At 61.6% G+C, this 41,473-nt stretch carries 35 protein-coding genes and 2 pseudogenes (1 of these 37 cut by a window edge); 15 read left to right on the forward strand and 22 right to left on the reverse strand.

Annotated elements, in window-relative coordinates; genetic code table 11:
- Both P3T23_RS11055 and ugpQ read right to left on the reverse strand, forming a co-directional pair.
- On the reverse strand, positions 1-160 hold the 5' portion of the coding sequence (locus tag P3T23_RS11055) for an ABC transporter substrate-binding protein (protein WP_429316181.1). 953 nt of this gene lie to the left of the window's left edge; 160 of the gene's 1,113 nt are visible here — the first part of the coding sequence; its start codon is at positions 158-160; its stop codon lies off the left edge, out of view.
- 114 nt (positions 161-274) lie between these two features.
- Positions 275-1,060, reverse strand: a complete 786-nt coding sequence (gene ugpQ, locus P3T23_RS11060; RefSeq protein WP_429316182.1) for a glycerophosphodiester phosphodiesterase — start codon at positions 1,058-1,060, stop codon at positions 275-277.
- 519 nt (positions 1,061-1,579) lie between these two features.
- Here ugpQ and P3T23_RS11065 point away from each other — a divergent pair.
- Complete coding sequence (locus tag P3T23_RS11065; RefSeq protein WP_429316183.1) at positions 1,580-2,350, forward strand: DeoR/GlpR family DNA-binding transcription regulator; 771 nt, start codon at positions 1,580-1,582, stop codon at positions 2,348-2,350.
- A 41-nt stretch (positions 2,351-2,391) separates the two neighbouring features.
- On the opposite strand, the gene P3T23_RS11070 is transcribed toward P3T23_RS11065, so the two are convergent.
- Positions 2,392-4,062 (reverse strand): Na/Pi cotransporter family protein, encoded by a 1,671-nt coding sequence (locus tag P3T23_RS11070; RefSeq protein ID WP_429316184.1) that lies wholly within the window; start codon positions 4,060-4,062, stop codon positions 2,392-2,394.
- Positions 4,063-4,312: 250 nt separating this feature from the next.
- On the opposite strand from P3T23_RS11070, the gene P3T23_RS11075 reads away from it, so the two are divergent.
- The 5 genes from P3T23_RS11075 (at position 4,313) to P3T23_RS11095 (ending at position 7,555) form a co-directional block, all read left to right on the forward strand.
- Positions 4,313-4,996: an HAD family hydrolase gene (locus tag P3T23_RS11075; RefSeq protein ID WP_429316185.1), complete on the forward strand. Its 684-nt coding sequence runs from the start codon at positions 4,313-4,315 to the stop codon at positions 4,994-4,996.
- 670 nt (positions 4,997-5,666) lie between these two features.
- On the forward strand, positions 5,667-6,629 hold the full coding sequence (locus P3T23_RS11080; protein ID WP_429316186.1) for a hypothetical protein: 963 nt from the start codon (positions 5,667-5,669) through the stop codon (positions 6,627-6,629).
- A 50-nt stretch (positions 6,630-6,679) separates the two neighbouring features.
- A complete protein-coding gene (locus P3T23_RS11085; protein ID WP_429316244.1) occupies positions 6,680-7,057 on the forward strand; it encodes a DUF4279 domain-containing protein in 378 nt (125 codons plus the stop codon).
- An 18-nt stretch (positions 7,058-7,075) separates the two neighbouring features.
- The gene (locus P3T23_RS11090) at positions 7,076-7,285 is read left to right on the forward strand and encodes a hypothetical protein (RefSeq protein WP_429316187.1); all 210 of its coding nucleotides are present in this window, start codon (positions 7,076-7,078) and stop codon (positions 7,283-7,285) included.
- A 27-nt stretch (positions 7,286-7,312) separates the two neighbouring features.
- Positions 7,313-7,555: a DUF3820 family protein gene (locus P3T23_RS11095; protein WP_429316188.1), complete on the forward strand. Its 243-nt coding sequence runs from the start codon at positions 7,313-7,315 to the stop codon at positions 7,553-7,555.
- A 31-nt stretch (positions 7,556-7,586) separates the two neighbouring features.
- On the opposite strand, the gene rfbC is transcribed toward P3T23_RS11095, so the two are convergent.
- The 15 genes and pseudogenes from rfbC to P3T23_RS11170 form a co-directional block, all read right to left on the reverse strand.
- Complete coding sequence (gene rfbC / locus P3T23_RS11100; protein WP_429316189.1) at positions 7,587-8,138, reverse strand: dTDP-4-dehydrorhamnose 3,5-epimerase; 552 nt, start codon at positions 8,136-8,138, stop codon at positions 7,587-7,589.
- A gap of 70 nt (positions 8,139-8,208) precedes the next feature.
- A pseudogene (locus tag P3T23_RS11105) lies at positions 8,209-8,309 on the reverse strand (sugar phosphate nucleotidyltransferase); the annotation flags it as partial.
- A 62-nt stretch (positions 8,310-8,371) separates the two neighbouring features.
- Positions 8,372-9,433, reverse strand: coding sequence for a dTDP-glucose 4,6-dehydratase (gene rfbB, locus P3T23_RS11110; RefSeq protein ID WP_429316190.1), 1,062 nt, complete (start codon positions 9,431-9,433; stop codon positions 8,372-8,374).
- Positions 9,434-9,532: 99 nt separating this feature from the next.
- Positions 9,533-10,789: a flippase gene (locus tag P3T23_RS11115; protein WP_429316191.1), complete on the reverse strand. Its 1,257-nt coding sequence runs from the start codon at positions 10,787-10,789 to the stop codon at positions 9,533-9,535.
- A 55-nt stretch (positions 10,790-10,844) separates the two neighbouring features.
- Positions 10,845-11,090 carry a hypothetical protein gene (locus P3T23_RS11120; RefSeq protein WP_429316192.1) on the reverse strand — a complete coding sequence of 82 codons (246 nt, stop codon included), beginning with the start codon at positions 11,088-11,090 and terminating at the stop codon, positions 10,845-10,847.
- Between the two features lie 78 nt (positions 11,091-11,168).
- Complete coding sequence (locus tag P3T23_RS11125) at positions 11,169-12,380, reverse strand: right-handed parallel beta-helix repeat-containing protein (RefSeq protein WP_429316245.1); 1,212 nt, start codon at positions 12,378-12,380, stop codon at positions 11,169-11,171.
- Between the two features lie 205 nt (positions 12,381-12,585).
- Positions 12,586-13,902, reverse strand: a complete 1,317-nt coding sequence (locus P3T23_RS11130; protein WP_429316193.1) for an oligosaccharide repeat unit polymerase — start codon at positions 13,900-13,902, stop codon at positions 12,586-12,588.
- A gap of 19 nt (positions 13,903-13,921) precedes the next feature.
- Positions 13,922-15,163 carry a glycosyltransferase family 4 protein gene (locus P3T23_RS11135; protein WP_429316194.1) on the reverse strand — a complete coding sequence of 414 codons (1,242 nt, stop codon included), beginning with the start codon at positions 15,161-15,163 and terminating at the stop codon, positions 13,922-13,924.
- Positions 15,148-16,254: a glycosyltransferase family 4 protein gene (locus P3T23_RS11140; protein ID WP_429316195.1), complete on the reverse strand. Its 1,107-nt coding sequence runs from the start codon at positions 16,252-16,254 to the stop codon at positions 15,148-15,150. Before P3T23_RS11140 ends, P3T23_RS11135 begins: the two co-directional genes overlap by 16 nt.
- A 92-nt stretch (positions 16,255-16,346) precedes the next feature.
- Positions 16,347-17,378: a glycosyltransferase family 2 protein gene (locus P3T23_RS11145; RefSeq protein WP_429316196.1), complete on the reverse strand. Its 1,032-nt coding sequence runs from the start codon at positions 17,376-17,378 to the stop codon at positions 16,347-16,349.
- Between the two features lie 59 nt (positions 17,379-17,437).
- Complete coding sequence (locus tag P3T23_RS11150; RefSeq protein WP_429316197.1) at positions 17,438-18,448, reverse strand: glycosyltransferase; 1,011 nt, start codon at positions 18,446-18,448, stop codon at positions 17,438-17,440.
- 93 nt (positions 18,449-18,541) lie between these two features.
- Positions 18,542-20,785: a polysaccharide biosynthesis tyrosine autokinase gene (locus P3T23_RS11155; protein WP_429316198.1), complete on the reverse strand. Its 2,244-nt coding sequence runs from the start codon at positions 20,783-20,785 to the stop codon at positions 18,542-18,544.
- Positions 20,786-20,852: 67 nt separating this feature from the next.
- Positions 20,853-21,995, reverse strand: a complete 1,143-nt coding sequence (locus P3T23_RS11160) for a polysaccharide biosynthesis/export family protein (RefSeq protein ID WP_429316246.1) — start codon at positions 21,993-21,995, stop codon at positions 20,853-20,855.
- Between the two features lie 306 nt (positions 21,996-22,301).
- A pseudogene (locus tag P3T23_RS11165) lies at positions 22,302-22,949 on the reverse strand (sugar transferase); the annotation flags it as partial.
- A 220-nt stretch (positions 22,950-23,169) separates the two neighbouring features.
- Positions 23,170-24,702 (reverse strand): mannose-1-phosphate guanylyltransferase/mannose-6-phosphate isomerase, encoded by a 1,533-nt coding sequence (locus tag P3T23_RS11170; protein ID WP_429316199.1) that lies wholly within the window; start codon positions 24,700-24,702, stop codon positions 23,170-23,172.
- Between the two features lie 1,047 nt (positions 24,703-25,749).
- On the opposite strand from P3T23_RS11170, the gene P3T23_RS11175 reads away from it, so the two are divergent.
- Positions 25,750-26,832: a GlxA family transcriptional regulator gene (locus tag P3T23_RS11175; protein ID WP_429316200.1), complete on the forward strand. Its 1,083-nt coding sequence runs from the start codon at positions 25,750-25,752 to the stop codon at positions 26,830-26,832.
- Positions 26,833-26,889: 57 nt separating this feature from the next.
- On the opposite strand, the gene P3T23_RS11180 is transcribed toward P3T23_RS11175, so the two are convergent.
- Positions 26,890-27,693 carry a 2OG-Fe(II) oxygenase gene (locus P3T23_RS11180; RefSeq protein WP_429316201.1) on the reverse strand — a complete coding sequence of 268 codons (804 nt, stop codon included), beginning with the start codon at positions 27,691-27,693 and terminating at the stop codon, positions 26,890-26,892.
- Between the two features lie 354 nt (positions 27,694-28,047).
- On the reverse strand, positions 28,048-28,908 hold the full coding sequence (locus tag P3T23_RS11185) for a LysR family transcriptional regulator (RefSeq protein ID WP_429316202.1): 861 nt from the start codon (positions 28,906-28,908) through the stop codon (positions 28,048-28,050).
- Between the two features lie 176 nt (positions 28,909-29,084).
- Between P3T23_RS11185 and mdtD the strand changes: the two genes are divergently transcribed.
- Positions 29,085-30,479 (forward strand): multidrug transporter subunit MdtD, encoded by a 1,395-nt coding sequence (gene mdtD, locus P3T23_RS11190; protein WP_429316203.1) that lies wholly within the window; start codon positions 29,085-29,087, stop codon positions 30,477-30,479.
- 59 nt (positions 30,480-30,538) lie between these two features.
- Here mdtD and P3T23_RS11195 read toward each other — a convergent pair whose 3' ends face one another.
- Entirely contained in the window at positions 30,539-31,405 is an 867-nt protein-coding gene (locus P3T23_RS11195; RefSeq protein ID WP_429316204.1) for a LysR substrate-binding domain-containing protein, read from the reverse strand.
- A 136-nt stretch (positions 31,406-31,541) separates the two neighbouring features.
- On the opposite strand from P3T23_RS11195, the gene P3T23_RS11200 reads away from it, so the two are divergent.
- The 7 genes from P3T23_RS11200 (at position 31,542) to P3T23_RS11230 (ending at position 40,487) form a co-directional block, all read left to right on the forward strand.
- Positions 31,542-32,564, forward strand: coding sequence for an ABC transporter ATP-binding protein (locus P3T23_RS11200; protein ID WP_429316205.1), 1,023 nt, complete (start codon positions 31,542-31,544; stop codon positions 32,562-32,564).
- Entirely contained in the window at positions 32,561-33,682 is a 1,122-nt protein-coding gene (locus P3T23_RS11205) for an ABC transporter ATP-binding protein (protein ID WP_429316206.1), read from the forward strand. Before P3T23_RS11200 ends, P3T23_RS11205 begins: the two co-directional genes overlap by 4 nt.
- A 58-nt stretch (positions 33,683-33,740) precedes the next feature.
- Positions 33,741-35,234: an ABC transporter substrate-binding protein gene (locus tag P3T23_RS11210; RefSeq protein WP_429316207.1), complete on the forward strand. Its 1,494-nt coding sequence runs from the start codon at positions 33,741-33,743 to the stop codon at positions 35,232-35,234.
- Positions 35,235-35,241: 7 nt separating this feature from the next.
- The gene (locus tag P3T23_RS11215; protein WP_429316208.1) at positions 35,242-36,186 is read left to right on the forward strand and encodes an ABC transporter permease; all 945 of its coding nucleotides are present in this window, start codon (positions 35,242-35,244) and stop codon (positions 36,184-36,186) included.
- Complete coding sequence (locus P3T23_RS11220; RefSeq protein WP_429316209.1) at positions 36,186-37,079, forward strand: ABC transporter permease; 894 nt, start codon at positions 36,186-36,188, stop codon at positions 37,077-37,079. The genes P3T23_RS11215 and P3T23_RS11220 overlap by 1 nt, the downstream gene beginning before the upstream one ends.
- Before the next feature lie 63 nt (positions 37,080-37,142).
- The gene (locus P3T23_RS11225; protein ID WP_429316210.1) at positions 37,143-38,780 is read left to right on the forward strand and encodes a gamma-glutamyltransferase family protein; all 1,638 of its coding nucleotides are present in this window, start codon (positions 37,143-37,145) and stop codon (positions 38,778-38,780) included.
- 492 nt (positions 38,781-39,272) lie between these two features.
- Complete coding sequence (locus tag P3T23_RS11230; protein ID WP_429316211.1) at positions 39,273-40,487, forward strand: DUF389 domain-containing protein; 1,215 nt, start codon at positions 39,273-39,275, stop codon at positions 40,485-40,487.
- Between the two features lie 287 nt (positions 40,488-40,774).
- On the opposite strand, the gene P3T23_RS11235 is transcribed toward P3T23_RS11230, so the two are convergent.
- A partial coding sequence (locus tag P3T23_RS11235; RefSeq protein WP_429316212.1) for a hypothetical protein occupies positions 40,775-41,473 on the reverse strand: 699 nt, incomplete at its 5' end.

Raw genomic sequence — 41,473 nt, forward strand, 5'->3', positions numbered from 1 at the left:
ACCAGTCGTGCGGCAGCGCGATGACAGTCAGCTGGCCTTCCTGCTTCGCGGCCTTGACGAGCTCGTCAGGCGGCGCAGCAGACGCCGTATTCATGCACGTGACAGCCGCTGCCCCGATGGCTGTCATCGAAAGAAAAGAACTTGCCCAGGTCCGGTTCATGGTTTTTTAACCTCTGCCGAAAATTGCTACGTTGGGAAAACGACTATTTGAATGGGTCTTCGGCGACACGTCGCGCCTGCTGCACGCCATTGCCCGTTCTTGCTCGTTCTGCATTTACAGCGAAGCAGGCGACGCGGTGACCGCGCCGGCCCTGATGATATCGATGCAATCTGTACAAATTGTGTCAACGCCCCATCTTGCGAGTTCACTCGCGCGCTTGGGATCGTTCACGGTATAGGCAAGCACGCGCAGGCCAGCTGCATGGATGTCGGCCACTCGTTGCGCGTTCAGATGTTTGTGATCCGCATGCAACGACACGCAATCGAGTTCGCGGACAATGCGCAGCCAGTCGTCGGGAATGGCTCCGAACAGCATGCCGCGTGGCAGCGACGGCACCGCGTCGCGTGCGGCGGCGAGCGCCTCGAAAGAGAACGAGGACAGCAACGGTTGCGTCTGCGTGCGCCACAGATCGAGCGCAGCGCGCGCGACGAGGTGTCCCGTCTCTACTTCACGGCCCGGGCAGGGTTTGATTTCGATGTTGGCGGCAAGGCCGTCGCTCGCACAACGGGCGGCAGCTTCGGCGAGTGTAGGCAGATGGACGCCCGTGAAGCGCGGGCCGAACCATGCGCCCGCGTCGAGCTGCGCGAGTTCCTGCCACGTGCGGTCGACGGCCGGCCCGTGGCCGTTGGTCGTGCGGTCGAGCGTGTCGTCGTGCAGCAGATAGATTTCGTCGTCGGCGGAAAGCTTCGCGTCGAACTCGACCATGCGATAGCCGTAGCGCACACACGCATCGAAACCCGCGAGGGTATTTTCAGGCGCCAGCGTGCCGCCGCAGCGATGCGCGACCAGCCGCGGATACGGCCAGCTGGCAGACTCGGCATGAGCATTCAGATTTCCCACGTCTTCTTACCTTCAGGATCGACCCGGTTGGACTGCCCTGCTGCGCACCTGAGCTCCTGCCATACGCCTTTCGACTGTACTTTCTTCAGCGTATTGCCAGATCTGCCGCGCGAGGACCATCGTAGTATCGGTGAACTTGCCGCCGGGCGGTAGTTGGCCTGTCGCGTAGCGGACACAAGGCGCAGCGCGGCCCGATCGCAATGGCCGGCTACCCCGGCCGGCGACACGAGTATGCCGCCAGCATACGACAGCCACGTTGCCAAATGCGACATCAGATGTTCGAATCTGGACATTTCGTTTCCTTTTCGAAAATATGATGTTCGGATGAGGTCAAATCCACAGTTCGAAGCAAGGCTAAAATCAAATACACAAATTTGCAAGCTGACAATAAAGTGCAACATTGACCAGGTAAAGTACCCCCATAATCGCGCGGGTGGATACCCGCTCAACGTCTTCCGGATGGCTTTCACGCCACTGGTCTGGGGCCATCCGAAATAGATCTATCACCGGGGAAAATGCATGTGGCAGGAAGACCGTCATCAGCGTATTCGCGCATTGCTTTCGACGCTGCAGCGGGTGTCGACCGAACGCATCATGAGCGACCTCGGCGTGTCGCGCGAAACCGTGCGCCGCGACCTGCTCGACCTCGAAGCGCTCGGTGAGCTGAGACGGGTCCACGGCGGCGCGATCAAGCCCGGCGACGAAGCACCCATCGCCGAGCGCGCGCATACGCGCGTCAAATCCAAGATTGCGATTGCGAAGGCGGCGACCGGCGTCATTGCAAGCGGACAGACGCTCTTCATCGACGCCGGCACCACCACCGCCCTGCTCGCGGAGGAACTGGCGAAACTCGCCAATCTGACAATCGTGACGAATTCGATCGACGTGGCGCTCAAGATGCGCGGCGCGACCGAGCCTGGCCACAGCGCGAACGAAGTCATTCTGCTGGGCGGCTCGATCGGCGAGCGCTCGATGGCGACCATCGGCGGCACGACGATCGCGGAGATCCAGCGATATCGCGCGGACGTCGCGCTGCTGTCGCCGGTCGGCGTCGATCATCGGAGCGGCGCAACGAACTTCGACCATGCCGAGACCGAAGTGGCACGCGCGATGGTCGAGAATGCCGACCGCGTCGTGATCCTCGCCGACTACAGCAAGATTGGCGAACGCAGCCGCATTGCGTATTGCCCGGTCGAGCACATCGATCTGCTGATCACTAACCGCAAAGCGACCGAAGCCGCGGACTTTCCGCTGCTGAAGAAAAAGCTCCGCAAGGTCATGCTGGCCTAGCGCCAGCGTGTAACGTGGCGCTCAGAGACGACGCAGCGGTCCTATTCTGCTGGACTGTGCATCGCCTCCACCGCCCGCTTGCGCAGCCGCGTCTCATGCAGCGCGCCAACGGCATCGAGCACCGGATACGCCGTGGAGCAAAACAATGAGTTCAGCCGTTTCATGTCGCTGATCAGGTCGAGATGCAGCGCGCTCGTTTCGACACTGCGCAGCGTCTGACCAGACAGACGGTCAAGATGCCTGTATGAATAGGCGCGCTCGAGATCGCGGAAGCGTTCCTTCTCCGACAGCAGTCTTTCCGCACTGCGCAGATCGTTGTTGAGAAATACCGACAGTCCAAGCTGCAGATTGCTGACGAGCCGCGCGTGCAGATCCTCCAGCTCGCCGAGACCTTCTTCGGAGAACGCAAGCCGGTGGGCAATCTTCTTTTCTTCGATATCACCGACGATGCGCTCGATGATGTCGCCCGCATGCTCGAGATTGATCGTCAGCGAGATGATGTCGGTCCAGCGCCGGCTCTCGGCCACGTCCAGCTGTTCGCGTGAAATACGTGCGAGGTAAGTCTTGACGGCGGCGTACAGATGGTCGACGTCGTCGTCCATGCGTATCGTTTCGCGCGCCTTCTGCAGGTCGTTGCGATGCAGCAGTTCGGCAACGTTATCGAGCATTGCGCGAATGAGGTCGCCGATGCGCAACACCTCGCGCGCAGCGTTGGCAAGCGCAAGCGCCGGCGTAGGCAGCGCTGCCATGTCCAGATGAAGGGGACGCAGTTCAGCATTCGGCTCCGCGCGCTCCGGCAGCACCCGGACGCAGAGGCGCGCAACCGGTTCGATCAGCGGCACACAGGCGATACAGCGCAGCGTGTTGTAGATCAGATGGAAACCGACCACCGCTTCACGCGGGATGCTGATCAGCATCGGCAAGCCGGCGGCGAGGAGCGAGGTGAACGGCAGAATCAGCAAAGCCCCGGCCAGCTTGAATGCAAAACTGCCAAGTGCAAGCCGCCGCGCGGCGGTGTTCTGGGCCAGCGTACCGGCCAGCGCCAGCAGGCCGCTGCCGAGATTCGCACCGATCACCAGGCAAAGTGCGACCTTGAGCGATATGACGCCGGACGAAGCGAGCGTCGCAGTCAGCAGCACAGCGGCGAGGCTCGAATACGAAATCATCGCGAACGCGGCGCCCACCAGCGCGTCGAGCATCGTGTCGCCAGTCAGCGCGCCGAACATCACGCGCACACCCGCGCCGTGCATCATCGGTTGCACCGCTTCGACGATCAGGTGCAACGCGAGCAGAATCAGGCCAAGGCCGATCATCGTACGCCCCACCTGCCCCACACGGTTTTGCTTGCGCGACAGAAAGAGCGGCACGCCCACCAGCACGAGCACGGGCGACAGCCACGACAGATCGAGCGTCAGAATCCGCGCCATCAAGGCGGTGCCGACATCGGCGCCCAGCATGATCGCGAGCCCGCTCGACAACGGCAGCAAGCCCTGTGCGGCAAACGACGTGACGATCACGGCGGTTGCGTTGCTGCTCTGCACGAGGCTCGTCACGCCCACGCCCGAGCAGAATGCCTTGACCCGGTTGTTCGTGCTATGTCCAAGGATGCGCCGCAGGTCGGCGCCCAGCACACGCAGGATGCCCGTGCGCACGATGTGCGAACCCCAGACCAGTAACGCCACGCCGGACAGGAGGTTGAGAAGGATCAGCATAAGGCAGTGCAGGACATAAGCAATACGGCGCGAAGATTCGTTCGGTCATCCCCTTACCCCGCGCGCCACAGGGCAGCAACAAACAGGGATCCATATCGCTAGTGTTGCACAATTTTGCCTTATTGCAATTTTGTGTATTTAAAACTACGATCGGCCGGAACGTAGAAGACGAACGGGAACGGCCGCGCCCGGCACAGGCGAGGAACGATCAGATCGACACACGGAAGAGAAAAAGGAACAAGGGAAAGGGATGAATCGCAATCTTGCGTTGTTCGATCTGGACCACACACTGCTACCGCTCGACAGCGACCAGGCATGGGCTCACTTCCTGGCCGGTCTCGGCATCGATGACGGCAAGCGTCACGCCGAAGAAATCGATGAGTATTACCGCCAGTATTCGGCCGGCACGCTCGACATGACCGCCTACCTGAACTACACGCTCGCGCCGCTCGCGCGCCACACTCGCGAGCAGCTCGACGCCTGGCACACACAGTTCATGCACGAGGTCATCTTGCCCGCGATTCGCCCTGCTGCGCTTGCACTGGTGAAGCGGCATCTCGACGCCGGCGATCTGTGCTGCATCGTCACCGCCACGAACGTCTTCATCACGAAGCCGATCGCGAAGGCGCTGGGGGTCGAGCATCTGCTCGGGATCGAACTCGGTACGGAAGGCGAACACCCGGACGGCCGCTATACCGGCACATCGGTCGGCGTGCCGAGCTTTCGCGAAGGCAAGATCGTGCGTACGGAAAGCTGGCTGGCAACGCTTGGGCATGCACTCACGGATTTTGGCAAAAGCTACTTCTATAGCGATTCCATCAACGACGTGCCGTTGATGGAACGTGTGACGCATCCCGTCGCGACGAATCCCGACGCCCGGCTTCGCGCACTCGCGCTCGCACGGAACTGGCCCGTGATGGACATCTTCGTCTGACAGGCCGCAATGGGAATCGCATTGCTCTTTGTTGAGCCGGGCTGATGTCAGTGCGCCCAGAGCGTGGTTCTTCGCATAGTGGCGCTTCTGGCGGCGGGATCTCAACGCTATCGACAGCGCGATCCCTGAACGGCGCATTGTGCAGATCACCAGCCATCAGTTTGCATAACTTATCTTTTTTTCTGCCGCTTGCACCACGAAGCACAGAGTCTCCGCGCTTGAGATTCGTCTTATGGTGAAGAATCTACCGCTTGCATACAATCCACCACCGTCTTTGAGGACAAAGAAGCCATGTCGCTCCGATGGCCGTCGCAACCGAAGAGTGCCCCCTTGCAGAACATGGGCGTGTCGCGCCTGAACTTGAATGTTTTTCTCCGTAAATACACTCTCGGGGAGACTCAGAAAAGCCCAAGAAATTGATGATATCCCTTTATTTATGGGGAGAAAATCAAATCGACGCTCAACAAGATTTAACCGCACCGAATGATTGAAGGTACACCTTAAGGCACACATTTCCCCTCGGGCGTGGATTGTGTACCAAAGCGCGATGGTCGGCTTTTTCGTTCGCGTGGGTATCCCAAGAACATAGCCGCCCGGTGATCTGCTAGGTTTACGCCTTCAAGAATCAAGCGGCCCGGCAAAGTGTTGACGCACCGGGCCCGGCCTGGAATTGTCGGTCATAACGAGCAAAGCAGGTTTGCCTATGTCGCAATGGAATACGCTCTCGGTACCACTGGAGACCGGTTGGCAATGTACGCTGGTGCTGGCCAGCCATTACCGCAGCCCGTCCGGAGAATGGCTTGCTTTTATGCGGCGCGGTGAACGCAAGCAACTCGAGCAGGACCGGACAGATTTTGACCGGTACTTCCGGCCACGCCGAGACCTGAGAACCGTGACCGGCGAGACGGAACTAGACACGATTCAGTCGTTCCTGAGCGATATCCTGAATGTGGTCCACTGGGACCTGCCTAGAGACAACTCGGGTATCGAGCGCGTGCTCCGGAAAGCAGTGGCAGACGGTCGGCTGGTGCCTGTCATCAATCGCGAATGGCGCTCCCGGCCCCAGGTGTCTCGTCCTGTACCTGCGCCGGAGCGGTGGCATTCGGGAGGCGGTGGATCGGCTGACGGCGGACAGACATGGGCAGCTTTTTCCGGGGTAGGTTCAGGCCCGCCGTCCTTTAGCGGCGAGCCGATCCTGTCCGGCCCGTATGACCCGACCATGCAGGAAGCCAAGCTCATCGCTGCACGCGGCGCGATGGCCGCAAGAGGTGTCGGTGGTGGTCTGCCCGGCGTGGTTGGGGCCGTGGCCGGTGCCGCGTTCGGCAGTGACTTCGACGCGGATGAAACCGCCGACGATAGCGGCAATACCTTTACACCGCTCGGCAATGCTCAGCCGTTCGAGTACACACCGGACCCGGTAAGCGGTGATGTGGAAGAGCTCGCGGCCTCCACGAACAACCCGAAGTTTGCCGCGAAGATGCTTGGATACGACCAGAAAACGTTCGGCGACATGCTGCATAGCTTCAAACCCGACAATGGCCTTGGACCAGCGGATAACGTCATCTGGCACGACATCGGCGATGTCTACTTCAACGGAAATTTCGTCGCCAACTTCCACGATTGGGCTAACTAACGGAATCATCGATGAGTGACCATCAACTAGCACACGCAACATTTCATGTAATGGGTGATTCGGTCGTCCCTGAGTTTTGGACCGAGTATTTTGGCCTTAGGCCAGACACTGCCATTACCAAGGGGGGCCACTTCATTACGCCCTCCGGTCGGCCGAGTCGCGCGCCGGGCCGAGTCGGATTGTGGGGCGTTGGAAGCAAATCCTTTGTTCGTAGCGATCAACTCGAACCGCACTTACGTTATCTAATCGAGCGCCTGAACCTGTCGCGGCCAGGCCTTCGTGAGTTGCTGGGGCGCGAAGGCGTAAAAGTTCGGTTTTGGTGCTACTGGGACAACGAGACCGGCGACCGAGTACCTGATGTGCCTGACGACATTCGGGCGTTGATGGAGGCACTAGGAGGCACCATCGAGATTGACGAATACCGATAATAATGAGTAAGCCCCACGATGTTTGATTTTAAGAATGCCAGCAAGCAGGCTCTAAAAGCTGAGTACAACCGCATCGCCCGCGAAATTGGCGACGACCAGTTCTTTACGAAAAAGGATCTGAATCACCTCCCTGAAATTCTCATGGATAGTGAGCAGGTTTTAGCTTTTGCGTCAGGGGTTATGGATGGCACCCAGCAAGTCAGGCATCATTGGCGCACTTGCCGATAAATCGGCGCCATGAAAACCTGATACGCAATGAACCCCGAACACCTGCAACTTCTCGTGACCCGTGTCATGCCCTTCGGCAAGTACAAGGGCCGGCTCATCGCCGATCTGCCTGGGCCGTATCTCAACTGGTTTGCGAACAACGGATTTCCGCCCGGAGAGATCGGCCGGTTACTGGCGCTGATGCAGGAGATCGATCACAACGGCCTGTCGTCGCTGCTCGATCCGCTGCGCGAACCTCAGCCCGCGAAAGACACCCCGCGCGGGAAATAACGCTGTGTCGGACATACGCCCGTCGTAGCAGTCACGCGAAGTATTCCGCCTCATACAATTGCTTGCCTGCGGCATCCTTCGCGGCAAGCACAGGCTCGAACTCGATCGGCCAGTCGATGTCGATTTCAGGATCGCACCACAGCAGGCTGCGTTCATGCTCGGGGAACCAGAAGTCGGTGGTCTTGTAGACGAACTCCGCAATCTCCGACAACACGACAAAGCCATGTGCAAACCCCGGCGGAATCCACATCTGCCGGTGGTTCTCTGCACTCAGGTAGACGCCCGCCCATTTGCCGAAGTCCGGTGAACTCAGGCGAATATCCACGGCGACGTCGAACACCTCACCGGCCACGACGCGAACCAGCTTCCCCTGTGGATGCTGAATCTGATAGTGCAAGCCACGCAATACGCCACGCGCCGAGCGTGAGTGATTGTCCTGCACGAACTCGACGCCGTGCGCGACGTTTTCAGCGAATTCGCCCGCATGAAAACTCTCGTAGAAAAAGCCGCGCGCATCACCGAATACGGTCGGCTCGATCACTTTTACTTCAGCGAGCGCAGTCGAAGTTACCTGGATCGCCATAAGCGCTTCTCCGTCAAAAGGTTTAGCACGGACTCGTGTCCGTAGAAGATGTTATCGCCGAGTATCAGTGCGGATAGTCGTAGACCGGCAGCAGTTGCTTCGATACGGCATGCGTCACCGGATAAGCCGCGTGCCGGATCCCCCGGCAAGAACAATCCTCTTACGCTTCATGACGCGCCGCCCTTTCCCTCTGGCTCGCTGCGAAACAGTCTGTTGTCCGGTTAGCCGGTCGCTCACGCGCTTCGCGCATAGTGGGTCTCCACCCATTTGCGGTAGTCGCCGAAAGCCACGTCGTTCACCCATTGCTGATGCTCCAGGTACCAGCGCACCGTCTTCTCGAGACCGCTTTCGAATGATTCGGCAGGCTTCCAGCGCAGTTCGCGTTGAAGCTTGCGCGCATCGATCGCATAGCGCCGGTCGTGGCCCGGACGATCGGCAACCCATGTAATCTGGTCGCGGTACAAGCCCGACTCCTTCGGTGCAAGCTGATCGAGCAAATCGCACAGTGTGTGCACGACTTCGATATTCTTCACTTCGTTCCAGCCGCCAATGTTGTACGTTTCGCCCGGCCGGCCTCTCGCCAGCACTTCGCGAAGTGCGCTGCAATGATCGCCCACGTAGAGCCAGTCGCGCACGTTCTGTCCGTCGCCATACACAGGCAGCGGCTTGCCGGCGAGAGCGTGTGTGATCATCAGCGGAATCAGCTTCTCCGGAAACTGGAACGGGCCGTAGTTGTTCGAGCAATGTGTGGTGAGCGTCGGCAAACCATAGGTGTGATGCCAGGCACGCACCAGATGATCGGCGCTCGCCTTGGACGCGGAATACGGGCTGTTGGGCGCGTAGAGACTCGTCTCCGCGAACGGCGGATCGTCAGGCGATAGCGACCCGAACACCTCATCCGTAGAGACGTGCAGAAAACGGAACGTCTCCTTCGCGGTAGCGGGCAGATCCTTCCAGTAATGGCGTGCCGCCTCGAGCAGCGTAAACGTGCCGACCATATTCGTCTGCACGAAATCCTCGGGGCCATGAATCGAGCGGTCGACATGGCTTTCCGCTGCGAAATGCAGAATCGCGCGCGGCTGATAGTCAGCCAGCAATATGTCCATTGCGGCGCGATCGCAGATGTCCGCACGCACGAAGATGTGACTCAGGTCGCCATGCAACGACCTGAGCGTGCCCAGGTTGCCGGCGTAGGTCAGCTTGTCGACGTTGACCACGGCTTCGTCCACACCGTCGAGCCAGTCGAGCACAAAATTCGCGCCGATGAAACCGGCTCCGCCCGTCACGAGAATCATGATTTCCCCCTTCGCCTGTCATCCCTGTCGCATCCACCGGCACCCGTGCGGCAGCTTCAATCCGGATGCGACTGCGGCGTACGCATCCTCCAGTCTTCCTCATCCTTGAGCGCGTGCATGGGCTGGCGGGCGCACCTCCCGCAAATAGAGCCACGCGAACGCCACCGCACCGAACAGCTCTGTCAGGATCACCGACACGATCGTGCCTTCGGCGCCCAGATAGAGGGTGAGTGGCACGACGTAGATCAGATGCAACACGGTGACGCCCGCATAGACATTCTTCAGCGCGCGCGTCCGGCCCAGGGCGAGCAAACCCAGATTGCCGAACACGAATGCGACGCTGATGACAGGCAGCAGCACCGCTTCGAGCTTCAGCAGGAAGATCGAAGCGTAAAACTGCTCACCCAGCCACATCTCGATGCCCCAGCCCGCAAACAACTGGATGAAGACAAACAGGCTCACCGAGCAGCCGAAAACCGCCATCATCGCTGTGCGCATCAGCTCCTGCGCCGCCGCCGGGTTCGTGGCGTTGTACTGGCTGATGCGCGGGTAGAACGCCTGCCCCACCATCATGAACACGGCCTGCGCCGCCACACGCACCTTGTCGGCCATCGCGAACTGTCCCACCGCTGTCGGTCCGTGAAAGTGGTTGAGCAGGATCGAATTGAAGTTGACGTAGAAGCTCACCAGCACGAGAGACAGGAACACAGGAAACCCCTCTCCCAACGACTCTCGAATCGACCGAAGCGGCGTAAAGGCCCATGCCACCAGCCGCTGCCGGTAGACAATCCACAACGCTGCGACTGCCAGAACGACATTGCCAAGGCTGATGCCAAGCGCCGCCAGCGCCGCATCCCCCTCGCCTTTTACAAGCAGCACCACGCAGACGAGGCTCGCCGCCTTCGACACGAACGTCGGCAGCACGAGCGACTTCATCCGCTCCAGCCCCTGGAAGAACCAGAGCGGCGTCACTGCGTTGGCGATCACACCGACGAACGCCGCCGCCAGAATCGGCCAGTGCGCGGACAGCCCTGGCACCACCAGCAGGCCGATGAGCAGAAGCACAAACGATGCAAGCGTCAGCGCGAGCTTCGCTGCCATCGTCGCCGAGAAAACACCAGCGAGTGCCTCCGGTTCGTTACGCCTGACTGACACGAGGCGCGTAGCGGTCAGGTTGTGACCGTAGTCTGTAAGCAGGATAAGGTACTGGACGATCGCCTGACAGTACGCCAGCACACCGAACTCCGTCACTCCAAGCACGCGTCCAAGAAACGGCAGCAGCAACAGCGGGAACAGATAATTCCCCCCCTGTATCAGCAGCAGGTAAAGCATCGTCTTCCTGATCGATGTGGTCATGGGCTCTGCTCGCAGGCAGGATTTCGATGTCCGCGGAATGGCTGGGCGTGCCATCTCATCTGAAGAAATTGCACGTCAGATCCGACTCGAAATCCTTCACCCACAAACACGCCGGGTGAGCGCGATACGACTGCGCCCATCTGCCACGCCGGACGGTGACGAGCCGGTTCGGCGTCGCTCCAGTCGTCTCTGCGAACCCAGTGATCTCGAAGTGCATGGGTGCGAAGCCGCGACGGGCGCACGCCAGTTCAAATGCGGCACGCTCGAAAACCGGCAGGTCAATGTAACGAAGCGGTGTCATGGCGCTCTCCCCAAGGTGGTGGTCAATTGCATCGCGCTGCCGGCTCGCGGCAGCGCGCCCCGTAGCATGGTGTCCCGATCAGCTTCGGCTCTTTGCCCGGCTGCTGTTCATGAACGTTTGCTGCGTCTGCCTCAACGACGTTCGGATCGCCGGCAGAAGCGCCGCATTTGCGCCGGAAACGGCAAGCGTGCCCGTTGCCGAGCATCCGGCCGGCGGCACCAGTGTCGTGCCGTCCAGGGTGTTCGAACCGCAGATGATCTGGCTTGCGGAACAGCCTCGCGATTGCAGCGAGACAGGCGTACCCGCTATCGCCCCGAATATGTCGCCGGAAATCCGGAACTGGCACACGTTCCCCAGCGCCCGGAAGCCACCGTAGTTGGCGCGGGAAATCTGGTTGCCCGTGACGGAGACGAGCGTCACCGAGCCCGAACCGGTGTTGAGATCGATTGCCGCATGCTGGGCAGGAGGGCGATCGTTACCTGGGTTCGTCGAGTTTTCGATATCCGAAATCACGTTGTTCGTGATGAGGATGTTCGTCGAGTTATACGTGCGATAACCGTCTTCCTGCGCCACGAGGACGCCGGCGGCCTTCTGCACGCCCTGCACGGTATTGCCGGTGATCGTCACGGCCGTTCCGCCGACCACCGATATGCCCCGTCCCCAGTAGTTGCCCGACAGCGAATTGCCCGTGACCAGCACGTTGCTGCTGAGCGCCCCATCCTTCTCATAGCTGACCACCGCAACCATGTCGTCGCCGTTGCCGGTGACGGTGTTGCCCTGCACGAGCACGTTGCGCGAGCGGCCGGTGATGTGGATGCCGTCGGCAAGCGTTGACAGCACCTTGTTGCCCGCGATTGCGATGTTGACGGCTCCCGAAATGAAAATGCCCGCGCTGGCGCCCCCCTGAATCGTGACATCGAGCACCTGGATACCCGTTCCGCTCACGACCACCTTGGCGGAAGTCGCCGTTTCGAGTCGCCGCGCTCCCGTGCCGACCAGGGTAAGGCCCGCAACAGTCGAGTCCCGGCCATTCACGACGACTGCCTGATCGTTCGCGTCCGTTGCGACCAGCGTCGCCCCGTACCCTGACATCACGACCTGCCGGTTCTTCACCACGAGCGAATGACCGACGACGTACTGGCCTGGCGATAGCACGAGCCGTTGCCCGGTCTGCAACGCATCCAGCCCTTCCTGAAGCACATCGGCCTGATCGCCGCCGTCAGCTGCGGGGTGAACCGTGGCGTCGGCGACGGCAGCCGCCCGTTTAAAGCCACCATGCGATTTCGTCAGCCTCGCAGTTGGCGCGGCCGGAGCGGATGCACCGGCGGCATTGGACGACTGCACAACGGCGCCGGTCGCGTGGATCGACAGCACGGCAGCGCATGAAACGATAGTGCGGGATAACCTGTTCACGCTAAACCTCTTTCATGGGCGTCTCGCCTGCTGTTGCCACGTGCACCAGCAAGCAGAACACACGACGCAGGCCGGTTCCGCTTCAACCGACGCGGCGAACGACGTGCACCGGCTGAACCAGCGGCTTCTTCAGGAACCGGAATACGACAAACAGCAGCGCGATCGGAACGAAATTTCTGCCGCTGAACAGGTTCGGAATACGCAGAATCTCGAGCAGCGAAACGAGCAGCACTGAATGCGCGCAGCACCAGAATCCATCGCCCGAGCGCCAGCCCGCATAGCTTTTGCTGAACACCCAGCCGATAAATGCCGCGATGAAGAGCGCGAACCAGCCCCACTCGTAAAAGTGGACGAAAATGCCCGACGGATTGTTGAATTCAGGATCGCCGTAATTGCTCAGGAACGAATCGAAGGCAGCGCTGGAATCCATCATCGGTTTGAAGACCTCGCCGATAAGCGGGAAACGGATGAGCCAATCGAGCGTAAACATCGGACTGCCATCGCCCCAGCCCAGAATGCTCAGAATGCCGGCGCCGTTGTTCAACGCGGTCGAGTAGTACAACGCCAGCCGTTCGATCGCGAAATCGAAGATGTTGTCGTAAACGTTGATGTAGTAGGTTTCCCATGAGCGGTGATACTCATTCGCGATGAAGAAGCCCACCATCGGGACGATCGCGGCGACAGGCCCCAACGCAAGGAACTTCGAACGCCTCGGCCCGTGCCTGAATCTCACACACATCAGCACAAATGGCAGCGCTACCTCGATCAACGCGAGCCGTTCGGCAAAAATGAAACTTCTGAGCAGCGTCAATACGCCCAGCACGAGCAGGTATAGCTTGTAGCGGTTGAAACCGCGCTCCGGATGCCTGAACACGTAGAAATACAGCGGCACATAAGCGACCGTCGCCTGGGTCAGCGTGCTCAAACCGACAACGCGTCCTTTCATTTCCAGCAGATCGTAGGCGCTGGCACCCCCGTTAAAGAACGACAGGATGATCGCCGGATGCGCCAACACCCCGCCCATCATGATCAGATAGCCGCCGAACGCCAGAGCGAACACGAAGTCGAGCACACGTACGGGAATCTCAGCTGGCGCGTATTGCGCAACGGGTATTGCGCTGCGCCCCAGCGCCGCAACCGTCATCACAATCGTTAGAAAGAGCGCTCCGGCCAGTGCGTAAAAGCTGTCGAAATACACATGGTCGATCGCTTTTTGTCCACCCAGCAGATTCATCGAGATCAGCGCGTAGAGCGGCAGGATGAAGAACAGCACCAGTCTTGCCGGGTCCTCCCACCAGTAGCCGTGGAGCGCGACCGGTCCGCGCATGCACGACGTCGCACGCGGAGCCGCGCGGCTACTCCAGCGTTGCATCTTTAACGAATCGTGAGCCTTGTCCATGACGCTTCTCCTCGCGGGCTCAACGAGCAAACACTTCGAGCGGCTTCCCGCCGGCCGGCCCGGCTGGCGAAACGGCAACACCAGCGGTTGATACGGCCTGCGCGGCGGCTTCCCGCACGATCTCCAGAAACTCGCTCCGGAAGCGCTCAGGTCCAAATCGAAGGGCGTTGCGACGGCATGCGGCCGGGTCGAACGGACCCATCGCCTCGAAGCGGTCCACGGCCGCCACGATCTCCTCAACCGACTGGCGCGGGAAGAACACGCCTGTCCGCGTGCCGCGATCCGTACCCTCGATCACCGTTTCGCGCGCGCCGCCCCTGCCCAACGCAATGACCGGCGCGCCGCAGGCCTGGGCTTCGAGCGGGACGATGCCGAAGTCCTCCTCCGCCGCAAAGACGAATGCTCGCGCGCGCTGCATGTGGTCGATCAGGACGTCGGTCGACTGATAGCCCATGATGGTCACGTTCGACGACGCGACCGCCCTGACCTTCCCGATATCGGGACCATCCCCGATCACGATCAGCCTTCTGTCAGGCATCGCGGCGAACGCTTCGACAATCAGGTTGACCTTCTTGTACGGCACAAGACGCGACGCGGTCAGATAAAACGCCTCGCGCTGCGTGCTCATCGTGAAGCGATCGACGTCCACCGGCGGAAACACCACTTTTGCGCCGTATCCATAGACCTTCCTGATGCGCCGCGCGACGTAGTCGGAATTCGCGACGAACAGGTCCACGCCGTGCGCCGTGCGCTGATCCCAGATCCGCATGTAGTGCAGGATAGACCGCGCAAGCCAGCTCTTGATGCCCCGCGTCAGCTTCGCTTCGTCGAGATACTGATGTTGCAGGTCCCACGCATAGCGGATCGGCGAATGCACATAGCTGATATGAAGCTGGGCTGGCCCGGTAATCACGCCCTTCGCCACAGCGTGACTCGACGAGATCACGAGGTCGTATCCGGAGAGATCGAACTGCTCGATCGCGAGTGGCATCAGCGGAAGATACGAGCGATACGACCTCTTCGCCCGCGGCAGATGCTGGATAAACGACGTGGTGGCATGCTTCCCAAGCAGCGCGGCACGATGCTCGTCAGGAAAGAAATCGACCACACTGAAGAGATCGGCCTGCGGCCAGATGCGCAGAATCTGTTCCAGCACGCGTTCGGCACCCGCATAAGTCGTCAGCCAGTCGTGCACGACGGCGACCTTGCCGAACCCGTCGGCAGTTCGCAACGGGGTTTGATTCATCAATGTGACAGCCATGGTGAGATCTCTTTGAGTATCCTGAGCGCGGTTGCGCGCCATGAGTAATGCTCGACATGCGAATAGCCGCCTTCCCGCAACGCACCTCGCAAACCATCGTCCGTCATGACCTGTGTCATTGCCTGGCCAAGTTCGCTCGCACTCGTCGGCGAAACGTAGAACGCGGCATCGCCGCACGCTTCCCGGATCGACGGCAGGTTCGACGCGATCACCGGACATCCCAGCGTCATCGCTTCGACGGGCGGCAGCCCGTAGCCTTCGTATAGCGACGGAAATACGAAACATGCGGCGTCGCGAAACAGGCTCCTGAGTTCGGCATCGGACACGTAGCCGACACGCTTCACGAAGTCCGGCAGCGCCTGCTGCACCGCGTTGAAGATGGGCAGACTGGAACCGACGATCACGAAGTCATAGTCGGTCGCCTTCAGCAACTCGATCGCCTCGATGACGAGACGAAAGTTCTTGTGACTGCTCGCGCTGCTGACCGCCAGCACATACGGCCGGTCGCCCAGCTGATACTTCTCGCGCACGTCGACGTGTTCTTCCGCGCGCAGCATGTGGTCGCCGCTCATCGGCAGCACGCCGATTTTCCGCGCCGGGATGCGATAGGCGTCGCTCAGCTCCCTGCTCGAAAATTCGGAGACGGTCAGCACGCGCCGTGCGATCCGCCCGATCCACGGCGCCATCACGCGGTACCACGTGCGGAACGCGCGCGTATACGCCTCAGGCACCCGAACCGGCGCGGCGTCATGCAGCACCGTGACCTGGTTCCTGAAGAACAGCGGACCGGCATTGCACAGGTTGAGCAGCAACGTGCCGCGCGCCGCAAGCGGGAGACTGATCTGTTCCCAGCGCTGCCCGGAACCGCCCGGTACTGTGCGGATCTTCATGTTCGAAAACAGCGTGGGATCCACCTGCACGGCCTGCGGCACCAGTACCTCAACGATCAGACCCGACGTCGCCGGATCGTTCGACGCGAGCATCTGGTCGATGCCGCGCACCACTTCATACGCGAAGCGATCGACGCCCGTCGGACGCCGCCCCAGAAAGCGGCCGTTGATGGAAATTCTGACTGGCGAAGATGCGGTCACCGGCGGTTCTCCTTAGGCGTCGCAACGCAGCGGGTTAGGCGACCCGCTGACCCTGCGGTTCAGGTACACACGTGGCCATCGAGCGAGGTTGGCTAGCGCCCCGCTCTTGCGAGCGGATTGGCGATATAGCGCACGACCCGGTCGCTGATCGAAGCGAAAGGCACAAGACAAAGTGCGGTCAGACATGCCACAGCCAGCTTCCTGTGCAGACTCCAGAAGGGATTGGCCACGACGGTGTGGAAATAGCGGCCCGACTCTTTCGTGAACCAGCGCCACCTGCGCGAAAACGGCGCGCGATACAGCTGGTTGCCGAACTGCGCCTTCTCGAATGAGAAATCGAGGAAGGCCGCGGGCAATCTTTCGCCGAGCCTCTCGCTCGCGAGTTCGCGCAGGATCGTCCAACGGATGGCCGCTTTCCTCGCTCCGGCCAGCGAGTCTTCCGAATTGGCGAACGCAAGATCTGCCGCGCCCTTGCCTTCACCGCCCGGTGTCTTCGTTGCGGACCGGTGGACCCGATAACCGCCGAGCGCATGATCGATCGCACACACGTTGCCGATCAGCGCAACGCCGTAGATCGCGTAGAAGTCCGCGCCGTAGATATTGTCCGTCGTGACCGGCACCGGAAAAATCCGCTTGAGTGCGTCGACGCGGTAGGCATTGCCCGACCCAGGCGGCGAAGGATACAGCCAGCCCTTGCGCAGCAATGCCCCACAACCGGCTACCGCGCCGGACTGCGGGACTGTTACGCCGGTGCGCGTGCCATCGGCGGTCATCACCTGGAGCTTGAACTGAACCTTGACAAAGTCGCCGGAAGCAAATGCCGCGATGACCTCCTTGACCGCATCGGGATACAGCAGATCGTCGGCATCCAGAAAGATCACCCAGGGTGTGTCGACCCGCTGCAATGCGTGGTTATAAGCTGCAACCTGACCGCCATTGTCCTGGAAGACAGCGTTGATCCTGTCGCCATAGGAATGAATGATTTCACGGGAATTGTCGGTGGAACCGTCGTCGATAACCATGACGGTCGTGGTGCCGACGGTCTGCGTCAGCGCCGAGTCGATTGCGCCACGCAGATAGGCGGCGTAGTTGTAGTTGCAGATGACGATCGTTACGCTGGACATGATTGCACGTCCCGTCTCCGCTCCACAGGCGTCCGGCGCCGTGATGTGCGCGCGGGCATTCATAGCGAATAGTCGACATTCAGGCCGAGCCGCTGCGCTTCGCCATCGGCGATGGCCCGCTCCAGCAGCGTCAGCCTTGCGGCCGCATGCCTGCGCTTGCCATAGAAGCGCAACAGCAGCAGGAACACGAGCCGGTTCAGGCGAAACATCGACGTGGATGTCGACCAGTAGTTCTTGTCGAACCACGCCTGATTGCGGCTGCTGTAATATGCGCGAAAATCGGAGCCGCTCAGCAACATGCACTCGAAGTGGTTCTTCCAGTTCGTCTTCACGTTCCATGAGCCTTCGAGGTCCTCCAGCTGCGCATCGGTGACGAGCGCGATGTGGCCGCCGCGCGCAGTCAGGCGCCAGGTGTACTCGATGTCGTCGGCGTACAGCACCAGTTGCCGCTTGGGCAGACCGAGGTCTTCATACACCGAGCGGTGCGCGAGAAAACCGCCATACGGCGCGAAGGGAATCTCGACGACCTTCGGCATCGGTCCCGGCTGCGGACGGCCCCATGGCGTGCGCCGCCAGATCTTGTACGGGATGCGCGCAACGTGGAAGCCGAAATAGCTCGAACGCGGCGGCGTCGCCAGCGCGACTGGCACGCCCATCGCGATGTCTGCCTGATGATCCGGACGAAAGCCCAGCACGGCCGCACGGCTTCTCCCCACCCTCGCGGCGAGCAGATCGAGCTGGCGGCACAGCGCCGCTACTGCGCCGTGGCGCGGTGCGTTGTCGTCGTCCATCAACCAGAGGTACTGTGCCTTACGGCTCAACGCGGCTGTGATCCCCACCGCGTAGCCGTTCGCCGACCCGGTGTTGGCGGGCAGCCGAACCACCGTTATCCGCTCGCCCCATCGTTGCTCAAGCTGCTCGAGGTTGGACGTCGAGTTATTGCTGACGATCACGCCGTGCGCAATGCCCTCGTCGTCAAAGGCGCGTCGCAGCAATTCCGCGCAGTAGCGGATGCGGTCGCCGTAAGTCACGGTGACGAGCGTGATGTTTCTGTCGCTGATCGGAGTCATGATGCGCCTGTCGGTTATCTCTGCCGGGTACGCGAGACTGCCGCGTACCTTCGAACGCTGGTCGTGCCGCGCAACGCCCCCTCTTTCACGCGGCTAGTGCTGCGCATAGCCTGACGCTCCGTAGTCGCCCGGATTGCCGTACGCATAGCCATACTGGCCGGGACCGCGCCTGAAATCGTTGAAGATCACGCCGCGAATTTCGACGCTCGCCTGCGCGAGCCTGCGCGCGCTCTCGCCAATTTCCGGCACCGTCGTGACCCCGTGACGCGCGACGACAAAGACAGTGCCCGCCATGCGTCCCAGCACCAGCGCGTCTGCCACCAGCAGGAGCGGCGGGCCGTCGATCACCACCATGTCGTACTGCGACGCCACACGGCCGATGAGGTCGGCCAACTCCGGCTGCAGCAGAAGCTCGCTCGGGTTGAGCGGCATGCCGCCCGTCGACAGGAAGTCCAGGCCCTGCGACACGTTGCGTTTCAGCACCTCCTCAAAGCGATGTGTGCCGACGATGACTTCAGCGAGTCCCGGCGCGCGCTCGAGTTGAAAGTGCTGATGCAATACGCCCTTGCGCAGGTCGGCATCGATCAGCAGCACGCGCCTGTTCGACGCCCCGGCGAGCGTGGCCAGATTCGCTGATACGAACGATTTGCCGATGCCCGCTGTCGGCCCGGTAATCAGCACCACGCGGTTCGGCGCGTCGAGCAGTGAGAACTGCAACGTCGTACGGAAGCTGCGCAGGCTTTCGATGGCTGCGTCGTGCGTGAAAGCGTGCGAGAGCACAAGCGCGTCGCTGTTTTTCTCCGCTGCGACGCGCCGCATGTAACTGTTCGACCCGCCGCCGTTCAGCCGGCTGCGCGGCACCGTCGCGTACACCATCAGCCCGGTTGCCTGTTCGATTTCCTGCGGGTTCTCGACGGCCCCGACGACGCGCCGCTTGAAGACCGCGAGCGCGATACCCACCATCAGGCCGGCGATCAGCGATCCACCGATCGCCACACCGCGGCGCGGCTGGATCGGCGTTTCGGGCGGCGTCGCCGGATCGATCATCCGCACATTACCCACCTTGCCGGCGCGAACCAGCGTCATTTGCTGGCGGGTGTTGAGGAGGTTTGTGTACAGATCGGTGTCGACCTGCACGTCGCGCTGCAGTTGCAGCACGCCCTGTTCGAGGATCGGCAACCCTTTCGTGCGAGCGACAACCGTGGCCAGCGCACTTTGCGCGTCAGCCAGCTGGGCGTCGACGGCCTGCAATGCCGGATGTTTTTCCGTGAAGCGTGTCATCAGTTCTTCGCGCTTCTGCTTGAGTTCCTGCACGCGTGCCTGGGCGTCGACCGATTGCTGCAAAAGCGCCGTGCCTTCCTCGCTGGTGTCCACGGTGCCATGCGCGGCACGGAATGCATTAAACCGGCTCTCCGACGTTTCCAGCTGTGTCTTCAGCTTGGGCAACTGCGCGTCCAGAAAACGGATCGACTTGTCTGCTTCCTCGGATTTGCGCTGGACGTTCTGATCGACGTAGGCGTCCCCGATCTCGTTGAGAATGAGGCTATCCCTGGCGGGATCGGTGCCGTCGAGCGTCGCGCCGATGATGTTCGACTGCTTGCCCTTCTCCGAAATCGCCACGGTCTTTTGCAGCCATTCCGTCGTCGCGACCTCCGAGTTGCGCCTGAGCACGAAGCTCGAACCGGGTTCGCCCGACACGTTGCTCACCAGCAACTCGACAGGCCCATACTTCGTATCGGCATGCAGGGGTCGGCCGACAATGCCCTGCAGTTCGATGCGATCCGAACCCGCCAGGCCCGATTGCGTGAGCGCATAGGCACCCTCGTGACCGAGCGTCAGCACGAAGTGTTTGCCGTAAAAGTGCTCGGGAACATTGAACGTCGTCACGCCTATACTTTCCGTGCCATGCACGTAGCCGCCCGGTAGTGGCTGCGAAAGCGAATCGGCGCGCTCCGCCAGCCACCAGCCGATAACCGGAAGGTAGCGCGGCGCAGCTTCGATGTAGAGCTTCATGCTGTCGACCGCGCGCGACATGACCATCCGCGACTTCAGCACCTCGATCTCTGCCGACGCGTCCGTCTTCAGCTCGAACATCGAAGACACATCGCCCGAAGCCGATTTCGACTCGTTGGGATTCTGCTCGACCTGGATCAGAATGTCGGATCGATACACGGGCCGCGTAAAAGTCGCGTACGCGATGCCGACCAGCAGGAAAGCGATCGTCGAGCCGATGATCAGCCAGCGTCCGCCATACAGCGTGCCCAGATGATGGTACGGATGAACCGGCGGCCGCATCGCGGGCTCGTAGGTCGGCCCAGGCAGATTCAGATTGTTCATGCCGCGTCACTCCCAAAGGTCCGTGTACAGCGCGATAACCGCAGTAGCCAAAGCATCGGAGCGAGCCTCATGGCGCGAGCGCCTTGCCGACTGAGGCCGACTGCGCCGTCGGAACCAGCAGACTGACGACGCGGCTCCAGCGCACCAGCGAAGAAGCATCGACGAACACGACATCGTTGGGCTTCAACTCGAAGTTGTCGGCGAGTGCCATCGCGGCCGGCGAACTGGCGTCGAGGTGATAGACCACCGGCTTGTTCTCGTTCTTGCCGCGCACGACGTACACCTGCTGCGCGTCGCCCGAGTACTGGCTCACGCCGCCGGCGTCGCCCAGCGCCTCGTTGAGACTCAGCTTGCCGTTGTTGAGCGTAAGCGTCGACGCACGCGCGACCTCGCCCAGTACGAAGACCTTGCTGTCGCTCGCCGCGTACACGCGCACGAGGTCGCCGTCGCGCAGCAGAATGCCCGAAGGGTTGGCGCCCTTCGCAATCAGATCGGGCAGATTCACGAGTACGGTCTTTTCGCCGCGCGTCACGGCCACCGACGACCGGTCTGCCGTCGTAGTGAAGCCGCCTGCGCGGTTGATCGCCTCGGGCAAGGTCATCGGTACGTCGTTGAGGATCTGCAATCCCGGCGTGTGCACCTCGCCGTCCAGATAGATGCGTTTGCTGCGATAGGCCTGAATCCGCAGCGTGACCTGCGGATTGCGAACGTACTCGCCAAGCCGCTTTGCCAGCAGGTCGCGCGCCTGCGCTTCGGTCAGACCCGCTACCTGAAGCATGCCGACGTAGGCGAACTGCACCATCCCGCTACCATCGATCGTATAGCCCGTCACGATCGAATTCGAACCGCTGCTGTCGGAACCGCTCGTGCTCTGCAACGACGGCATGTTCAACTCAGGGTGGTCCCAGACCACGATGTTCAACACGTCGCCAGCACCGAGCACGTAGGGGCGCGGTTTGTCGAAGAGCTTCTCGACATCCGGCGCGATGCCCTTCGGTTGCGCCGCGCGCTGCTCGTCGACGAGCGTGCTGGTGATTTCGATCAGGTTGTCTTTGGATATTCCCGGAACGCCCGCGATGTTGCTGTCGCCCGCACCGCTGGCGGTCGCGGTAGTCGTCGCGCCGGCGCCAGCCTTGCCGCTGCCGGCAGACTGAAACGTCATACCCGGAGCCATGGTGCACGCAGCCAGCATGATCGCGCAGGCTGCCATCGTTACGCGCGTGAACAGCGATGAGCGATGAGCCTTTGCTTTGGCAACCTCGTCGCGGGTGTTGGCAATCGCCTTCCCAGTCTGCAACGACTGCAACGCGTTTCCGGAATCGATGGGCATAATCGGCATCACGCTGTCCTTCCGAATTGAGTGGATCCATCACGCACTTACGCGCTCTGGCTCCGGCACTACACTTTCCAGCAGCTCAGCCATGAAATTGCAGATCAGGGAAACCGGCTACGGCACGACATCTGCGTGCCGCCCCAGACGGAATCCCTGAGTACCTGTGAGTCAAGCCACAATGCTTCAATAGGCACCGCGTCCGCGAAGCACCACCACCACGGTCTTCAGCAGAATCAGGATGTCATTGCTGAACGACCAGTTCGTGACATACGACACGTCGAGCGAAACACGCGTTGCGTAGTCGATGTCGTTGCGTCCGCTCACCTGCCAGAGTCCAGTGATCCCCGGTTTGGCCATGAGGTAATAAGCGGCCCCATCGCCGTAGTAGCGCTCCAGTTCTTTCTCGATCACCGGCCGCGGTCCGACGAGGCTCATTTCTCCACGAACGACATTCCACAGTTGAGGCAATTCATCGAGACTCGTATGACGGATGAAGTGACCGATCTTCGTGATGCGAATATCCTTCTTGAGCTTGAAATCCCGCTCCCACTCCGCGCGGGCTTGCGGGTCGCTGGCGAGCAGTTCCTTGAGAACCGCATCGGCGTTCACGACCATCGAGCGGAACTTCAGGCATTTAAATTTGACACCGCCATTTCCGACGCGTGTGTGACCGAACACACATGGACCGCCATCTCTCATGACGAACCACGCAATCATTGCCAGTAACGGCGACAGCACAATGAGCAACATGAGTGCAGCCGTGAAATCGAATGCGCGCTTCGCACCAGAATGAAGCTTTCCGTTGACGCGCAACCTCTCTGCAACATGACCTTCGGGAGATTGCGGACTGAATCCAGTAAGCGGTGGACCCATGCTGGAAGATGCAATCGGTGCAATCGGTGCAATCGGTGCAGCCGGCGCTGTCGCGGTGAGTTGGGGGGGCGTCACGCCCGCTCTTGCGAAAAGAGATTTCATCGTGGTTGGCATGCGATTCCCCTTGGGGTCGTGTTGAACTGCATTCGATGCCGTGCCTCAAGCCGGCTTGTGGCCGTCAGGAGCAACGTCCGTAGGTGTCGGCGAACCGCACGATGTCGTCCTCGCCGAGATACGCCCCCGACTGCACCTCGATGATTTCGAGTTGCAGCTTTCCGGGGTTTTCAAGCCGATGCTTCACGCCAATGGGGATGTAGGTCGATTCGTTTTCGCTTAGCAGGAACTGCTCTTCGCCGCGGGTAACAAGCGCCGTCCCGCAGACGACGATCCAGTGCTCGGCACGGTGGTGATGGAGCTGCAGCGACAGGCAGGCGCCGGGCCGCACGACGATCCGCTTGACCTGAAAGCGTTCGCCGTGATCGATGGAGTCGTAGCAACCCCATGGGCGCTGCACCTTGCGATGCGAGTCCGCTTCCGGCGCATGCTGTTCCGCGATGCGCCCCACGAGGCCTTTCACGTCCTGCACGTGAGAGCGATCGACGACCAGCACCGCGTCCGCGGTTTCCACGACGACCAGATTCGCGACACCCACGCACGCGACCAGCCGGCCTTCTGAATGCGCGTAGCAGGACGTCGAACCTTTCAGCATCACCCGACCGCGCGCGGCGTTCCCGTCGGCGTCCTTGTCTAGCGCGTCCCAGACTGCATCCCATGAGCCAAGGTCCGACCAGCCAGCGTCGAGCGGCACGACCACGCCTTCCAGTGCCTCGTCACGCGCGAGGTGTTCCATGACGGCGTAATCGATCGAGTCGGCTTGCGTGTTCGCAAACGAAGCAGCGTGTGGATGAAAAAAGGCGCCGTCCGTGTGTCCCTGTTCGTACGCGCTCACGCAGGCTGCGTGCATCGCCGGTTGCAGACGCGCCAGGGCGCCAAGCCAGACGCTTGCGCGGACAATAAAGATGCCGCTATTCCACCAGTAATCGCCGGACGCGACGTACTGGCTCGCCAGTTCGGCGGCGGGTTTCTCGACGAACTGCCCGATCTTCCGCGCGCCTGTTGCGAGTGGCGCGCCCAGCCTGATGTAGCCGAAGCCGGTGTCGACACGCGTGGGGCGAACGCCCAGCGTAACGATCGCGCCCTGCTCCGCATGGTCCGCCGCGCGTAGCACCGCTTCCTGAAACGCGGCGCCGTCGGGAATCACATGATCGGCAGGCATCACGACGAGGACGCTATCCTCGCCGCTGGCACACGCGAGCAGCGCCGCGAGTGTGAGCGCCGGCGCGGTATTGCGCCCGACCGGCTCGACCACGATGCGCGCCGCCACACCAGCCTCGCCAAGCTGCTGCGAGGTCATGAAGCGATGCTCATCGCCGCAGACGATGATCGGCTCATCATCCCGTTCGCGATCGCGACCCAGTCCCGCAAGGCGCCGCGCCGTGGACTGCAACAGCGAGTCCGAACCGACTACGTCGATGAGTTGCTTCGGATAGTTCTTCCTCGACACAGGCCACAGCCGCGTGCCTGATCCACCCGCAAGGACGACAGACAAAAGACGCAGCGCCACCGGCGGCGCCAGCGCGCATTGCTGTGTCGGTTCGCCTGCTTCCGTGTCTCGATAGACCGCGTCATTCATCTGTGTAGCAGTACTCATGATGATGCCTCCAGCTCGGAGTCGGGAATGAAATGAGGAGACGCGAGAGCGGCGTCCGCGAAATGAACGGGCGGCCCGCTGCGACGCACGCACGGCCAGCGTTCAAGTCACCGTGGGCTGGCCGCCGGCGTCGTGGAAAACCCGTAGAAGGTTCGTGTTGCAGTGAAGCATAGGCCCGCTGAAAACGCCTGGAAGGGGCCTGGCGGAAAATCGCGAGATGTTGGCGGATTATCTGGTGACGCACGTCTAAAGCGTTACGAACCCGGACATTCTTCAGATGAAGTCCCGGACCCGATTAACGGTTATCGCGTCATTCAGGGGAGGCTGCCACGTGTGTCAATAGAATCTGCCTGACAACACCAGAGCGAGTCATTGCTCACGTGCCGAGCCGCATGAAGGCTGGTTGTCAGTCTTAATAGAATTGATGTTTAACTGGTGCGAATCGCGATGTCGGGAAGCGCGGCGGCGCTTGCTTCGCAACGGCGAATACCGCAATTAGAGAATGATATGTGCGGAACCGCACATAATTACTGTTCTATTTCCATCACCGAATCGACCGACTTACTGCCCCGAATATTTTCCTCATACTGTATACAGACGGTTCCCGCCATACGCTTGAAATTCATGGAATAAAAGTTAATCGGCACCGTAAAGGTGCTGGATTTTCGGAACATTTCTTTCCGCACCCCGGCGGTGCAATTTCATCAACGGCAGCCTTGGGATGATCAACGAAAATCGCGGTCCGGGGATGGCGTGACACCACCCCAACTCACACCCGGATCCACTGTTGGCACGGGACAGCATGCCGTTCATGCTCATTCGCGCAGTGTTGTTTCGGTGACGCAGAAGAGTGTTTATTCTGCAAACCGCAGCAAACCCGCTTCAATCCGGAAGAAATTGCAAGTTAGATTATTTGTGCACGCGCCGTCACTCTGTTCATTTCCGCCAAGATATCGGAAGTGTCGGCCAGAATACGAAGGCGGATTAAAATCGGCTATATGATGCACTGCACAAGCAAACGGTCTGTGTGCATTGGAGGAAGTACCAATGGAACACCCTGTAGAAATGCGAGGCCCCGTTCCTGACTCCGCCAATACGTCAGTGGAATTGCTTCATCCCGGCACAAACCATATTGGTCTCCTGCTGTTCGACGGGTGTTCCCTGCTCGGCGCCGGCATCATCGCCGAGGCGTTACGGCTGGCGAACGAAATCGAACTGGCGAAAAACGGTCGGCCTGTCTATCGACTGTCGCTGCTTTCATACCGCGGCGGCAATATCGCCTGCTCATCCTCTATCCGGGTGTGGACACAAGGGCTGGACGCCTGGCCACTACGCAACTTCAACGCGATCTTCATCGCGCGCAGCGAGAGCGAAGCAATGGCAGAGCGCGATGTTCGCCTGCTTTCGTGGTTGTGCGAGATCAGCGCGGCGGTGCTCGATCGCTATCAGGCCGGCAACGGCCCCAGCAAAGCGCAAGGCCACACCAGCACAACCGCACCCGCGTTCCAGCGCGTAGATCCGCACGACCCCATTGCGCTCGCGCAGACCGGATCGCCACCCGTATTCTGGTTCAGGGACGCGTCTGTCACGACACCTTGCATCGGACCGACGCCCGCGGACATGGCGCTCGCGCAGATCACGGCGGATCTCGGCCTCGAAGTGGCCCAGCAGGTCGCCGCACAACTGATGCCGCACAACCCGCCACGCGCGGAATCGGAAACCGACCCTGAACCAGACGAAGCGCAGGCGTCCGCCATCAGCGACAAGATCCGCGAATCGGCGCGCTGGATCAGCGAGAACTACGCTGAACCGATCTCGGTGACCGACGCTGCGCGGGTCGCTGCGATGAGCGAGCGCAACTATCTGCGGCGCTTCAAATGCGAGCTTGGCGTCACACCGTCCGAGTATCTGCTGCGCGCACGGCTCGACATGATCTGCCGGCTGTTGATGGAGACCGATCTGCCGGTCGACAAGATCGCGCGACGCTGCGGCATGGGCAATGGCGACAGACTGGCGAAGATCTTCCGTAAGCGGTTCGGCTCTTCCCCGACGGAATATCGTGGCGGCGGCCGTGCGGGAATGCGTAGGGAAAAGCAGGCTACGTGGTCAGCGTCTGCATCGGCCCGCTAGCGTGCTGCGACAGCTTCGTCGATCGAAGCTGTCGCAGCGCTTTGCAAACGAGGTGTTTTAGCGGCCAACGATGCGTTTGGCCAGCGCCTTCACGTAGGGCGGCGTGATGCCGTGCAGAACGTCGCGCGCGGTGACGGTGTACTTCTCGCCGGGACGCGTCTGGAAGCGTGTGGTGTGAGCGTCCGCGCTCTCATGCTGCGGCCGTCCGTTCGTATAGTAGTAAAGCGCAACAGAACGGCGCGTAATGCCCTCAGGGCAGGACAAAGGATCCGGGTGCCCATGCCACGAGAACTCGTCGGTGTTGAAAATGGCGAGGCGATTGCCAAGCGGCGCGATCTTCTGCACACAGTGCTGTACGTCCTTGTCCCAGAGCTGCAGATGTCCCGCCCAGCTGTCGTCCCACGAATCGTTCAGATACAGCAGGACGTTCAGACGTCGGTCGAGTTTCCAGTCCAGGTGATAGTTGTAGTCGATATGAAGACCGAGGTGGCCGCCCGGCAAGGTCTGATGCAGGCCCCCTCCATGCAGATGCGGATCGGGGACGAGCCCCTTGATGCCTGACAGCGTCTCGAGGAAGCCAATGAATCCCGGTGCGTTGAGTTCCATGATCAGCGACCTGAGCACCGGAGGAATCGCGTAGAAGTCCTGGCTTTGCAGCTTGAAGTTCTCCGCCGCCGACTGGAACCTGAACCAGACTTTTTCCTTCGGGCCGGGAAACGCGTCGCTCAATTCCCGGTAGACATCCTGATCGAGGAAATCGTCGATGTAGATGTGGGGGAAGGGATCAGCGGACTGGTACGTGTCCGTCAGTTCACGAGAAAGCCAGTCAAGCTTCGCAATGTCCACCAGATCGCGGCTCATAGCTAAATCTCCAGGAAAGTTCGTCCAGAATTCCCGAATGTCGACTTCATCGTTTGACGCTGACCGGCGTCACGTGCGCCCCAGGAGATGAGGCATCGATCGCGATGTCTGCCAATGCTTGTGGGCTTGAGAAGCACGCCGCTCGCGACGAGTATTTAGTCTAGTACGCAGGAAAGGGGCGTCAATATTCGGTAGCGCACATCGAACATCCTGGCATCTGGAGAATGCGTACGAGGGTTGTGACGAAACAACAGGATGAAACCACCCAGGGTGGTGCGCAGCTTCGCGTCGTTTTGCGAGGATGCGATCCGGCACTTCCGCCAGCCGCGGTGTAAGCGAGCAGGGCGAACTGCACTACTCCCCGATCCACGAACCTCGCAAATCGCTGTCGTGCAGCAGTTGCAGCAGCGTGCCCGCCGGGCAGCTGAGCCGCTTCGCCGCAAGCGCGATGAATTCGACATCCGGCAAGGTGGGCAGACTGGCGCTGTTGAGCGGCGGCGTTAGGCCACGCGCCGCCAGATATTGCGGCCGCACGGTAATGCCGAGACCGCCACGCGCAGCCGCGATACACCCCGCGTGACTGCTGCTCGTGCAGACCACCTGCCAGCGAAACCCTGCCTCGGCGAGCGCATCGAGCACCACTGCACGCGTCACGCTTGGTTCGGCGACAAGAATGAGCGGCAACGGCTGCGTGATATCGACAAGCGTGCCCGTCTTCGCGAGCCATTCGAGCCGTCCTGTAAAAAGCGGCACGCCGCGCCTGTCGCCAAGACGCCGCTTGCCGACCAGCAGATCGATCGCGCCGGCGTCGAGCAGTTCATACAGCTTGCCCGTCATGCCGATCGTGATCTCCAGTTCGACGTCCGGATGCGCATTCCGGAACGCGGCGAGCACGGTCGGCAGAGGTCCAAGCGCCACGTCATCCGATGAGCCGAGCCGCACGCGCCCCTTCAGGCGCGATCCGCGAAACTGCGATTCGGCGCGGCCTATCGCCTGCAGGATCACGCTGGCGTGCGCGAGCATCGCCTCGCCGTCGGAGGTCATCGCGAGCGAATGGGTGTCGCGCACGAACAGCCGCCGGCCGACGCTTTCTTCGAGGCGGCGGATATGTTCGCTCACGCTCGATTGCGTGAGGCCAAGCTGCCGCCCGGCCTCGGTGAAGCTATGGCAAGCCGCGACAGTAGCGAAGGTTTTAAGCCAGACCGGATTGAGCATCAGCTATTGTCATCGGCAAAATCGATAACAGTCAATGCCGTTAGAGGGGTTCCCGATCAGCCTCGCGCTGAATATGATGATCGCATCCCGATGATGTCGCGGCGCACTGCCTTCAATTGCCTTGCGGAGTTCGATGCGAAGCGCAGCGCCACCCGGCCCGTTACAGACCCATTCAGATGACCAAGGATTCCACACAGACAGCCTTGCTGTGGATCGTCTCCGCCGGCTTTTTCATGCAGGCGCTAGACACGACGATTGTCAACACCGCCTTACCCTCCATCGCGCACAGCCTGCACGAACAACCGCTCGCGATGCAGCCTGTCGTCGTCGCCTACACGCTGACGATGGCGCTTCTGACGCCCGCCTCCGGCTGGCTCGCGGACCGCTTCGGCACGCGGCGCGTCTACTTCACCGCAATCCTGATCTTCGTGCTCGGTTCGCTTTGCTGCGCGAGCGCACACACGCTCGGGCAGCTGGTCGTGGCGCGGGTGCTGCAAGGCGTCGGCGGCTCGATGCTGTTGCCGATTGGACGGCTTGCCGTGCTGCGCAGCGTGTCCGGCGAGCAGTACGTGTCGGCGCTCGCGTTCATCTCGGTGGCAGGCCAGGTCGGCCCTATCCTCGGGCCGACGCTGGGCGGCTGGTTTGTCCAGGCCATCTCGTGGCACTGGATCTTTCTGATCAACGTGCCCATCGGCGTGGTCGGCCTGTTTGCGGTGCGACGTTATCTGCCGGACGGCGCGTCGCACTCGGCGCCGCCATTCGATTTCGTCGGCTGCGGATTGCTGTCGCTGTGCATGGTCGCGTTTTCGCTTGCCGTCGATACCCCTGTGCAAGACCATCGGGCGTTGTGGTCGAGCGCGCTCTTCGTGCTGAGTGTTGTCGCGGCACTTGCGTACATTCCGCACGCACGAAGCCGGCAAAATCCGCTCTTCAGGCTCGCGCTCTTTCGCGAGCCCAACTTCAGCGTCGGGCTGATCGGCAATCTCGTCTGCCGCGTCGGCACGAGCGCGGTGCCGTTCCTGTTGCCGCTCCTGATGCAGTTGCAACTCGGTTATACGCCGCTGCATTCCGGCCTGATGATGCTGCCTGCCGCGCTGGCCGGCACCGTGGCAAAACGCTGGATCGCGCCGCTCGTGCGACGCTATGGCTATGAGATGTTCCTGCTCGTCAACACCGTGGTGGTGGGCGCGGCGATCGTTGCCTTTGCATTGATCTCGACGGGTACGCCGCTCGTGATCGAAATCGCCGTGCTGGCGATTTTCGGCGCGGCCAATTCGATGCAGTTCGCTGCGATGAACAGCGTGACCCTCAAGGGACTGTCGAGCGAGGACGCAGGTAGCGGCAACAGCCTCTTCTCGATGGTTCAGATGCTCGCGATCGGGCTGGGGGTGTCGATCGGTGGCGGCCTCGTCAACCTGTTCTCGGGGCAGTGGGGTTCGGCCGCGATGGGCTTCAGGCTCAGCTTTGTTTGTGTCGGGCTGATCACGCTGGTGTCGGCGCTGGTGTTTCGCCGCATCGATGAAGCGCCCGCGCGTGTGGGCGTGATGCCGGTGCGGGCGGCGGGGCGATAAAGCGCAACAAGCGCAACAGACAACTCATCCCGTCTGCGCGAAAGCTGAGGCTCGACCCATCACGAAGCATTCAACGTATCGATGATGGCCTCCGTGATGCCGCTGTGGCCATACGACGCCCGCTGGATCAGCCCGACCGTGCGCAGGATCGGTGGATTCGCGATCGGCAACACGCGCAGCGCCGGGTCCGTCTGCCAGTTCGCGCGATGAAGTAGCGGGAGCACCGCCACACCCACGTTCTCCCGCACCAGCGCGGCGATGGTTTCGATTGAGTTCAGCTCCAGATATTCGTTGACCGTCGCACCAAGGCTCTGAAGGGCCTGCTCGACCACGCGACCGGTACGCACCCGCCGGTCGAAACGCAGGAAGCCGTGATGACGCAGAATCCGCAGGGGATCGGTATCGGTAACCTCGCGGCTCACGATCAGCACCAGCGGCTCGGTGTAAAGCGACGTCCATTTGAGTGTGTCGGGCAACACTTCGTCCGGCCGCGCCACGACCGCCGCGATATCCACCTCGCCTTCTTCCACCATCACGGCCAGTTCGTCCGAGCGCGCCGACAGCAGCCGCACATCCAGCTGCGGATGCGCCGTCTTGAGACTCGCGACCACCAGCGAAAGTGCGCCGATCACCGAAACCACCGCGCCGATCGTCACCGGCCCCTGCATCAAGGCGGCCGGCTTCGGCTCCAGTTCAGCCAGCAGGTCGAGAATCTGCTCGATCTTCGGCTGGATCTCGCGCCCCTGCCTCGTGAGCGTAATCTGCCGCGCGCTGCGATCGAAGAGCTGGCGCCCAAGTGCCTGTTCGAGACCACGCATCTGCAGGCTCACCGCCGCCTGGGTCAGCGCGACCTTTTCAGCCGCGGCGGCAAACGACCCCGTCTTCGCCACGGCTCGAAAGGTTTTCAGCATCCGGAGTGTGGGCATTGCTTGCTCGTCCGATATTCAAGTAAAAGTTAAGCATCGAAAAGAAATATTAATATTTTCTGATGTTGCGCGGCGGACATAATCAAATACTGAAAGCCATCGAAAGGATGACCTGCGCGATGTGGAGTGTCGAAGGATGAGCCGTGAAGAGCGTCGACCGGTACTGGAAGTCAGCGGTTTCTCGCTGAAATTCTCCCGCGCACCCCATGTCCCCAATCTTGTCGACAACGTCTCGTTCTCGGTGGGCGCGGGCGAAACCCTGTGCATCGTGGGCGAGTCGGGCTGCGGCAAGAGCGTGACCTCGCTCGCGCTGATGGGCCTGCTGCCGAGCCCGCCGGCCAACGTCGTGGCCGGCTCGGCCATCTTCGACGGCCGGGACCTCTTCAGGCAAACCGAGCGCGAACTGGCCGACATCCGCGGCAATCGCATGTCGATGATCTTTCAGGAGCCGATGACGTCGCTGAATCCGGCCTTCACCATCGGCGACCAGATTGCCGAGAGCGTCGAGCGGCATCAGGGCTTGGCCCGCGCGAAGGCACGCGACGCAGCGCTCGCGATGCTGCGGCTCGTACGGATTCCCGCGCCTGAAAAGCGGCTCGACGCTTACCCGCACGAACTGTCGGGCGGCATGCGTCAGCGGGTGATGATCGCGATCGCGCTCGCCAACCGCCCGCAATTGCTGATCGCCGACGAGCCCACCACCGCGCTCGATGTGACGATCCAGGCGCAGGTGCTGGCGCTGGTGAAGAACCTTCAGGCTGAAACGGGCACGGCCATGGTGCTGATCACCCACGACCTCGGCGTGGTGGCCGAAGTCGCCGACCATGTGGCCGTGATGTACGCGGGGCGCATCGTCGAGTACGGCACCGTCGATGACCTCTTCGACGACCCGCAGCATCCGTACACGATCGGCCTGATGGGTGCGATTCCATCGGTCGGCAAACGCGAAGGCCCGCTTGCGACGATCCACGGGTCGGTGCCTTCGCCTGAACAGATGCCGGTCGGCTGCCGCTTCGCGCCGCGCTGTCCGTTCGCTGAACAGCGCTGTATCGACGCTGCGCCGCCCGACAAGCTCATCGACGGCACGCACCGGGTTGCGTGCTGGGCCGCGCCCGTCGAATTCTCCGCCACGCCGTGCACGAAGGAGGTGCTGACATGAGCACGCAACCGTCGTCACTGCAAGGCGCTGTCACGCACACATCGAATCCGCCGATCATCGAAGCCCGCGAGTTGACAAGGCACTTCGGCGGGACCCGGCATCTCTTCGCCCGCACACCGACCGTCTACGCGGTCAATGGCGTGTCGCTCGCGGTACAGCAGGGCGAGACGTTCGCGATCGTCGGCGAATCCGGCTGCGGCAAGTCGACCCTCGGGCGCCTGTTGCTGCGCCTGATCGATGCCACCGAAGGCCGCGTGCTCTATCAAGGCAAGGACATCACGCAGATCGGCGCTGCCCCGATGCGGCGGCTGCGTCGCGAGATGCAGATCATTTTCCAGGACCCGTTCGCGTCGCTGAACCCGGGCATGACGGTCGGCCAGATCATCGGCGAGCCTATTGCACTGCATGGTCTCGCACGCGGCGCGGCGCGCACTGAGCGCGTCGCGGAACTGTTGCGCACGGTCGGGCTTCAGCCTGGCTACGCCGACCGCTACCCGCACGAGTTTTCCGGCGGCCAGCGGCAACGCATCGGCATTGCCCGCGCGCTGGCCGGCGAGCCGAAGCTGATCGTGGGCGACGAGCCGGTCTCGGCGCTGGACGTTTCGGTACAGGCGCAGGTGATCAATCTTCTGGAAGCGCTGAAGCAGGACCTGGGGCTGACGCTGATCATGGTCGCCCACGACCTCGCCGTGATCCGCCATATGAGCGATCGCGTCGCGGTGATGTATCTCGGCGAGATCGTCGAACTGGCCCACGTCGACGATCTGTTCGACGCGCCGCTGCATCCGTACACACAAGCGCTGTTGCGGGCCATTCCGGCCAGCAGCCCCAGCCAGCGTCGCGACAAACCGGCGCTCTCGGGTGATCTGCCGAGCCCTACCGCCCCGCCGCCGGGTTGTCGCTTTCACACGCGTTGCCCGCACGCGAAGCCGCGTTGCAAGGATGAGCGGCCACATAACGAAACGCTGCCCGATGGACGACAGGTCGCCTGCCACTTCTGGCGCGAAATCCAGAATGCCGGTAGCGGAACATCGCTGGTGGCGAGCGTCAGTCCGAAGTTGGTCGAGCGCCTTGGCATCTATCGCGAGCGCCAGGCGCTGGCAAGCGGCGGCGTTTGACCTCGTCACCGCGAAGCAGTCCGTTACTTGAACATCAGATCAAAAAGGAAAAGTCCGCATGCGTAGAATCTTGATTGCCGCAGCGCTGGCCGCGAGCGCAAGCACCGCGATGGCCCAGACGATACGTATCGGTCTGCAGGACGATATCGGTTCGCTCGATCCGGCGCGCAGTGCTCAGGTCGTCGACCGGATCGTCTTCAGTTCGCTGTGCAATTCGCTCGTCGATATCAGCCCGGACCTGAAGATCGTGCCGATGCTGGCCACCTCCTGGACGACCAGCGCCGACGGCAAGACCCTGACCTTCAAACTGCGCCAGGGCGTCAAATTCCACGACGATGAGCCGTTCAACGCGGCTGCGGTGAAGGCCAACCTCGACCGCGCCCGCACGCTGCCCACCAGCAATCGCAAGAGCGAACTGGCGTCGATCGATCACGTCGACGCGATCGACGAGTACACCGTCGCGATCGTGCTGAAAGCACCCGATGCCGCACTGCTCGCCACGCTGTCGGATCGCGCGGGCATGATGCTCGCGCCCAAAACGCTGTCCGACGATAACGGCGTGGCGACGCACCCGGTGTGCTCCGGCCCGTACAGGTTTGTCGAGCGTGTGCAGAATGACCGGGTCGTGCTGCAGAAATTCCCGGGCTATTGGGACGCGGACAAATATCCGATCCAGAACGTGATCTTCCAGCCGATTCCCGACAGCACCGTGCGCCTCGCGAACGTGCGCTCCGGGTCGCTCGACATGCTCGAACGTCTTGCGCCGTCGGACGTCGCGTCGGTCAGGAACGACAGGAACCTCAACTTCGTGTCGATCAGCGGGCTGGGCTTCTATGACGTCACGTTCAACGTCGCCAACGGTGCGCGCGGCAACACGCCGCTCAAGGACAAACGCGTGCGCCAGGCCTTCGAACTCGCGATCGATCGCGATGCGATCAACCAGGTGATCGGCGCGGGCATCTATACGCCCGCCAACCAGGCGCTGCCGAAAACGAGCCCCTACTTCGATCCTTCGATCAAGATCACGCATCGCGACGTCGCAAAGGCGAAGGCGCTGCTGAAGGCTGCCGGCTACGACCACGTCAACGTCGAACTGACATTCGGCAACAACACCGTGTCGAGCCAGATGGCGCAGATGCTGCAGGCGATGCTGGCCGAAGCCGGCATCAACCTGAAGCTGCGTCCGACCGACTACGCCGCCGCCCTCAACGCCGCGCATAACGGCGACTTCGAAGCGCTGTACACCGGCTGGTCGGGCCGCGTGGACCCGGATGGCAACCTGCATCAATTCACCACGTGCAAGGGCAATCTGAACTACGGGCACTACTGCAACGGCGAGGTCGACCGTCTGCTGGACGACGCGCGGATCAAGACGAATGCCGCGGACCGCAAGCCGCTGTACGACTCGGCGGCAAAGATCCTCGCGGATGAAGATCCGATCGTCTACATCTACGTGCAGCCCTGGCCGTTTGTGCTGTCGAAGAAGGTGCAGGGCTTTACGCCCTACCCGGACGGGCTGATCCGTCTGCGCGGCGTCAGCATCAAGAGCTGAGCGGATCATGTTGCGCATCATCGCTAACCGCGTGCTCGTTGCGATACCGACGCTGATTCTGGTGTCGATGATGATCTTCGGCCTGCAGAAGCTGCTGCCGGGAGACCCCGTCATGGCGATGGCCGGCGAAGACCAGAACCCACAGGTCATCGCGGCGCTGCGCGTCAAATACCATCTCGACGAGCCGGTGCCGGTGCAGTACGTGCTGTGGGTTCGCGATGTGCTGCACGGCAACCTGGGGAGCTCGCTGCGCACGGATGTACCGGTCACGGAGCTGATCGCGCAGAAGCTGCCGGTCACGCTGCAACTGGCCGTGATGGGGATGATCGTCGCGATCGGCATCGGCATCCCGGCCGGGATTCTGTCGGCCGCGAGCAAGGGCGGCGCGCTCGATTACGGCGCGAATATCCTCGCGCTGTCGGGCATGTCGATTCCGAACTTCTGGCTCGGCATCATCCTCATCTTCGTTGTTTCGGTGGAATGGCATCTGCTGCCCTCGTCCGGCTACGTCCCGCCCGGCGAAGACTTCTGGCTCAGCATCAAGACGATGATCATGCCCGCGTTCGTGCTCGGCGCGGCGCTCGGTGCGCAACTGATGCGCCATACGCGCAGCGCGATGCTGAGCGTGCTGCGCACCGACTATATCCGTACCGCACGCGCCAAAGGACTATTGCGCGGCACGGTGATCATCAAGCACGGCTTTCGCAATGCGCTGATTCCGATTGTGACCGTGCTGGCGCTCCTGTTCGGTGAACTGCTGGCCGGCGCCGTGCTGACCGAACAGGTCTTCACGATTCCCGGCTTCGGCAAGCTCATCGTCGATGCGGTCTTCAATCGGGACTATGCTGTCGTGCAAGGCGTGGTGCTCGTCACGGCCTTGTGCTTCATCGTCGTCAACCTGTTCGCCGACGTGCTGTACATCCTGCTCAATCCCCGACTGAGGCGAAGCTGATGGCTACCCCCGCCCATCCTGCCGCTTCCACTTCCGCTTCCGTTCCTGCGCCGCTGCCGCGCGGGCGGCGGCGCGCACTCACGAAGTTCATGCGCAATCGCGCCGCCGTGGCGGGCGCTTTCATCGTGCTGCTGGTGATTCTCGTGGCGATCTTTGCGCCGTGGCTGTCTCCCTATGATCCGGTCCAGGCAAGCTTCATGACCGTACGCCAGGCGCCGTCGGCATCGCACCGGTTCGGCACCGATGAGCTGGGCCGCGACGTGTTGACGAGGCTGCTGTGGGGCGCGCGTGCTTCGCTGCTGGCCGGCGTGGTGTCGGTCGGGATCGCGGTCGCGATCGGCGTGCCGCTTGGGCTCCTCGCGGGCTACTTCGGCAAGCTGGTGGACGGCGCGATCTCGCGGCTCGCCGATGCGCTGCTGTCGATCCCCTTTCTGATTCTTGCGATTGCGATGGCCGCGTTTCTCGGCCCGAGCCTGAGCAACGCGATGGTCGCGATCGGTGTCTCGGCGATGCCGCGTTTCGTGCGCCTGACGCGTGGCCAGGCAATGAGCGTGAAGGCCGAAGATTACGTCGAAGGCGCGCGCGCGATCGGTCTTGGTGACTTCCGGATCATCGTTCGCTACATCCTGCCGAACGTCCTGCCGCCGATCATCGTGCAGGCGAGCCTGACGGTTGCAATGGCGATCATCGCCGAGGCCAGCCTGTCGTTCCTCGGGCTCGGGCAGTTGCCGCCGGCGCCTTCGTGGGGATCGATGCTGAATACCGCGAAGGACTTCGTCAGTCAGGCACCGTGGATGTCGATCTTTCCCGGCATTGCGATTTTCCTCGCCGTGCTCGGCTTCAATCTGCTCGGCGACGGCCTGCGCGATGCGCTCGATCCGCGCGAGCTGTAACGCTATTGCGGCGTGCCATGCGTGCGCCGTTCACCCCGTTCACTCTTTTCCTATGAGTTCACCATGACCCGCTTCAACTGGCAAAACCCCTACCCCACGCCGCGCCTGCCGGTCTTCGCGCGCAACATCGTTTCGACGTCGCATCCGCTGGCCGCCCAGGCCGGCCTGCGCATGTTGTGGAAAGGCGGCAATGCGGTCGATGCGGCGATCGCCGCGGCCGCCGCCATCACCGTGGTCGAACCGGTCTCGTGCGGGCTTGGCGGCGATGCGTTCGCGCTCGTGTGGGACGGCGCGAAGCTGCACGGACTGAACGCCTCGGGGGTGTCGCCTGCGGCGTGGAATGTCGACTACTTCAAGCGTAAGTACGGCGAGGAAAACGGCCTGGCGATACAGCCTAAGCGCGGCTGGGATGCGGTGACCGTGCCCGGCGTGATCGCCGGCTGGGAAGCGCTGCACCAGAAGTTCGGCACGCTGCCGTTCGCCGACCTGATGGAGCCGGCCATCGAGATCGCCGAGCGCGGTCATGCGGTGGCCAGCATCGTCGCGTACAAGTGGGCCGCCGCCGTGCCCGAACTGAAGGATCAGCCGGGTTTTGCCGACACCTTCATGCCGCGCGGCCGCGCGCCCGAAGTCAGCGAACTGGTGCGCTTTCCCGGTCATGCCAGGACGCTGCGCAGGCTCGCCGAACTTGGCCCGCGCGCGTACTACGAAGGCGAGATCGCCGAACGGATCGCCGCGTTCGCGCGCGAGAGCGGCGCCGCACTTACGCTCGACGACCTGCGCAACTATCGCGCCGACTGGGTCGAGCCGATCGGCAAGAACTATCGCGGCTACACGGTCCACGAGATTCCGCCGAACGGCCAGGGCATCGCGGCGTTGATTGCGCTCGGCATCCTCGAACACTTCGACATCGAGTCGCTCGCGGTGGACAACATCGAATCGCAGCATCTGCAGATCGAGGCCATGAAGCTCGCTTTCGCCGACGTCTACCGCTACGTCGCCGATCCGCGTTCGATGGACGTCACGCCCCAGCAGATGCTCGACGACGCCTATCTCGCCTCGCGCGCGAAGCTGATCGATCCGAAGCGCGCCACGCCGTTCGACTTCGGCATGCCGAAGGCCGGCGGCACGATCTACATGTCGGTGGCCGACGAGCGCGGCATGATGGTCAGCTTCATCCAGTCGAACTACATGGGTTTCGGCTCGGGCGTGGTCGTGCCCGACAGCGGCATCGCGCTGCAGAACCGGGGCTGCGGGTTCTCGATGGATCCGAAGTCGCCGAACGTCGTCGAAGGGGGCAAGCGGCCGTTCCATACGATCATTCCGGCGTTCCTCACGCAGCAGGTCGAGGGGCGGCAGGAAGCGGTGATGAGCTTCGGCGTGATGGGCGGCGACATGCAGCCGCAAGGTCACCTGCAGTCGGTGGTACGGATGCTCGACTACGGCCAGCAGCCGCAGGCCGCGTGCGATGCGCCGCGCTGGAAGGTCAACCGCGACTTCACGATCGACATCGAGGCGACGCTCGATCGAAACACCGCGCGTGCGCTTGAAGAGATGGGCCACACGATCAAGTCGGTTGACGATCCGTATATGGACTTCGGCTCCGGGCAGTACATCTGGAAGCTCGACCGTAACGAGCCGGAGCGCGGTTATGTGGCGGCCAGCGACAGCCGGCGCGACGGGCTGGCGGCGGGGTTCTGAGAGCCGTGGACCGGGTCAGTGGCCGGGAAAATGCGGACTGGTCCATGAACTGAAGCAGCGAACGTATTCCTGCATCGGATGCGGGGATACGAATTCCGCATGAAATGCGGCGATATGCATTGCGAGAGAGCCGACCTGGAGTGGGCTTTCCTGTTTGTGGACGCGGTCGAGCATCACGGGTTGCGGGGGATGTTGCGAAGCGGAAGGAGTCGGCTTCATTGATGCCGTCCTGCTCACGCTATTTCGCAGAGTATCGGAAAAGACCTGTCCGATGCACCCGCCCGGTCATCGCTCCTCGCGAAGTGTGAACCGACAATAGAGTTGGACACAAAAGAATAGAGTCTGACACAAGTCGGGCGGCCCCAGCGGGCCGAAGGCGCCGGGCCGGAGCCCCTACCGCGCGAGCGGTTTCGTTCTGCGGCCAGAAACAGTCCCTCGTGATCGATTTGCGGATGGCCGTAAACGGGGACAAAGCCGTCTTTCGACGGACGATTGAACGACAACTCTTTTAAATCGACTTATTCCCCTTCCAGCGCGATGATCGTCGTCATTGCTTTCACGGATTGCTTTGAGACGGGAGTCCATGTCCGGGAACGCCGGCGTAGAATCATCCGGCACGCGCAGATTTGCTCGTACCGAGCCAATCCGAATCGGGAGCGGATCGTGGTGGAGAATCCATTCGACAGACTAGTTCGCGACGAACAGCAAGCGCACCGGCAGCGTGTGCGCGAGGATATTTATCAGGCGGCCGTCTTAAGCCCCGCTTTCCTGTTAATGAACGGGCTCGCCACGACAATCGCCACTTGCGGACTGTTACAAGACAGTCCAGCGGTGATTATTGGCGCGATGTTGATTGCCATGCTACTTGGCCCCGTGATGGGCGTTGCGCTCGCGTTGCTTGAGAGCGATTTCATGTTCCTCTCAAAGAGCTTGCTGGCGGCTGGGGTGGGCGTAGTTGAAGTGATGGCTATCGCCTTCATCATTGGCCTCGCCACTCGGGACATTGCGATTTCCCACGAAATAATGGCACGCACTGCCCCTAACCTATTGGACCTGATTGTTGCCTTGGTCGGTGGCGCGGCGGTAGCCTATGCGACCGTAACGCCCCGGCTTAGCGTGGCACTTGTGGGCGTCGCGATTGCAACCGCGCTGGTCCCGCCCCTTGCAGCCAGCAGTATCCTGCTCGCACACGGCCAAACGAGGCTCGCGCTAGGCGCTGTATTGCTGACTTTCACCAATATGGTTGCCATCCAGCTCGCATCCTCGATTGTCTTATGGGTTCATGGATACCAGAAATCCGCAGAAATTCCACGGAACGCGAAAGTGCAATTTCTTAAGGGACACGCAATAAGCATCTTCCTCTTCCTCGTGCTTTCTGTCGTGCTGGCTGCCAGCCTCCATCGCGTTGTTGTGCAACATCAATACGAAGTCGCAACCCGCGCAGTATTGCAGCAGGGAATTAACGCAACACCAGGGAACTACCTGGCGGATGTTCGTTTCGATAGATCGGGCGATAACGTAAATATTATCCGTGCCGTGGTGCGCGGTCCCAATCCGCCATCGGCGGCTCAAGTTGCGGCTCTTGAGGCGCAATTACCCCGTTCTCCTGACCTCATGCCGTCTGAACTGAGAATCCGTTTTGTACGGACGATGATTATCAATCCGCATGGTCTCGTGGTCGATCATCCCGAGGACAATTCCGAGTAGCGCTCAACGCGTCTTTCGCGGCAGTCCGCTGTGCGCGGGAAACGAGACGTTCGGAGGGCTAAGGCGGACGGCTGGAATGGGTCCAGGCCGTGTGAAAACGCAGGCTAAACGCGAGGTTCGATAAAGGCGATCCTTCAGATCGCGCTGTATTGGCCTGGCAGTGCGTTGGGAAGGGTAAAGCGACACCCGAAAACCGGGTACTTTTGCGTTTTTACACGGCCTCGGTCGGGTGCTGCCCATCGGTGGAGGTAGTTTCCCAGGAAAACTGGATGACATTGTCAACGATATCACGCTGCAGACGGGCCCGATGACCGGATGGCAATACGCCGGTGGTGGACAGCCAGCGCTGCCTCGCCGCCGCTCGTGGCGTGAAAGAGTCCAAGCTGCTCGAACTCCTCTTCCTGCAGCGGCGTGATGGCGATATCCGTGTAGGCGTAACGTTCCGGTGCCTTCATGACTTCCCTGAGGATAGCCTCTGTCCTGAGGTAGAAGCGCAGATATTTTGTCGCCTTGACAGCGGTCTCACTCCAGTAGCGCGGATAGAAGCGAAGCGGCGATTCGACCGGTAGCCCCCAACGGCGGTCACGGCGGTGTTTCATCCGCAGGGCTCCCCCTTCGAGCGGATGCACACCCTCGTGTTCGATCATCAGTCTGAACCAGGCGATTGTGCGCATGATCGTCTTCGGTCGGCCGTTCGGGATCTGCGCTGCCCGCTTGACGATCGTGCGGATGTGCTCGTACGAGTAGAACGCGCTCCAGGCGCACCGATACGCTTCGTCCCATTCAGCGTCCGACATTTTCGGGTGGTGCGTGACCCGGTGGTTGGTGTCGTATTTGTTGAGGTCCGGGTCCATCCATTCAACGTTCCTTACCATCGTCTGATGATCCTCAGAGCCCGGAAGCGGGGTGAGCATGAAGAATTCGAGAATGTCTATTGGCAATTCACGCTTGATGATCTCGATGTCGCGCAGGATCGATTCTTTCGT

This window comes from Paraburkholderia sp. GAS448 (genome assembly GCF_050435685.1).
Taxonomy (GTDB): Bacteria; Pseudomonadota; Gammaproteobacteria; order Burkholderiales; family Burkholderiaceae; genus Paraburkholderia.

What these genes read in the sequence shown, in the direction of transcription:
- P3T23_RS11200 (WP_429316205.1), top strand. Translation starts at nt 31,542, where the DNA reads ATGAGCCGTGAAGAGCGTCGACCGGTACTGGAAGTCAGCGGTTTCTCG.
- P3T23_RS11210 (WP_429316207.1), top strand. Translation starts at nt 33,741, where the DNA reads ATGCGTAGAATCTTGATTGCCGCAGCGCTGGCCGCGAGCGCAAGCACC.
- P3T23_RS11170 (WP_429316199.1), bottom strand. Translation starts at nt 24,702, where the DNA reads ATGAGTACTGCTACACAGATGAATGACGCGGTCTATCGAGACACGGAA.
- P3T23_RS11085 (WP_429316244.1), top strand. Translation starts at nt 6,680, where the DNA reads ATGGGTGATTCGGTCGTCCCTGAGTTTTGGACCGAGTATTTTGGCCTT.
- P3T23_RS11130 (WP_429316193.1), bottom strand. Translation starts at nt 13,902, where the DNA reads ATGGACAAGGCTCACGATTCGTTAAAGATGCAACGCTGGAGTAGCCGC.
- P3T23_RS11185 (WP_429316202.1), bottom strand. Translation starts at nt 28,908, where the DNA reads ATGCTCAATCCGGTCTGGCTTAAAACCTTCGCTACTGTCGCGGCTTGC.
- P3T23_RS11075 (WP_429316185.1), top strand. Translation starts at nt 4,313, where the DNA reads ATGAATCGCAATCTTGCGTTGTTCGATCTGGACCACACACTGCTACCG.
- P3T23_RS11205 (WP_429316206.1), top strand. Translation starts at nt 32,561, where the DNA reads ATGAGCACGCAACCGTCGTCACTGCAAGGCGCTGTCACGCACACATCG.
- P3T23_RS11065 (WP_429316183.1), top strand. Translation starts at nt 1,580, where the DNA reads ATGTGGCAGGAAGACCGTCATCAGCGTATTCGCGCATTGCTTTCGACG.
- rfbC (WP_429316189.1), bottom strand. Translation starts at nt 8,138, where the DNA reads ATGGCGATCCAGGTAACTTCGACTGCGCTCGCTGAAGTAAAAGTGATC.
- P3T23_RS11150 (WP_429316197.1), bottom strand. Translation starts at nt 18,448, where the DNA reads ATGACTCCGATCAGCGACAGAAACATCACGCTCGTCACCGTGACTTAC.
- rfbB (WP_429316190.1), bottom strand. Translation starts at nt 9,433, where the DNA reads ATGATTCTCGTGACGGGCGGAGCCGGTTTCATCGGCGCGAATTTTGTG.
- P3T23_RS11195 (WP_429316204.1), bottom strand. Translation starts at nt 31,405, where the DNA reads ATGCCCACACTCCGGATGCTGAAAACCTTTCGAGCCGTGGCGAAGACG.
- P3T23_RS11225 (WP_429316210.1), top strand. Translation starts at nt 37,143, where the DNA reads ATGACCCGCTTCAACTGGCAAAACCCCTACCCCACGCCGCGCCTGCCG.
- P3T23_RS11145 (WP_429316196.1), bottom strand. Translation starts at nt 17,378, where the DNA reads ATGTCCAGCGTAACGATCGTCATCTGCAACTACAACTACGCCGCCTAT.
- P3T23_RS11090 (WP_429316187.1), top strand. Translation starts at nt 7,076, where the DNA reads ATGTTTGATTTTAAGAATGCCAGCAAGCAGGCTCTAAAAGCTGAGTAC.
- P3T23_RS11160 (WP_429316246.1), bottom strand. Translation starts at nt 21,995, where the DNA reads ATGGCAGCCTGCGCGATCATGCTGGCTGCGTGCACCATGGCTCCGGGT.
- P3T23_RS11095 (WP_429316188.1), top strand. Translation starts at nt 7,313, where the DNA reads ATGAACCCCGAACACCTGCAACTTCTCGTGACCCGTGTCATGCCCTTC.
- mdtD (WP_429316203.1), top strand. Translation starts at nt 29,085, where the DNA reads ATGACCAAGGATTCCACACAGACAGCCTTGCTGTGGATCGTCTCCGCC.
- P3T23_RS11115 (WP_429316191.1), bottom strand. Translation starts at nt 10,789, where the DNA reads ATGACCACATCGATCAGGAAGACGATGCTTTACCTGCTGCTGATACAG.
- P3T23_RS11175 (WP_429316200.1), top strand. Translation starts at nt 25,750, where the DNA reads ATGGAACACCCTGTAGAAATGCGAGGCCCCGTTCCTGACTCCGCCAAT.
- P3T23_RS11120 (WP_429316192.1), bottom strand. Translation starts at nt 11,090, where the DNA reads ATGACACCGCTTCGTTACATTGACCTGCCGGTTTTCGAGCGTGCCGCA.
- P3T23_RS11180 (WP_429316201.1), bottom strand. Translation starts at nt 27,693, where the DNA reads ATGAGCCGCGATCTGGTGGACATTGCGAAGCTTGACTGGCTTTCTCGT.
- P3T23_RS11135 (WP_429316194.1), bottom strand. Translation starts at nt 15,163, where the DNA reads ATGGCTGTCACATTGATGAATCAAACCCCGTTGCGAACTGCCGACGGG.
- P3T23_RS11155 (WP_429316198.1), bottom strand. Translation starts at nt 20,785, where the DNA reads ATGAACAATCTGAATCTGCCTGGGCCGACCTACGAGCCCGCGATGCGG.
- P3T23_RS11220 (WP_429316209.1), top strand. Translation starts at nt 36,186, where the DNA reads ATGGCTACCCCCGCCCATCCTGCCGCTTCCACTTCCGCTTCCGTTCCT.
- P3T23_RS11215 (WP_429316208.1), top strand. Translation starts at nt 35,242, where the DNA reads ATGTTGCGCATCATCGCTAACCGCGTGCTCGTTGCGATACCGACGCTG.
- P3T23_RS11070 (WP_429316184.1), bottom strand. Translation starts at nt 4,062, where the DNA reads ATGCTGATCCTTCTCAACCTCCTGTCCGGCGTGGCGTTACTGGTCTGG.